A 57,671-nucleotide genomic window follows, 5' to 3' on the forward strand; every position below is an offset into this window, starting at 1 on the left:
CGACAATAGCAAGAGTGAACCACCTGATCCCTTCCCGAACTCAGAAGTGAAACCTCTTAGCGCTGATGGTAGTGTGGCACTTGCCATGTGAGAGTAAGTCATCGCCAGCTTTTAAATCTAAACACCCTCAACCTAACCGTTGGGGGTGTTTTTTATTGTGCGGAACTAAAAATATTAGAATATATCGGCTAAACTCGGTTCAATCATTCTTAAAACTAACAATACAATGAAAATTTCTTTGCTGGTAGATCACCCTGAGGCGGTTGGAAAAATTGCAAAGTGGTACTATAACGAATGGGCTTATCTCTCTTTACAGATCACCGAAGAAATGATGTACCACAAGGTGCTGGAAAAAGCAGTTAATCGAGATGTTATTCCCTTAGCAATCGTAGCTCATCATGAAAATGAATTGATCGGTGCCTTAGAACTTAAGCTACGAGAGAATAAAAACTATCCAGAATATGAGCATTGGATCGGTGGGATTTTTGTTGATCCCTTATGGAGAGGGCAAGGTGTTGCAAGTAAAATGATGACTATGGCAAAAGAAAAAGCCAAAGAATTAGGCGTAACCATGCTCTATTTACAATGTGAAAGCCATAATATTACACTTTATCAAAAGCATGGTTTTAAAGTACTGCATCAAGCCAATCACCATACTGTAGAAACAACAATTATGAAATATGAACAATAAGAATTGCGAAATTATGTGGAGATAAGATGCAACAAAAGCTATTTCAAGCTGCGAAAGACTTCATGGAGAGACGTTATCCTCAAGGTTGGGGCGGTGTTGCGGCACTCGCCACAGAGAGCGGTAAAATTCTACTCAGTGTTGCCCCTGAAACACGAAATGATGCTTTATCACTTTGTATGGAAGTCGGGGCATGCTTGGAGGCACATAAAATCAATGAAAAAATTACACATTCCCTCTGTATATGTAGAGAGTCGGAACATTCAAATATTCTCATTTTAACGCCTTGTGGAATCTGCCAAGAGCGTCTTTCCTATTGGGGTGGCGATGTTCTAGTCGCAGTTAGTACAGCTGAGAACAAATTATTATTTAAACCTTTAAGAGAGTTGATGCCCTATCATTGGTCGATTGTGAATGGGGTACAGCTTTAATGTGGTGTAAGGAAAAGCTATTCGTGTTTAAAGCATCAGGATATTTAACTATATGCTGAGTTATCGTCTTCTCTGTTCAGCTAATGAAGCTGATATAGCCGGTATTCAAGCTGTATTTGAGGCTACTCCAAATTATTTTAAACTCATTCAAGGATATAGCGCAGAGAAAAATGCTGCTCGAAACGATCTAAAAGCTGTACCTAGTGGACATCCATTTACTGCAAAGTTTTTTTACGCGATTTATCATAAAGAACAGATGATTGGTTGTATTGATATTCTGCAAGGTTATCCCGAGTCATCAATAGTATTTATTGGACTGCTATTGTTTATAGAGTCTCATCAAGGTTTAGGCTATGGTCCACAAGCAGTCAATTTTATTTCGGGTCTTGCGAATACTTGGGGATGTGATCGGTTGAGAATTGCAGTGGTTGAATCAAATGAACCTGCGTTCGCCTTTTGGTCAAGGCAAGGTTTTGTAGAACGTTACCGTAAAGAACTCAGTGAATATGTTGCTCCCGTAATTGTTATGGAGAGAACACTCATTTTTAAATCAGAGGAAATAGATGAAACTCAATTCTTTCTCCCCACTCCCTGAAGATGATGATGAACTGCATCTTCCTGAGCTAGTCTATTGGGCTTCACTTGGTAATGTGGAACAAGTCGAACAGTTACTGGCAGAGGGGATAGACCCAAACCAGACCGATGACGAAGGCTATAGTGCGTTACAGGCCGCTGCTGAGAACGATCATTTGTCCATAGTGAAGCTGTTGGTGAGTAGAGGTGCAAATGTCGCTTATAAAGGCGAATATAGTGCGCTACAGCTTGCTGAAATGGCAGAGCATGCCGAAATCGTTGAGTACTTAAAAAGTCTTTAGCTTGCATATAAAAAAACAGCAGATAAAAAGAAGCCCCATCATCCTGACGGGGCTTCTTCATATTCAGTTTATGTCGTTGATATCCTATTAACGACCACGTCCTGTGTGTTTTATTATTCTCAATGAGACTTCCTGTCTCTCTATGATTTATATGTAGGGGAAAAGTTTTAGTTGGGATATTCGCCAATCGCTGCGATTGTTGTAGGCTTTGGCGTACATCAATTGAGATTGATAAAATGATGGGTTATAAAAAAACGGAATCTAGAGATTCCGTTTCTGTTTAATTCAAGTCTTAGAAATGAATATCTAAACCGATATAGGGACCTTTAAAGTTAAATTTAAGGTCATTTTTTTCGTAATCATCTAGTTTGATATCGAGAATACGGTAACCCGCTTTTAAACCAACATCGACCAATAAATTATCAATAAAGTTGTATTGTAATTCAGCTTGAGCATCGGTGATTTTGGTATCGTTGACATTGCTATATAACAATTCAGCTTTGGCACTTAAACCTGTGAAAGGCAGTTTTACACCTGCAGATCCATAAATCACAGGGACTGTTTTATCGATATCTGTTTTGCTTAAACCCAGTGTTTTTACATCGCCATTCAGGTTGGTTGCACCGAGGCCGACATCGGCATTTACGATGGTGTCTAAGATCTCATAATATAAAATGAAATCGGTATGATCGATGTTGAGGTCATAGACTGGTTGACCAGCAACTTCATTTTCAGTCTGCGATTTTAAATTCACATAGCGAATTTTTGCATTTGGAATCAGTGGAATTGGGTGTTCAAACGCAAGCGAAACTTGCGCAGCGCCTTTACGATCAAGGTCTTGATCTGGTGCTGATGTTTGCGCAGCCATATTAGCTTCACCGTTGTAATTCCAGTAACTAAGATCGCCTTTTACACCAATCACATCCGCTTGCGCTAGACCACAAAAGCTTGTCCCTAAAGCAAGCATTGATATTTTTAATATTTTCATTGCATTGTCCTAATAAATTTCAAAAACCGTAATGAATTGTTGTGAATTCATCAGTGAATGGGCGAATCATATAGTGATCTTAGAAAATATGCAGTAGTCTAATTTTAAATTTTTATAACGAGATCAAGAATAATGACAGATGCACAGAATGTAGTGGATTATCCGCTTTACGTCGCAGGAAAGGCCGTTACAACAGGTCAGTGGTTGGAAGTCCATGATAAGTATCGAACGACGGTCTATGCGCGTGTGGCATTGGCTGATGCGAAGGTCCTTGAAAAAGCCATTTCGGCTTCGGTAAAAGCAGAAGAGGAAATGGCAGCACTCAAGCCTTTTCAAAAGCAGAAAATTTTGCTGCATTGTGTAAAACGCTTTAATGAACTGCGTGAGGAACTGACTGAAGTTCTGATTGCGGAAGGTGGTAAGCCTCGTGGTGCAGCGAGTGCAGAAGTGGAACGTTTAATTAATACCTTCCAGTTGGCAGCCGACGCAGTCACGCAGCTGGATGATGGTCGTATGCTGCCATTGGCAGTCACACCCGCTGCCGCGCGCTTTCGTGGCATGGTCAAACAAGTGCCAATTGGTGCAATTTCCTTAATTAGTCCGTTTAATTTCCCTTTAAATTTAGTCGCTCATAAGATTGCACCTGCAATTGCAGCAGGTTGTCCATTTGTGCTGAAACCTGCGAGCTTGACCCCAATCAGTGCTTTAATGATTGCAAAGGTTTTGGCGGAAACAGAACTACCGAAAGGCTCATGGTCGGTATTACCATGCGATCGCCAAGCAGCAGATATTCTAGTGACCGATGACCGCTTTAAATTACTCAGCTTTACAGGGTCAGATCAGGTCGGTTGGGACATGAAAGCACGTGCAGGTCGCAAGAAAGTAACCTTGGAACTGGGTGGCAATGCCGCAGTGTTGATTGATGCAGATACCGTGATTGATGATGCTTTAATTGACCGCTTAATTGCTGCGGCTTATGGTCATGCGGGGCAAGTATGTATCAGTGTGCAGCGGATTTTAGTACATACCGATATCTATGCTGATCTGAAAAAGAAACTCATCGCAAAATTGAAAAAAATCAAGGCAGATGACCCAAGTTTAACTGGCACTGTGGTTGGGCCGATGATCAAAGAAGCTGAAGCTGTTCGCTTAAAAAAATGGCTGGATAAAGCCGAGAAAAAAGGAGCAAAAATATTAATAGGAGGAAGTTTACAAGGCATGCTGTTTGAACCTGCTTTGCTGGAAAATGTAGATGCCAAGCTGGAAATCTATAAAGATGAAGCCTTTGGTCCAGTGGCGATCCTCGAAAAATTTAAAGATTTTGAGCAGGGTGTTGCCACGATTAACCAAAGTCGTTTTGGTTTGCAGGCAGGTGTGTATACGCAAAATCTCAATAAAATGCTGTATGCATGGGATCATTTACATGTTGGAGGTGTGATTATTAACGATGTCCCGACTTTCCGTGTCGATAATATGCCCTATGGCGGTGTGAAGGATTCTGGCCTAGGTCGGGAAGGTATTCATTCTGCGATTCGGGATATGCAAGAGGAAAGATTATTAGCCATCAAACAATAAAAAGGATTGTGGCCCAAGCGGAGTTTAAGCTTCGCTTGATTGTTTTATGTACTTGATTTTTATAGGTTGACTGCAAGGTCAAAATTACAGTCTGTTGAAAAATAATCAGTTGTTTAAAAAACATGATTTTTTCTTGCAGAATTTACAGTAAAAAGAAATAAAAACAGGTATTGTTCGGCTATTAAAAGCAGAAAAACAAAGCCCAATCTTTAAGGAAGATGGTTTGGTTTTTGCTTTGTTTGTCCATGTAAACGGAGACCCACAAGGTTGAAATTTCATGCAAGCAAAACAAGATTTTTTATGGCACTTTTCATGTCTGTTGGATAATAAAAACCTAGGACAGCATGGAACGGCCAGCAGGACAATTTAGGTGTTTTATGGCAGATTCTCGTGAAAACTGGACATCACGATCTGGTTTTATTATTGCAGCTGTTGGTTCAGCTGTAGGTTTAGGTAACATTTGGCGTTTCCCTTACGTTGCTTATGAAAATGGCGGTGGGGCGTTTCTTATCCCTTATTTACTGGCGTTGATTACCGCTGGTTTACCGCTTTTATTCTTGGACTATGCAACAGGTCATCGTGCGCGTAATTCACCGCCAAAAGCATATCGTGCGCTATTTAAAGGCGGTGAGACACTCGGTTGGTGGCAAGTCTGTGTCTGTATCATCATTGGTTTGTACTATGCCAGCGTACTGACTTGGGCAGGTAGTTATGTCTACTTCTCAATTGGTCAGGCGTGGGGCAGTGACCCGGAAAGCTTCTTCTTCAATACTTATTTGCAGACCTCGAAAGCAACAGGCTTCGATCTACAATTTGTGAGTCATTTGTTCTGGCCAATCGTTGGTATCTGGGCACTGACCTTAATCATTTTGTATGGTGGTGTTAAGAAGGGCGTTGAATTATCGAATAAGATTTTCATGCCGTTGTTATTTGTTTTATTTACGGTTCTTGTGATCCAGTCATTACGTTTACCTGGTGCGGTAGAAGGCTTAAATGCATTCTTTACTCCGAACTGGTCAGCGATGATGAACTATAAAGTTTGGTTAGCTGCATATGGTCATACTTTCTTCTCGTTGTCTGTTGGCTTCGGGATCATGGTGACCTATGCCTCTTACTTAAAACCTAAAACCAACTTAACAGGTTCAGGTTTGATCGTTGGTTTTGCTAACGCATCAACAGAGATTTTGGCAGGTATTGGTATTTTTGCTGCGTTGGGCTTTATGGCACATGCGGCAGGTAAAGAAGTACACGATGTTGTGAGTGGTGGTATTGGTCTAGCATTCATCGCATTCCCTAAAATTATTTCAAGTTTAGGTGCAGGTGCGGATTTATTTGGTTTCTTGTTCTTCTCTTCGCTGTTTGTTGCGGGTATCTCTTCCATGGTAAGTATTTTGGAAGTGCCGATTGCTGCAATGCAGGACAAGTTGAAATGGGGCCGTACCAAAGCTGTAACGATTATTGGTGGTGGTAGTGCACTGGTTTCCGTGATCTTATTCTCTAGTGTGAATGCGATTAAACTGGTGGATATCGTCGATCACTTCATCAATAACATTGGTATTATTGGTGGTGCATTGATCTCGATTATCAGTATTGCTTGGTTTAAACGTTCTGCCTTGCGTGAGTTGCGTGATCATGTGAATCGTATTTCGACTGTTCAATTGGGCAAAGGTTGGGATTTCACTTTAACAGTGATCACATCGTTGATCTTGTTAACGACCTTAAGCATGACCGTATTTAACTTGGTGAAAAACGGTTACGATAGTTATAGCATGAGCTTACAAGGCGTATTTGGATGGGGCAGCGTGATTTTCTGTGCTGTCGTTGCAATTGTACTCAGCCGAATCAAAGATCGCTAGGAGAACAAATATGAATACTTCAGCAATCGTAATGATGGTGATTTCAATGGTGTTTTTATGGGGTGGATTGGCATTGTCTATTCTGCACTTAACCAAAAACCCAGAAGAGTTAGATGACGTTCTTGAAGAAGTCAAAGATCAGCATACACTCTAAATAGAATGAATAAAAAAGCAGGCTTTAAGCCTGCTTTTTTATTTTTGATTTATGCCAATTTTTTAATTCGGCAATAATAGAAACCATCGCCTGATTGTGCAGAAGGAAGTAGTTGACGACCATGGGGCTGTTCAATGCCCCAATCAGCTTCAATTTTGATTTCTTCTGCATCAGCATGTGCTGCAAAGAATGTTGCCATTTGCTGCTCATTTTCAGCTTTGAGAATCGAGCAGGTGATATACAGTAAAGTGCCACCGACTTTAAGCTGTTGCCACATCTGCTGCAAAATTTGCTGCTGTAGCTCAACCGTTTGCGCGATATCAGTCGACTGTCTGAGCAGACGAATATCGGGATGGCGACGGATTACACCTGTCGCAGAGCAGGGTGCATCCAACACGATGCAATCAGCCAGTTCCTGTGCCTGCCATGTGGTGGCATCAGCCGTAATAATCTCAACATTGTCCTGATCTAGGGCAAGACGTTCTAAATTTTCAGAAACACGCAGTAAACGTTTTGCATCATGATCAAGTGCAATCAATTTTTTAGGATTAAAGCGCTCAAGGATATGTGCGGCTTTACCCCCTGGTGCAGCACAGGCATCGACAACAACTTGGTCATCTAAGTTTGGTAAAAGCGTCGCGCACAATTGCGCATGTTCATCCTGTACAGAAAAACCACCTTCTTCGAAACCGGGTAAATGGGTAATATTGCCCGTTTGTTCCAGAACAATACCCACATCTGAAAGTGTGCAAGGACGAGCATCAATCTGTTCTTCGTCCAAAATCTCTAAATATTCGTTACGACTCACTTGGCGTTCATTGACACGCAGCGTCAGTGGCGCGACTTGTTTTAAGGCTTGGCATAGCGGCTCTACTTGCTCAGGCCAATCTTTTTTGAGTCGCTTGAATAACCAACTTGGTAAACCATGGGTATTATTCAATGCGGTTTGAAATTCATCTGTTTCACGTGAAACACGACGCAGAATCGCATTGACCAAACCACTCATTGGCTCAAAACCGAGTTGCTTCGCAGCATTTACAGTTTCTGAAATCGCAGCATGTACAGGAATACGCGTACATAAAATTTGATATAAACCCAGATATAAACAACTTTCTAGGGCTTCATTGTCTAATGGTTTTGTGAGCAATGGTAAGGTAATTGCTTTTAACGAATACCATTGGCGTAAACAACCTAAAGTAAGTTCGTGATATAAACCACGGTCACGTTCAGAAACGATATTGATATGTTGATTCAAAACGGAAGACAAAGATTGCCCATTCTGAACCGCCAAAAGTGTTTTGATCACCTGCGCACGCAGATTCAAATTTTTTGCAGATGATTGATTTGATGGGTTCATGGGAGAATTTGTCCAATATGCAATTTTTGGGTTTGGGCAATTTGTACTGGATTTAAGGCTTTAGCACCTGGCCATTGTAAGCTGGTTAAGCACACTGCAGTATTGTCGCCACAGGCAACATGCACGCCTTGCTTATCAATGGCAAGGATTTCACCAACTTGTGCATCGGTTTTGCTGAGCTGTGAAAGTGTAGAACCCCAAACACGTAAAGCATTATTTTCATCGAGTTGGATAAACGCGACTGGCCAAGGGTTAAAGGCACGAATATTACGATCGATTTGAACTGCATTTATAGTCCAATCGATACGGGCTTCGGCTTTCACTAATTTGTGCGCATAAACGGTCAGTGTTTCATCTTGTACTTCACGTTTTTCAATAAAATCCTGCAAGCTTTGTTCTGATTCAAGCACGGTACAAATTGCTTCTGCGCCTTGAACAGCCAATTTGTCATGCAAGCTGGCAGTGGTATCTTCCGCAGTAATTGGGCAATAGGTTTTATACATCATATCGCCAGTATCTAAACCTGCCGCCATTTGCATGATGGTAATGCCCGTTTCAGCATCACCTGTGGCAATGGCACGTTGAATCGGGGCAGCACCACGCCAACGGGGTAACAGCGAACCATGGATATTTAAACAACCGTATTTCGGTGTATCTAAAACCGCTTGCGGTAAAATCAAGCCATAGGCTGCCACCACCATCACATCTGCGCCAAGTGCAGCAAGTTCTTGTCGAGCTGCCAAGCCTTCTTCCGTAGACGCTTTAAAATTCAAAGGTTGATAAACGGGTAAATCGTGTTCAAGTGCCAATTGTTTAACAGGAGATGGCGTTAATTTTTGCCCACGTCCTGATTTACGGTCAGGTTGGGTATAAACCGCAATGATCTGGTGGGATGTTTTTAATAATGCCGCCAATGCGGTTGCCGCGAATTCAGGCGTACCAGCAAAAATGATTTTCACAAATGGAATCCAAATAAAACTTACCTCAAATTATAAGCGAAAAAGCGACGAGTCCCTAATTCACAACCTGAATTGCTTTTGTGCAAAAAAAGATAGGCCTGTTGGTCATCTGTTAAACGATAACTTGTAGTATGATGCAAAGAGCTCAGTATCATTTCGCCAGAGAGAATGTTCTATTCTTCTCGAGCACACACTTGTTGGGAATACAAAATGCCTGATTATCGTTCGAAAACATCAACACATGGAAGAAATATGGCGGGCGCGCGTGGTTTATGGCGTGCGACCGGTATGAAAGATGAAGATTTTGGCAAACCAATTATTGCGGTGGTCAACTCATTTACCCAATTTGTTCCTGGTCACGTGCATCTTAAAGATTTAGGTCAACTTGTTGCGAGAGAAATTGAAGCTTCTGGTGGTGTCGCGAAAGAATTTAATACCATTGCCGTCGATGATGGTATTGCCATGGGTCATGACGGGATGCTGTATTCACTGCCATCACGTGATTTGATTGCCGATTCTGTGGAATACATGGTCAATGCCCATTGCGCTGATGCCATGGTATGTATCTCGAACTGTGACAAGATCACTCCAGGAATGCTGATGGCTGCGATGCGCCTGAACATTCCAGTGGTATTTGTGTCTGGCGGGCCAATGGAAGCGGGTAAAGTTAAATTCCGCGGCGACGAAAAGGCGATTGACCTTGTTGATGCCATGGTGGTTGCAGCAGACGAAAGCTATACCGATGAAGAAGTTGCTGCGTTTGAACGCTCAGCATGTCCTACTTGTGGTTCATGCTCAGGGATGTTCACAGCTAACTCAATGAACTGCTTAACCGAAGCTTTAGGTTTGTCTTTACCGGGCAATGGTTCGATCGTGGCGACGCATGCCAACCGTGAAAAACTGTTCTTAAGAGCAGGCCGTTTAGTGGTTGAACTGGCGAAGCGTTACTATGAACAAAATGATGACAGTATTTTGCCACGCTCAATTGCAACTAAAGCAGCATTTGAAAATGCCATGACTTTGGATATTGCAATGGGTGGCTCAACCAATACCGTATTGCATTTGCTTGCGGCTGCACATGAAGCAGAAGTTGATTTCACCATGGATGATATCGACCGTCTGTCTCGCCAAGTACCGGTATTGTCAAAAGTTGCACCTGCAAAACAAGACGTGCATATGGAAGATGTACACCGTGCAGGTGGCATCATGGCAATCTTGGGTGAGTTGGATCGTGCCAACTTATTGAATACCTCATGCCCAACCGTGCACGAACCTACTCTGAAAGATGCATTAGACAAATGGGATATTATCCGTACAGAAGATGCGGACGTTTATGAATTCTATCGTTCGTCTCCGGGTGGTATTCCAACTCAAGTAGCGTTCTCGCAGAACCGTTATTATTCAACTTTGGATGGTGATCGTGAGAAAGGCGTAATTCGTAATGCTGAACATGCCTTCTCTAAAGATGGTGGTTTGGCTGTACTTTACGGCAACATCGCTTTAGATGGCTGTATCGTAAAAACTGCGGGTGTAGATGAGTCGATCCTTAAATTCACTGGTACTGCGCGTGTTTTTGAAAGCCAAGATGCAGCGGTTGAAGCGATTTTGGATCATAAAATCGTTGCGGGCGATATCGTGGTGATTCGCTACGAAGGACCACGTGGCGGACCAGGGATGCAGGAAATGTTGTATCCAACCAGTTACTTGAAGTCGAAAGGTTTAGGTAAAGACTGTGCCTTGATTACCGATGGTCGTTTCTCGGGTGGTTCGTCAGGTTTGTCGATTGGTCACGTTTCTCCAGAAGCGGCTGAAGGTGGTGCAATTGGTCTAGTTGAAGATGGTGATACCATTCAAATCGATATTCCAAACCGTACCATTCACCTCGATATCGATGATGCAACCATGGCGCATCGCCGTACCGTTCAGGAAGCTAAAGGTTGGCATCCAGCAGAAGAGCGTAAACGTAAAGTGTCTAAGTCATTGAAGATTTACGCAATGCATTCGACCAGTGCAGCCAAAGGCGCAGTACGAGTTTTGTAATCCCTTTTGGTCCCTCTTTAATTAAGAGGGACTTTTTTGTCATTTTATAAGATACTGAACAAACTTATTGGCTCACTTGCTCTTTATTCAATACAAGTTTGGGCATATTTATCTATCTTTCAATTTATGACCATTAGAGGCTATCGACATGTCTTTGTTACGTCGTTGGTTTGATCCCCTCCGATCGAGTTGGTTTTACCAAAAACCTTCGCGTCAGGCGGTGTTACCTACGGAACAGGGTTTAAGCATTTACCTGCGTCTAGACGATGTTTATAGCTATCTTGCAGTACAACAACTGGATCAGCTCAATGAAATTCTGAGTGATGAGTTGAAACCCTTAAAAGTGATTATCTCGAGGCAGGACGCAGAACCTCCGAATGGAATGTCCAAGCAGGAATGGCTCAGTTATTGTTTAAATGATGCCAAGATTCTTGCCAAGCAACATCGTTTTGGCTTTGATGACACTCCAGAAATCCCCAGCGCAGAAGCATTACAACAAGCTGAAACCATTCTTCGAAACACTCCCTTACGTGAACAGAACTTCTTACATTTATTGGAAGATGTGTTTCATATGCTGTGGCAACAACAATACGGCAAATTACGTACCCTCTATGCCATGGCCAGTCGGCACCAAAGCCCTCAAGATTATCCTGAACGTATTTTTAAAGATGTGCCCGTTGCTGCCAGCTATTTCGAATTTGGTGAGCGTAAATATCAAGCCGTTGATGATTTATTGCGTTTGACTCGCCGTCTGAAACAACAAAAATTACTGACTGGAAATCCAATTTTCCTGATTAATCATATCGAATGGCGCGAGCATTTGATCAATGATGGTGAGTCACTTACCGAAGTCCAAGCCATGCATCCTGAGCTAGACTTATACATTGCGCTTGAAGATCCAATGAGCTGGTTGTTATTGGCCTATATCAAAGAAGAACTGGCTAATTATTATAATATTCAGTTAAAGGTTTTTCCGCTGAGTTATCATGGGCGAGACTGGTTTGATTGGAGTCTGGCAACCCGTGTTTCCAAGCGAACACAAGTGACATTTACGCCGTTCTGCCGTCCAACCAAAGAAGCGACGTATGAGATGGCACGACTGTTTTATAGTGTGCCTGAGGAACAGCAAGTTGATTGTATCCACCAGATTTTTGAAGGGGTGTGGACACGGGGTAAAGATCTTTCATTTAAAGCCCATTTTCAGCGCATGCAAAAGCGTCTAGAGATCGAGAACATCACTGAACAGGATGTCGAAGCTCTACTGAAACAGAATGATGAACTATGCCAGCAAAAGCATCAGCCAGATTTTCCTGTACTGGAATTACGTATAGATGGACAGAGCTACGTTTTCAATAGTCTGTATCGGGTTTGGATGATTGAAAGCATTATCAGCAATGTGTTGGAAGACAAATATAGAACGGCCTCAAGCTCTGCCTGAGGCCTGCTCCCAAAAATAAGAATACGGCAAACCTCGCTTTTTTCGTAGCATAACTCCGAAGCAACATCGGAGACTTGGGCGTGACTTTTTTAGCAATTATTGTGATGGTATTTGTCTTTGCAGGCATGATTAAAGGCATGATCGGCTTAGGCTTACCTGCGGTCTCAATGGGGCTACTCACAATTGCCATGAGTCCTTTTCAGGCTGCCTCACTGCTGATTGTTCCGTCTATGATTACCAATATCTGGCAGCTCTTTGCTGAGGGGCGGGTCTGGACTTTTGTACGCCGCTTCTGGTCTTTGTTGCTTGGGATTGTGGTTGGATCGGTCTGGAGTTTTTTACCCACTTTAAGCCAAAGCCATGGTCAAAGCAGTGAAATTCTATTGGGTACGATGCTGATACTGTACGGGCTTTATGGTTTATGCGTTAAGAATCTGCCCCACTTGGGTAAATATGAGCATTGGTTATCTCCCTTGGTGGGTTATATCGGTGGTGCGGTCACTGTAGCAACAGGGGTTGTGATTATTCCTGTGGTGCCTTATTTGCAGTCTTTACATCTAAACCGTGATGAGCTGGTTCAAGCTTTAGGATTAACCTTTACCGTGTCCACCATTTGCTTGGCAGTATTTCTACACCATAACCCAATGCAGGGAATCACACTGGACTATCGTTTATCGGCTGTTGCCTTGGTAGCAGCTTTGGTCGGGATGTGGTTGGGTAAAAAAATCCGCTATCAACTGAATGAGCAACGCTTCCGCCGTCTATTTTTTATGGGGCTGGTCGCTTTAGGTGGCTATATGCTATCGCACTAATTTTGCTGTGAACTAAGGACGATGCTGCAATAAAAAATCTGCAAATTGCTGATAAGTCTCGGGCAGTTGACTGAAATCCTGCGTTGCTAACAGCAGCTTCCGATTAGCCCATGCGCCCAACAGCTGTACCGTGTGGAAATCATAGTCTGGCTCTAAACGCTGCGCAGCACGGGCAGGCATAATCGCTATGCCGACGCCTTTCGCCACCACTTCAGCAATCGCAGCAAAATTGGGTAAACGCAAACGGTATTGGATATTAAAGCCCAGTAACTTGGCCTGGGTTTCGATAGATTGCTGCAAAGAATGATGTGGCATCAACCCAATAAAGCCAAAATGTAAGGCATCGACCAGATTTAATTGTGTGTATTGAGCAAGGGCATGTGAGGCTGGGCAAATCAGTACCAAGGGGTCACTGGCAAATTCTTGGGTCTGCAAAGGGCGAATATCAAAGAAACTGGAAACCAAGCCGAGCTTAGCGATGCCTTTGCCTAGAGCGGCAATAATCTCTGAACTTTCTGCTTCATGTAGGTCAATATTGATGTCAGGATGTCGCATCAGATATTGCGGTAACAGTGGCGGCAGATATTCACTTTGTGCCGAAGAGTTGCACCACAGGGTTAAGGATTCGGGTTGTTGTTGTCGAAAGCGTTGCATCTCTTGTTCGAGCTGATCTTTTTGGCGGATCATACGTCGCGCATGTTCGGCCAAAGCATGTCCGGCTGTAGTTAATTCAACGCCAGTGGTTTGTCGAGTAAATAAAGGGGTATCAAAATATTGTTCGAGTTTTTTAATCCGTTCGCTGGCTGCTTGCAGAGAAATTGCAGAACGTTCAGCCCCTTTGGTCAGACTACCCGTGCTGGTGATATGCAGAAATAACTGTAAATCAAAAAAATCAAAACGCATGATGGCAACGCATTGAAATGCAAAAAATCATCATACTAAAAATAAGATTGATAAAGATAGGGGACTTAAGTGCAGCATCCCTGCTGTTCATGGGAGGGTGTTTTAACGCTGATCTAAAGGATGGTCTTTAAACAACTGCACGATCCATTCAATAAACACTCTTTGTCTCGGTGAAACCCGTGTTTTTGAGGGGTAGAGCAATGAGACAGGTAAAGCGGGAACAGCATATTGGGTTAGCACTGGGGAGAGTTGGCCATTTTCAATTTGCTGTAAATGACCGTAACGTGGTACCTGAATAATGCCAAAGCCTTGTTCTGCCGCTGCTGAATAGGTGTGAGCGCCATTGACTTGAATTAATGCAGGTAAATCATAAAACTCGACTTTATGCTGAATCAAAAATTCTAAGGGAAGCGCTTTTTGCCGGGCTGTAGAATAGAAGCCCACCATAAAATGCTGTTTTAATTCACTCAGTGTGTTCGGTGTACCGTATTTTTTGAGATATTCAGGACTTGCGAGAGTGACTTGCTGAATCTGGCCTAAGTGTCTGACCACTAGCTCGCTATTATTTAAATGTCCAATCCGAATCACACAGTCGATGCCTTCTTTAATCAGATCAACATAGCGATCACTTTCAGTCAGTTGTAATTGAATTTGTGGGTATTCACTGAGGAACTGATGCAATTTTGGCAGAATAAAATGCGCGGCGAAGATGCCGTGAACTTCGACCTTTAAGATACCTTGCGGTTTGGCATGTAAAAAATCATGGTCGGATTCATCAATATAAGCCAGAATATATTTACAGCGTTGATAGTACAGATGGCCTTCGTCGGTCAGATTGACTTGTCGTGTGGTTCGAAACAGTAAGCGGGTATTCAGCTGTGTTTCTAATTGTTTAATCGCATCTGTCAGGGTTGAGCGCGGTAAGTTCAGGATCTGTGCTGCTTTGGTAAAACTTCGCTGCTCAACCACATGTACGAATGCTGACATGGCATTTAACTTGTCCATAGGCTTGATTCTTTTGTTCGCTCTATCCGTATAAAGAAGCCGAAATTTGATGGATTATCTTGTTCTCACTGAACAGTATCATAGATTGTATTCCGTGATAAGTCGGCTTGGATGAGGTTAAAAATGAATACACCATCAAATGAGAGAAAAGTGATTTTGATTACAGGGGCATCCCGAGGCATTGGTGCTTTTACCGCGACTTTACTGGCACAACAGGGTCATCAAATCGTGATTAATTACGCACGCAATGATTTAGAAGCAAATCAGTTGGTTGAACAAATTAAAGTTGCAGGCGGTACGGCAAGTGCATTTAAAGCAGATATTAGCCAGTCATATCAAGTTGAGCAGCTATTTGAATATGTCATCCAAAGCTATGGACGAGTGGATGTACTGATTAATAATGCGGGCATCATGTGCTTGCAAAAAATTGAAGCTTTAGATGATGAAACCATTGAAAAGGTTTTAGCGATTAATTTAAAAGGTAGCTTATATACCATGCGCGAGGCAGCGAAACGACTTGAGCAGGGTGGAAAAATTATCAATCTCTCTAGTAGTGTGATCGGGATGAAGTTGGAAGGGTATGGCATTTATACCGCTTCTAAAGCAGCCATTGAAGCTCTGACCGCTATCCTTGCTAAAGAATTAAGAGGCAAAAATATTACCGTTAATGCCATTGCACCTGGACCAACAGCGACGGAACTGTTTTTTGAGGGCAAGAGTGAGGCATTGATTGCTCAGTTGACCAAAGCAGCTCCTTTAGAGCGTTTAGGTACAGTGGAAGATATTGCTGCGGTGCTTGATTTTGCTGTGAGTGACGCGAGTAACTGGATTAATGCACAGGTGATTAGAGCCAATGGTGGCATTATCTAGTCGTGGCATCCTTCTCAAAATAAAAAAGGCAGCTTGCGCTGCCTTCAAAGTTTTAATTTTTATCTTTTAAACTGAATAGCAGATTCAGGAAAATCGCAGCAAAAGTTGCGGTTCCAATACCACCTAAATTAAAGTTACCAAATAACAATTCAAAATTGCCTGCACCTAAAATAATGGTGACAGAGGCAATGATCAGATTTTTATTGTTTGAGAAATCAACTTTATTTTCGATCCAGATCTTTGCACCTGCAATAGTAATTAAACCGAAGACCACAATTGAAGCCCCTGTGAGGACTGCGGTTGGGATAGTACTAATCACCGCACCAAATTTTGGAGAAAGTCCTAGGAAAATTGCAAACACGCCTGCGATGACAAAGACAATCGTAGAATAAACGCGGGTCACTGCCATCACACCAATATTTTCACCGTAGGTGGTCATACCTGGCGCACCAACACCACCTGACAAGGTCGTGGCTAAACCATCAGCAACAAATGCTTTGCCCAGTTGTGGGGTCAGGTTTTCGCCAGTCATTGCACCCACAGCTTTAATGTGACCAAGATTCTCCGCCACTAATATCAATGCGACTGGCGCAATAATCAGAATCGCATTTAAATCAAAAGTTGGATGTGAAAAGCTTGGGATACCAAACCATGATGCTGCTGCGATTTGGGAGAAATCAATCGGTTTGCCATAGCCTAAAACATTGGTTGCAATGGCATAAATCGCATAGGCAATCAGTAGGCCAACGAGTAACAATAAACGCTGTAATAGACCTTTGGTAAAGACCGCAATAATACCCATACTCAGTACAGTAATCAGTGCCATCCACATTTCAAATGGTTGCCCTGCAACGCCTTTAATGGTGACAGGTGCAAGGTTGAGACCGATGATCATCACGATCGCACCAGTTACCACAGGTGGCATCAGTTTTTCAATCCAGCGTGTGCCTGTCAGCATCACTGCAAAGCCGATCAAGGCATAAAAAATACCACAGGCAACGATACCGCCTAATGCAACAGAAAGATTAGGGTTGGCACCTGAGCCCGTGATATGGCCTGTTGCCGCAGCAACTACGCCAATAAAAGCAAAGCTTGACCCTAAATAACTAGGAACACGCCCACCTGTGATCAGGAAGAAAATAATGGTACAGATCCCTGACATTAAAATGGCAAGGTTTGGGCTAAAGCCCATTAATAAGGGTGCTAGAACAGTCGCACCGAACATTGCAAACGCGTGTTGAACCCCGAGCACCGCACTTTGTAAGGGCGGTAAATATTCATTTGTCGCAACAGGGCGATGATCGATCTTCCCCTGATACGGCTGCCATTTTGGAAACCAACTTGACATAAATTAGACTCATTATGTGATATCAGCGCGTATGATACCCTGTCTTAAAACGAGCTTTCACCTATAAGCCATTGAGAATATTGCCAGAACAGGCATTACGGGTTTGTATTTTTACCTTTTGGTAAAATTTGTTTCAAAATAAGCTAGCGGTTTTATTATTTATTTTCGTGCTGATACTTTGAAAAGTTAACTCTCTTATTTTAAAAATATTTTTTGAAATTTTTCTATTTTTTTAATTGAAGTGGCATATTTTGCCAATCTCGCCATCAATAGCTGTGATTTCTATGGATGGCAAGGCTGGCGTTTGACTTAACCTGTATTACGCAGACCTGCGGCAATCCCCGCAATACTGACCATCAAGGCATGATCGACAGGGCTATGTTCGGTTTGGTGTTCAGCCAGATATAAACGACGACGTTTCATCAACTCCGCTTGTAATAAATGCAGTGGCAATAAATACGGTTTACGCACCTGCATGGATTGATCTAAGACTTCATTATTACTGAGTAATTTAGATTCACCTTTTAAGCGCAGTAGAGTATCTACCGCATTTTGCAGACGTTGGCGTAATTCCACACCGAGAACCTTTAAGTCCTGATCTTGGGTCAGATGTGACTCATAGTATAGGGCAATATCAGCATCAGATTTAGACAATACCATTTCCAGCATATCAATCAGGGTTTGAAAATAAGGCCATTGTTCTAACATCTCATTCAAGGTGTTTTTATGTTGTTCGTGCACCTGATTAATCGCCGTTCCTGTACCCAACCAAGCAGGCAGCATCAAACGGATCTGTGTCCATGCAAACACCCAAGGAATGGCACGTAGTGATTCAATACCGCCACTGACTTTACGTTTGGCTGGTCGAGAACCCAATGGCAACATTTGTAATTCCAGTTCTGGCGTAACCGTCCGTAGGTAGCTGACAAAGTTTGGATTTTCACGCACGGTTTGGCGATAGACTTTGACCGATAAATCGGTCATTTGATTCATCAAGTCACGCCACTGTTTTTTCGGTTCCGGTGGTGGGAGCAAAGTCGCTTCTAAAGTCGCAGCGGTATAGATTTCCAGATTTTGCAGCGCAATACCTTCTAGACCGAATTTGAAGCGAATCATCTCCCCTTGTTCAGTGACTCGAATTGCACCTGAAATCGAACCAGGAGGTTGAGAGAACAGAGCCTGTTGCGTTGGCGCACCACCACGGCTGATTGAACCACCGCGACCATGGAACAAGGTCAACTGTACACCATGCTGTTTGGCAATTGCAGTCAGTTCTTCCTGAGCACGATATTGCGCCCAATTGGCTGACATAAAGCCCGCATCCTTGGCTGAATCTGAATAGCCAATCATCACCTCATGTTTGCCTTGAATATGCTGTTTATACCAATGCATATTGAACAAGGTATTCATGGTTTTGGCTGCGCCATCTAGATCCTTTAAGGTTTCAAATAAAGGCACGACACGTAGCGGATGTTGAATCCCCGCTTCCTTTTGCAGCAATAAAACCGCGAGTACATCACTTGGATATTCTGCCATCGAAATAATATAAGCCCCCAAGCTCTCGGTTGGCTGTTCTGCCAAGGTACGCATGGTCGCAAATACTTCAAGTACGTCAGGATGCTGAATCAGACTACCTTCTGGCTCATTGAAGAACTTCGGTAATAATGGACGTTTGCTTTGTAGCTCTTGAATCAGAAAGTTCTGACGGGCTTGTTCAGTCCACGATTCAAAGTTACCTAGACCCAGATATTCGGTAATGGCTGAAATGGCCTGACGATGGCGGCCTGATTCTTGACGAATATCCAGTTTGAGCAGTTCGATGCCGAAACAGTTGACCCGATAAATGAAATCCAGCAATTGTCCATTGGCGATCTCAGCCAGATTACTGTCGACTAATGAGCGATAGCAAAGCAGTAACGGAGCTAACAGTTCCTCTTTATTCTTGATGATATTGCTATCGTCTGCTTCGGCACCTTGTAAGCGTTGCCCCAACCAATAGCGGGTGGCTTTTAAGCGCTCGCGAGTGTCTCGTAGATATTCTCGATACGGTTCAGGGTGTTCATAACCTAAAGCTTGAGTCAGTTCATCGGAACAGTTTTGAATCGACAGTTCCCAACGCAGATTTTCAATATCACGCAGATATAAATCAGCAGCCTGCCAACGCGAGAGCCACAGGACTTCTTGGGTGACTTGATGGGTGACATTCGGGTTGCCATCACGGTCACCGCCCATCCATGAAGCAAAACGAATTGGCGCGATACTCATAGGTAAGGCTTGCTCACAATGTAGCTGAGTCAATTCATTTAGTTCACGGACGAATTTCGGTACTGCATTCCAAAGCGTTTGCTCAATAGTCGCAAAGCCCCATTTGGCTTCATCGACAGGGGTTGGGCGATGCTGACGAATCTCATCAGTTTGCCATGCTGAGCTGACCAATTGCTTCAGTGTAGCGATGGTCTGTTGGCGTTCTCTTGGTGTCAGTTTTTGTTGATCCAGCTGTGAAAGACAGTCGGTAATATCATCATATTTTTGAATGAGGGTGCGACGGCTGACCTCAGTTGGGTGTGCTGTCAGTACCAGTTCAATTTTTAAATCACAGATCTGTTGGAATAATTGCTGTGCATTGATTTGTTGGGTTTTGAACTTTTCGAATAAATGTGGCAGCGGGTTTGGGCTTGGGGCTTGTTCATCAAACTCGGCCTGACGACGGCTACGCACCACATGATATTGTTCAGCAATATTGGCGAAATTGAGAAAATGTGAGAATGCGCGAGTTAGTGGCAGAATCTCTTCATCTTTCAAACCGAGGAAGAGTTGTTCTAGCTGTTTTTCGGCTTCGATCTGGCCGTCACGTGCGCCTTTGGCTAATGCGCGAATTTGCTCAATCTGATTAAACAAATCTTGCCCAGCATGTTGCTTTAAGGTCTCTCCAAGTAAATTGCCCAGTAAGCGGACATCTTCACGTAATGGAGCAGTGATTTGCTGAATCATTCTAATTCTCCTGTTGTTCTCATTCGACTATAGCGCGATTGAGAGACATTCCAAGAGCAGAACGTAAAAAAATGTGAATTTTCTCTAATTTATTGATTGATATTTAAGCATAAAAATTTCGATTGCTTGTTCAATCATCTGATTGATTTCAGTTGCGCTTGGTACAGGGGCTAAACCCAGCAACACTTGCTGATGACGGATACCCAACATCAGCGAGATGATCAGCTCAGTTTGCTTAAGCGGTTCATCTGCGCGAATAAATTTAAAGGCGATGGCCTGTTCAAAGAAATCACACCAGACATTGCACATGCGGGTATGTGAAGCATCAAAAAATTGCTTGGTTAAGGGACTTTGTTCCGCCGCCAATTCAAACAGCAGGCAATCTAATTTCAGCGCTTCAGGCAGATAAATAATACTCAATGCACGCTGACACATGAGCACCAGCGCCTGTTTAAAATTAGATTCAGCTGTAAGCTCAAACTGTTTGGTTCGAATCGACTCTTCACAGCTTTCTTCAATGGCACAGATAAACAGATTGCCCTTATCTTGGAAGTGGTTATACACCGTGAGTTTGGTCACACCCGCTTCTTTGGCAATCTGATTCATGTTGGTGGCGTGATAGCCCATTTTTAAAAAAATAGATTTTGCAGCCTGTAAAATTTTGGCTCTTTTTTCTAAATCTTTAGGGCGACCACTGTTGATTTGCACGTTATCGTTCTCTTTTAATTAATTTAAAAATCAAAATTCTAGCTTTAATTTTTAATTAGTGTACTCATGGGTATATTAATTAAAAAATAAACAATCTATGATAATGCTCATATCACGCCTTAAAAATCAATTTGAATAAGAGCGCAAAGAGATGAATCAGATCAATCGTATCATATTGGGGTTACTCATTGTCAGTAGTGTACTCCTCAGCGCCTGTCAAAAAGAGGTGCCAAAGACTGAGGAAATTCCCTATGTCATGGTGACGCAACCGAGCAGTAATCATGTCGATCAAAAAAGCTATGCGGGGGATGTGCAAGCGAGACAGCAAACTGCTTTGGCCTTCCGTGTCGGGGGGCAGATTACCGAACGTTATGTCGATGTTGGTGATCGGGTCAAAGTGGGACAAGTGCTGGCGAAATTAGATGTAAAAGATGCCCAGCTGCAGATGAATGCAGCCAAAGCCCAATTAGATAGCGCACAGGCAGCGGCAAAGATTGCTGCTGAAGAATATCAGCGTTATCAGCAACTTTTACCTGTCAATGCGGTGAGTCGTTCGCAATTTGATGCAGTCAAAAATCAATATGAATCTGCACAGGCAAGTCTACAACAAGCACGCTCAAACTATGAGGTGTCATCTAATCAAACCGGCTATAACCGGTTAGTTTCCAATAAAAATGGCGTGATTACCCAACGTCAAATCGAGATTGGACAGGTGATTGCAGCAGGGCAGGCTGTTTATCAGTTGGCGATTGATGGTGAGCGTGAAGTGGTATTTGGTGTGCCTGAGCAGTCAGTCAGTACCATCAAGGTTGGGCAACCAGTATGGGTTACTTTATGGTCGCAACCAGATGCGCGTTTTGCAGCCAAAGTACGTGAGGTTTCACCCGCGGCGGATCAATCCCGAACCTTTACCGTGAAAGTTTCTTTACTTGAAGGACAGTCGACGATTCAACTTGGGCAAAGTGCACGGGTATTCTTTGTCGCAAATGAAAATAACGTTTTGAGCGTGCCGCTATCCAGTGTGACTGCCAATGATCAACAAGCGTATGTTTGGGTGGTGAATGCCAATCAAAGCATACGCAAAGTGCCTGTGACTTTAGGTAGTTATGGTCGAGATAGTGTGCCAGTTGTGTCAGGTTTAAAAGCAACGGATTGGGTTGTGGTCGGTGGTGTACATTTACTGCGTGACCAGCAAAAAATTCATCCAGTCGATCGTGATAATCGTGAAGTCACTGTAAAAGCGGGAGGTTAAACATGAAATTTAACCTTTCAGAATGGGCACTCAAAAATAAGGGGATTATCCTTTATTTTATGCTGTTGCTCGGTATCGTCGGCATCATGTCTTATTCCAAACTTTCGCAAAGTGAAGATCCGCCGTTTACCTTTAAAGTGATGGTGGTACAGACTTATTGGCCAGGGGCAACGGCGAAAGAAGTGTCGACACTGGTGACGGACCGCATTGAAAAAGAATTGATGACCACGGGGCAGTATGACCGCATCATGGCCTATTCACGGCCGGGTGAGTCTTTGGTGACCTTTGTGGCGAAAGACAGTTTGCCATCCAGTGCTATTCCTGATGTTTGGTATAACGTGCGTAAGAAGGTCAACGACATTCGTTCGCAGTTGCCGAGCGGTGTACAAGGACCCTTTTTCAATGATGAATTTGGCGACACCTTCGGCAATATCTATGTACTGACAGGCAAAGACTTTGACTATGCGGTGATGAAAGAATATGCCGACCGTTTGCAGCTGCAATTGCAACGGGTCAAAGATGTCAACAAAGTCAATTTGGTCGGTCTACAAGATCAGAAAATCTGGATTGAATTATCAAATACCAAAGCGGTACAACTGGGTGTCCCTGTCACAGCCATTCAGGAAGCGATTCAAAAACAAAATGACATGGCGGGTGCGGGGTTCTTTGAAACAGGTACAGACCGTATCCAAATCCGAGTCAGTGGGCATTTACATAGTGTTGATGACCTGAAAAAAATGCCGTTGTTGGTCGGTGATAAAACCATTCAACTGGGTGATGTTGCTGAGGTCTATCGAGGCTTTAGTGAACCAGCGCAGCCACGTATGCGTTTTATGGGCGAAAATGGGATTGGTATTTCGGTTTCGATGCGTAAAGGTGGTGACATCATTGCACTAGGTAAAAACCTTGAAACCGAGTTCAATCGTCTACAAAAAACCTTACCTTTGGGCATGAAACTGCAAAAAGTTTCTGATCAGCCTGTGGCGGTACAACGCAGTATTCAAGAATTCTTAAAGGTCTTGGCCGAAGCTGTGATCATCGTTTTATTGGTGAGCTTCTTCTCGCTGGGTTTCCGTACTGGTTTGGTGGTAGCACTGTCTATTCCACTGGTACTGGCAATGACTTTTGCAGGCATGAATCTATTTGATGTGGGACTGCATAAGATTTCCTTGGGGGCATTGATTCTGGCCTTGGGGTTGCTGGTCGATGATGCGATTATCGCTGTTGAAATGATGGCGATTAAAATGGAGCAGGGCTATAGCAGATTGAAAGCGGCAGGTTTTGCGTGGCAAACCACAGCCTTTCCAATGTTGACGGGAACCTTGATTACCGCAGCAGGCTTTTTGCCAATTGCGACAGCTCAATCAGGAACAGGTGAATACACCCGTTCTATTTTCCAAGTGGTGACTATTGCGCTGATTGTGTCATGGATTGCAGCAGTTTTATTTGTGCCTTATTTAGGTGAAAAATTATTGCCCGACTTTAGCAAACAGCAGCAACAAGCGGCATGGTATCTACGTTTATGGGCGCGACTGCGTAAGCAACCTGCACCTGTGGTAGAAGCACATGGTCAGCATCACGATCCATATCAATCCAAGTTTTATCAGGCCTTCGGTCGTGTGGTTGAAATCTGTATTACCTATCGTAAAACCGTGATTGCGGTGACGGTGGGAATCTTTGTATTGTCAGTCGCGATGTTTAAGTTAGTGCCGCAACAATTCTTCCCGCCATCGAATCGCGCAGAAATTCTGGTGGATCTAAAACTTGAAGAAGGGGCATCACTGACCGCAACTGAACAGGCGGTACATAAGGTGGAGCAGTTCTTGTCCAAGCAAAAGGGCATTGATAACTATGTGGCCTATGTGGGAACAGGTTCACCGCGTTTCTACTTACCGCTAGATCAGCAATTACCACAAGCCAGTTTTGCTCAATTTGTGGTATTGGCCTCGTCTCTTGATGACCGTGATGAAATCCGTCGCTCTTTAGACAAGCAGATTAAGCAGTTATTGCCTCAAGTGCGCACAAGGGTATCGTTATTGGAAAATGGTCCACCTGTGGGTTATCCATTGCAGTATCGTGTATCGGGTGAAGACCTCGGCACAGTACGTCAATGGGCGCAAAAAGTTGCCAAAGTCCTGAGCGAAGATCCAAATACCACCAATGTGCATTTGGACTGGGGCGAACCGAGTAAAATCATTGCAATCGAAATTGACCAAGATCGTGCACGTCAGATGGGTGTTTCCAGTGTGGATTTAGCCAATTTCCTCAATGCTTCAGTGACGGGTGCGGTAATGAATCAATATCGCGAAAAACGTGAGTTGATTGAAATCCGTTTGCGTGGTGATAAATCGGAACGCGTTGAAGTTGCATCTTTAGCGAGTTTGGCTGTGCCGACCACTAAAGGCACAACTGTTCCGTTGGCGCAGATTGCCAATATTGAATCCCGCTTTGAAGAAGGCTTAATTTGGCATCGTAATCGCCTACCAACCATTACCGTTCGTGCCGATATCCGCACCCACTTACAACCTGCAACTGTGGTGCAACAGTTGGCTGATCAGATGCAGAGCTTACGCGCAGATCTACCAAGTGGTTATCTACTGGAAGTGGGGGGGACGGTTGAAGAATCGGCTAAGGGGCAAAATTCAGTCAATGCAGGCATGCCATTGTTTTTGGCTGTGGTGATGACTTTATTGATGATTCAGCTTCGTAGCATGTCACGGGCAACCATTGTGTTACTGACAGCGCCATTGGGTTTGATTGGTGTCGTTGCGTTCCTCTTGTTGTTCAACAAACCTTTCGGTTTTGTGGCAATGCTTGGCACCATTGCTCTGTCAGGGATGATTATGCGTAACTCGCTGATTCTGATCGATCAGATTGAGCAAGATATTCATGCGGGACATACACCATGGGATGCGGTCATTGGTGCAACCATGCGTCGTTTCCGTCCAATTGTGTTGACGGCACTGGCAGCGGTGCTGGCGATGATCCCTTTATCACGCAGTATTTTCTTTGGTCCGATGGCGGTTGCGATTATGGGGGGGCTGATTGTTGCCACCTTATTAACCTTATTTTTCCTGCCTGCACTGTATGCGGCATGGTTTAAGGTTAAAAAAACAACACAACTATCGTAATTATTTTGTGAATAAAGGTGCGAAAGATTGAAAATTTCAATATAGTAGCACCTATATTTTAAGACCAAAAAATAATTGAATTTCATAGCATGGCAAATTTTGCATAATGCTGTGAATGAGGTGATAGAGAGCATGGGGCAAGACGGTATTGAGCAGCATCGCCGCTACGTGGCGATTTCTTATGTGTTCATGTTTCTTGCATTATTTACGATAGTGTTTGCTGTATTTGCGTACCTATTAGCACGAAAAGTTGCGATTGTGGATAATGCAGAGGTATGGATACATGCGCATGCACTTTGGATTATGCGTAATGTGATGTTGTTTTTACTGATGGCCATTTTTGCCGTGCTCTGGTTTATTCCACTGTTCTTTTTTGCTTGGAACGACGCACTTTGGGTGACTGCAATGATGGTTGCTGGTGTGGTATTTAGTTCAATTGCATGGTTATTTTTATTGAATGCTTGGCTGAAAGGTATTGCAAAGTACTTTAAGAATAAAGCCGTTTTCTAAATTTATTGCTTTTTTATTGCAATAGACCTTGTAAATTTATTGTACAGCCCCTATTAAGGCTCTGTTGACTTTTTATTTCCGAAGTCGACAGAGCCTATTTGTTTTTTAGATTTAAGTAAATTCCGTGAGGAGCACCGCCAACCATGGCTAAACGTGATTATTATGAGGTTTTAGGCGTTTCGAAAACCGCAAGTGATGATGAGATCAAAAAAGCCTATCGTAAGTTGGCGATGAAGTATCATCCAGACCGTAACCCTGACAATGCTGAAGCAGAAGAAAAGTTCAAAGAAGCTGCGGAAGCATATGAAGTCCTTTCTGATGAAGAGAAGCGCAGCATGTATGATCGTGCTGGGCATAGTGCTTTTGAAGGTGGCTTCGGTGGTGCAGGTGGCGGTTTTGGTGGCTTTAGTGCAGAAGATATTTTCAGTCAGTTTGGCGATATCTTTGGTGGAGCGTTTGGTGGCGGTGGTCGTCAACAACGTCAACGCCGTGGTTCAGACCTTCGTTATGTCATGGAACTCACCCTTGAAGAAGCTGTAAAAGGCGTGAAAAAAACCATTACTTTTACTGCCCCAGCACCATGCGAAACATGTGATGGAAAAGGATCAAAAAATCCAAACGATGTAGAAACTTGTCGTACCTGTCATGGTGCAGGTCAAGTGCGTATGCAACAAGGTTTCTTCTCTGTTCAGCAAACCTGTAGTACTTGCCGTGGTCAAGGTAAAATCATCAAGAATCCATGTAATAGCTGTCATGGTTCAGGTGTTGCAGATCGTCAGCAAACGCTTGAAGTTACCATTCCAGCGGGTGTGGACAATGGAGATCGCGTACGTTTAACAGGTAAAGGCGAAGCCATCCGTGATGGCCAAGCAGGCGATTTATATGTTGAAGTCGTGGTTCGTGAACACGAAATTTTCCAACGTGATGGCGCAGATCTTTATATGGATGTACCTGTCAGCATTGCTGATGCTGCTCTAGGTAAAGAAATTGAAATCCCGACCCTTGATGGTCGTGTTAGCTTAAAAATTCCAGAAGGTACACAAACAGGTAAATTATTCCGCTTGCGTGCTAAGGGAGTTCGCCCTGTACGTAGCAGCATGGTGGGCGATTTACTCTGCCGTATTGTGGTTGAAACACCTGTGAATTTAAATAGTCGCCAGCGTGAATTATTGAAAGAATTACAAGCCTCGTTTGATGGTGATGGCCATGCTGCCTCTCCAAAGAAAAAATCATTCTTTGACCGCTTATTTGATTAATCGGTATTGATAAAAAAACCTGCTTCGGCAGGTTTTTTATTGGAAATTTTTAGCGCAGCCACAGAGTTTTGCTATAGTAGCTGAATTGTTTAAATAAAAGACTAGGAAAAATTATGTCATCTTCTCCACGCATTGGAATCTTGGGTGCAGGCGGACGCATGGGGCGTATTCTGATTCAAGCGGTACAACAAGCCGGCTATCAACTGGCAGCGGCTGTTGAGCGTCCTGAAAGCAGTTTGGTGGGTGCAGATGCAGGGGAGCTTGCAGGCATTGGCAATATCGGTGTCAAGATCGTGGGAAGTTTGAGTGAAGTATTGAAAGACTGTGATGTGGTGATTGATTTTACTGCACCTGTTGCAACTGAACAGCACTTAAAGTTATGCCGTGAAGCGGGTGTGGCAATGGTGATCGGGACTACTGGAATGTCAGATGAGCAAAAGGCATTTTTGGATGAAACTGCAACACAGACACCTGTGGTATATGCTGCCAATTATTCAGTTGGGGTGAACGTTTCGATCAAATTATTAGAACTTGCAGCGAAAGTGTTTGGCGATACGGTGGATATCGAAATCATTGAAGCGCACCACCGCCATAAAGTCGATGCACCTTCTGGTACGGCATTTATGATGGGTGAGGCGATTGCCGATACCTTAGGTCGTAACTTGAAAGAAGTTGCGGTCTATGGCCGTGAAGGTTATACCGGTCCTCGTGATCGTCAGACCATTGGTTTTGAAACCATTCGTGGTGGCGATATCGTCGGTGAACATACGGTAATGTTTATTGGTGAAGGTGAGCGTGTTGAAGTGACACACAAAGCCACGAATCGTATGAACTTTGCTTCAGGTGCAGTCCGTGCAGCAGCATGGGTGGTTGGTCGTGATGCGCGTAAATACGATATGAAAGATGTTTTAGGCTTTAACGAGATTGAAGTATAAAACGTTCCTTTTTTGTACTATAAAAGAGCTTGTCGAGCTTTCTTCCTGATAGAAGTGAAACAAGCTCTCGCCATCATTACAACAATTGAGCATGACATGAATAAAAAGCATATCGTTCTTGCCACATTGCTCAGTCTCAGCAGCTTTGCGGTGACTGCAGCATCAGATACAGCCAAACTCAGTTTGCATCGGAACAATATTAAGGTTTGGACTTACCAAACAGAAAACAATCCGATTATCCAATATAAAGCTGAAACCACATTTGATGTGCCCTTAGAGCGCGCTGTGGCGGTGGTACTTGATGTGGAACGTACACCGCAATGGGTGCCGTATGTGGGCAAGGCACAAATGCTGTCACGTGATGATAAGAAAGGTGAATTCACCCTGTATATGGTTTTGGATTTTCCATTTCCGTTAAAAGACCGTGATGTGGTGATTAAAGGGAAAATGACTAAAAATGCAGATGGCAGCATCAGTATTAAAAATAATGCTATTCAAAATAATTACCCTGAGCAGCCAGATGTCGTGCGTTTAACCAAATACGCAGGTGATTGGACTTTTCAGAAATTAGCCAATAATAAGGTGAAAGTCACGACCAGTGGGTATGCCGATCCAGCAGGAGCAATTCCATTGAGCTTTGTGAATATGTTTGTGCAGCAGCAACCTTATCAAATGCTGATGAAAATGAAAAAAGAAGTGAATAATCCCTTATATGCACAACCGAAGTTACCAGATTTATTGAAATAATAAAAAAGCCTGATTTAAATCAGGCTTTTTTATTTGAGCTTAAGCTTGAGGGCATTGTTGTAATGGTGGCTCTGTTTTGCTTGCTAATTTCATTTGAATGAAAACCAAGATTAAACCAATACCTGCCAGTACTGCACCAATCATGGAGACTGCCGCATAGTTTAAGCCGAGGCTTAACACGGCACCGCCTGCTGCAGCTCCAATGGCATTGCCTAAGTTAAATGCGCCAATATTCACTGAAGAAGCAAGGCCTGAGGCTTCATGTGCAACCGACATCACTCGCATTTGTAATGGTGGAACAATCGCAAAGGCTGCTGCACCCCAGATCACCAAACCGATTGCTGCACCCAATTGGCTTTGAGCAAGGATTGGGAAGATGACCATCAACGCGATCAGTAACACCAAGAAACCAATTAAGGTTTTATCAATAGATAAGTCTGCAAACTTTCCACCGAAATGGTTCCCGATTGAAAAACCAATTCCGATCAAGACCAACATCATGGTGATAAAGGTTGGAGAGGCATGAGTGAACTCAACCAGACTAGGTGCGATATAGGTATACAAGGTAAACATCGCTGAGGCACCAAACACGGTTGTGAGCAATGCCAATACCACGGGTAGGCGGGTAAGAACACTTAGCTCCATTTTTACATTAGGCTTTTGTCCAACAGATCCGACTGGGAGGGCCTTCCAAAGTGACAGCATGGTGATGACACCAAGGGCTGAAATCGCGAGGAAAGACATTCTCCAACCAATGTTTTGTCCCACCCATGTTGCGAGTGGTACACCACCAATATTGGCAATGGTTAAGCCCATAAACATGGTTGCCACCGCACTGGCCTGTTTATTTGCTGGAACAACACTGGCTGCCACCACAGAACCAATTCCGAAAAAAGCACCGTGGTTTAAGCTGGTAATTAACCGAGCGCCCATTAAGCTCATGTAATTGGGTGCAAAGGCTGCGATCAGGTTACCAATGGTGAAGATTGCCATCAGTAAAATCAGGGCATTACGACGGGCAAAGCCACCAAACCATAAGGTCATGATCGGTGCACCGAGCATCACACCCAGTGCATAACCTGTAATCAGCATGCCCGCACTAGGGATCGACACCCCAAGATCATTGGCAATATTGGGCAACAGCCCCATTGGAGAGAATTCTGTTGTGCCAATTGCAAAGGCACCAATAGCCAGTGCCAGCAAAGGAAGGTTGATGCGGCTGCTCATGTTATTTGTCCCATTCAGGCGCAAATGGTTCAGGACTCACTTCTCGACCATTACGTTCAAGTTGAGCGATCAGCTGCATTTCCTCTGCACTTAAAGTTAAGTCTTGCGCTTTTAAGTTGCTGATCAGGTTTTCACGTTTGGTTGATGATGGAATCACAGCAAAACCATTTTGTAAGGCCCAAGCCAAAGCAACTTGTGCAGTCGTTGCTTGATGCTGTGCAGCGATCTCAACTAAGGTTGGATCCTGCAGTACTTTGCCATACGCTAGTGTCATGTATGACGTCACGTCAATGTTTTGTTCACGTAAAAAATTGACCAAGGTGTGGTTCTGCAAATAAGGACTGAGTTCAATCTGGTTGGTGGCAATGTGTTCTACACCAATGCTATCAATCGCTTGTTGAGTCAAGGCGATATTAAAGTTTGAAATCCCGATTTGTTTAGTCAAACCCTGTTGTTTCGCCTCTAATAACAATTGCATCACGCTTGGGATGGAGACACCAAGTGCTGGAGCTGGCCAGTGGATCAAAGTGAGATCAACGGCATCGGTACCTAGTTTTTGCAGACTGTCTTTTAAGCTTGGAATAAATTTCTCTTCAGCAAAGTTGTCGACCCAGATTTTTGTGGTGAGGAACAGATCTTGGCGAGCAACACCACTTTCAGCAATGGCTTGACCGACAGCTGCTTCATTTTCATATACCTGTGCGGTATCAATGGCACGGTAACCCACTTCTAGGGCAGTTTTAACTGAATCGATGACCGCTTGATCTTTAAGACGGAAAGTACCTAAACCGAATTGAGGGATACGCATATTTTTCACCTAATCTTTTTTCATGCTCAGCAGAGCTATTAATTAATGGCTGTTATTTTGCGATGATTATTGTTGCTAAAAAATAGATGAATTTGCAAAATACAGTTGACTAAATATCAATAATTGAGAGGGTGGCAATGAAATCTACGGTAGAAGAACTGCTTGCTTTTATGACCATTGTCGATACCGGTTCATTTATTGCCGCTGCTGAACGACTAGGACAGACTGCATCTGGGCTCAGTCGCTCGCTCAGCCGTTTAGAATCCAAGCTCGAAGTGACCCTATTGGAACGGACCACGCGAAAATTAAAGCTCACTCAAGAAGGTCAGCAGTTTCTGCAACATGCCCGTAAAATCCTGAGTGATTTGAATGCGGCTGAGGAAGCATTACAGAAATCAGATCAGGATACTTCGGGGGTGATTCGGATTGACTCAGCTACGCCTTTTATCTTGCATGTGATCACCCCATTGGTCCATAAATTTCGGCAGTGCTATCCCAATATTGAAATTGAGCTAAATAGTAATGATTTGGTGATTGATCTACTGGAACATAAGACTGATGTGGCGTTTCGTTTTGGTGAATTAAACGATTCCAGCTTGCATGCTAAATTGGTGTGTAAAAGTCGTATCTATATTGTTGCCAGTCCTGAATATCTAAAACGCAAGGGCAAGCCTTTACAGCCTCAAGCATTGACTGAACATGATGTGATTGGTTTTACCCGTCCAACCTATATCAACACTTGGCCGATTAAAATTGAGGGTGAGTATTTTCAAACACAACCTAAAGTGAGAGCGTCAAGTGGTGAAACCGTCCGACAACTGTGTTTGCGTGGGCAGGGTATTGCTCGGCTATCCGAGTTTGAAATTTGGCAGGACATTCGAGAAGGGCGTCTTGAGGCACTATTTGAAGATCAGATCGAGCACTCCTATCAAAGCATCCATGCTGTTTATTATCAACAAGAGCACTTGCCGAAACGTGTCCGCTTATTTATTGAGTTTTTGACTGAGCAACTAAGTCAGGGCTTCTCGGTTTGCCAATAGCATCATTTTGAAGTTGTACATTCAGCACTGGGATTGACGGCCCTGTTTTTTGTATCACTGAAACAATAATATGTTGCTGTTGTAACTTGCATTCAAGTTCGACTGTTGGCAGAAAGTTGCTTGAGAGCGTCAGACCATTTTCATTGGGTTTCTTATAGGTCATTTTGATGATACGAGTCTGCTCTGGCGCGTCGCTTTTCTCCATTTTCCATAATTCATAGGTTGGTTGGTTCTGAATTTGCAGGTAGCCCTGAGAAAGCGATTTACACACTTGTTGTTGCTGGTAGGTGGCTTGGTCAGTCAGATTGCAGCCTGTAAATAAAACAGTGCTTAATATAAATAAGATATTATTTTTCATGGTCTTATCCTTTGGCTGTTGATTTTTATAGCTTAAAGGTGTTGTATAAACCAATACAGATACAGAAATTTATAAAAAAGCAGTACAGATATGACTTTCCACTATCAGCGCTTGGCAGAACAATTGGCTCACAAGATTTATCAGCATGAGTTACAGCCCCAACAAAAGTTGAGTTCTTTAAGGGAATTTGCACGTCAGCAAAGTATTAGTTTGAGTACGGCACAACAATGTTATGAACTGCTGGAAGCAAAAGGGTTGATCTATGTAAAAGCTAAATCGGGCTATTTTGTTAATTCAAGACAATATCAAAGTGCTGTACCAGACAGTCCCAACTTTGAGTCCAAAGCCCGTCAGGTTTCAAATTTAGATCTGCAAAACCAGATTCAGACGGCCTCAATTCAGCATCATTTAACCCCGTTGGGTGCGATCCAACTGTCTCCGCATTTGATTCCTGTCGATGGGTTGCGTCGCTCTTTACAACGTGCTTTGAAACATTGCCAGCCAGAAGATTTTTTATATTGTAATAAACAGGGGCATCAGCAGCTTCGTAAAGCCTTATCTGACCATTGGCGTGAAGATGGTATCTATGTCGCGACTGATGATATTTTTATTACCAACGGCTGTATGCCTGCCTTATCGCTACTGATTCAACAGATCAGCAAAGAGGGGGATAGTATTCTAGTACCGACGCCCACTTTTAATGGTCAGTTGCAAATGCTGGCTAGCCTGAAACGTAAAATTATTGAGATTCCAGCGGATCATCGTGGCATTGATTTAGAGCGCTTAGAATTTTTTATGCAACAGGGTGATGCCAAATTGTGTTTGCTCACCGCCAATTTTCAGAACCCTTTGGGCTATTGCCTTAGCAATGAACAGAAACAGCACATTGCTCAACTGGCGCAAAAATATCAATGTTTTATTTTGGAAGATGATATTTATGGTGAATGTAGCTTTCAAAAGGAACGACCTTTACCCATTCGTTATTGGGATCAGGAAGGTTATGTGATCTGGTGTGGCTCGGTATCCAAGTCATTATCAACCGCCTATCGTGTCGGGTGGTTTTGCTTAGGTCAACAGCTGCAATATCTAAGACCCCAATTATTGGCCAACAATGTAGGGGTGAATACGCCTTTGCAACTTGGTTTAGCCGATTTTATTTACAGTCGTGGTTATCGAGAACATTTGGATCAGTTAAGACCTAAACTGATGCAGCAAGTTGAACAGTATCGGGCTTATATTCTTGACGTGTTTCAGGGGGTTCCGATTGGATTAAGCCAGTCACAAGGTGGCTATGCTTTATGGATGCAACTGCCAAATAGTATTACGGGTTTGGAATTGTATTATTTGGCACAAGCTAAAGGGATCAATATCGTACCAGGGGAAGTCTTCGGTGAAGACCGCCGTTATCAGCACTTTTTGCGTTTAAATGCAGGTCATGCTTTAACAGCAGAAATCCGCCAAGCGATTCAACAGTTGGCGGATTGGGTACGACAGAGTATGAATTAGTCGAAGTCTGCTTTCAGTACGATGCGATAACGCGCTTGACCTGAATGCAGTCGTTCAATCGCCTCATTTAGTTGCGACATTGGAAATAACTCAACCTGTGGTGCGATATTTTTGCGTGCAGCAAATTGTAAAAGTTGGCGTAGTGCTAACGGTGAGCCCGTTGGTGATGAAGTGACAGATTTGGCACCCCCCATGATTGCACCGACAGAAACAGGGATTGGTTCTAAAGTCACACCTAGGAAATGTAGGCTACCTTTTGGCGCCAACGTATTTAAATAGGCTTGCCAGTTCAGGGTGACATTGACCGTACTGAGTAATAAATCAAACTTGCCACGTTGTGCTTTGATGGCTTGGGCATCACGGCTATTGACCACATGATCGGCACCCATGGCTTTGAGTTCTTCAGTTTTATCTGGGTTAGAGCTGAAAGCCGTAATTTCACAACCCCATGCTTTGAGTAACTTAATCGCGATATGACCTAAACCACCAATACCAATCACACCAACATGATGTGTGGCTTGGATTTTGTGTTTTAGTAAGGGATCAAATACCGTGATACCACCACACAGTAGCGGGCCAGCACTTTCAGGGTCTAAATCGTCCGGAAGGGGAATGACCCATTGCCAACCTGCACGGACTTTATCGGCAAAACCGCCTGCATGGCCAATGATGGTTGCTGTTTTATCACCCGTACATAGGACCTGATTACCGCCAATACAAGGATCACAGGCTTGACAGGTTTCAGCAGTCCAGCCAATGCCAACACGTTGACCGACGCGTAGTCCTTTGGCTTCTGATCCCAGTGCAATGATAGTACCAATGATTTCATGTCCTGCAACCGCAGGGTAAACCGATGATTGCCACTCGTTATTAATCACAGATAGATCGGAGTGGCACAGACCACAATATTCAACTTTGACTTCAACTTGATGGGCTTGTAATTCTCCCGCATCAAATTGGTACGGCACCACTCGCTCGCCCGCTTGCATTGCAGCATAAGCACGAATTTGATTATTGCTCATTGGAACTCCCATTCAAGGAAAATCGATGATGATTGGTTATTTAAATTGGCAATGATTTTCGTGGTCATTGACCATACCCACTGCTTGCATAAAAGCGTAGCAGGTGGTTGGCCCCACAAATTTAAAGCCACGTTTTTTTAAGGTTTTGGATAGTTTTTGGCTAAGTTCAGTTTGTGCAGGTGCTTCGCGGTAATTCGCCACATCATTATTTTCGGTTTGATGATCGACAAAACTCCATAACCAAGTGGGAACATCTTCGACGTCATCCTTAAGCTTGAGCCAAGCAATGGCATTGTCACGGATGGCTTTGAGCTTACCGATATGACGAATTAAACCTGCATCACTGAGTTTGAGTTCGAGTTGATCATCGGTGAGTGCTGCGACGTCTGTAATGGCATGTTGAAAGAAATGTGAGCGGTAGTGCTCACGTTTTTTCAGTACCGTGATCCAAGAAAGTCCTGCTTGCTGTCCTTCTAGACAGAGCATTTCAAACAGGTGAGTTTCATCATGTTGAGGCTTGCCCCATTCCTGATCATGGTAGGCAATATAGAGGGGATCATCGGAGCACCAGCCACAGCGTTGAGTTGACATATTTGATGCTCCTTGTTGTTATTTGAACAGTATAGTTTAAAGTTGGAATGCCACCCATTCATTTGGGCGAGTATCCCAATAATACAGTTCTGCGCTATTTAAATCAGTAAACTTAAGCCAAAAGTCTTTACCTGATTTATCGGCAAAACCTGTACTAATCAACAAAGCATCTTCGGTAATTTCCATGATCCAACCTTGATAGCTGGTACCACCCATGACGATTTTCTGCTGATTTCCAGACTCTGCAAATTCAACCAGACGTTCAATCAATGCTTCTGACATTGTAGATTCCTAACGTAAATATGGGTATGGATTAACTGCACCACGCCCTTTGCCATTTAAATAAATTCCGTAGTGTAAATGCGGAGCGGTATAACGAGCATTGCCAGTATTTCCCACATAACCGATCAGATCACCCTTACGCACATAGTCGCCAACATTGAGGCCGCGTTTATGACCATCCAGATGCGCATAATAGTGCCAAGAGCCTGATGGTCCAATAATCCAGATCACCTTTCCGCCTAAATTATTATTACGTAAATCAGCAACTAAGCCTTCGGTCGCACTATACACCTTCGTACCACGCTCTGCCATGATGTCGATGCCTTCATGGCTACGACCTTGACTACGTGCCGCCCCCCAAGTATCGCGTAATTCGTTTCGACTGACACCTTTAACAGGGACTGGCAGGCGACTGTCTAAACGCATCATTTTAAGTTTATTGACCTGTGAGTTGGGCAAGGGCGCTGGTTTTTTTGGGGCAGTGGTACATGCTGAAAGTAGAACCATCAACACGCCAACAACGGTATAGGAAATCGAATGACGCACATAAACTCCTTGCGTTTGATCTACAGCATTTTAGGCGTTAAGCCTTTTGTTTGGCTGTAATCAGTTTTTTCATGGCTGTTGGAATGCCTTTGGCAATCGCATTTTCTGGACTTAGCCATATGCCATTTAATTCGATACTCAACTGTTCTTTTTGATCGTGTTCCACGTGGAACAGTTTTTCATGCAGTAACCAAGTGAAGTGAGTAAAGCTATGGCTAATCTGCAATGATGATACTTGAGCTTGTAGTTTGAAGTGTTGCTCAATCTGTTGTAATTCGGTTGCTTGTTCAATGATTGGAAGACAATATAATCCACCCCAGAGGCCATGCGCTTCACGTTGTTGCCACAGCCATTCATCTCCAGATTGGATCAGTAATACATTGGCTGTTTTGACTGGAACAGGTTTCTTGGCTTTTTTGAAAGGAAGTTCCTGTTCCATACCTTGTTGATAGGCTTGGCAATACTGCTGCATTGGGCAGTATAAGCACAGCGGTTTTTTCGGGGTACAAACGGTTGCCCCCAAGTCCATGATCGCTTGGGTATAATCATGATTGCGCTCTTTTGGGCAGAGATCTTCCGCAATTTGCCAGAGTGCTCGTTCATGTTGTGGCTTGGATAGATCATCTTCGATGGCGAGGAAACGTGCCAGTACACGTTTTACGTTACCATCCATAATCACGCCATACTGACGTAAGCCAAGTGACATGAGCGCACCAGCAGTGGAGCGGCCAATGCCTGGCAGCTCAATCCATTGTTCTAGTGTTTCTGGAAATTTCCCTTGCTGACTGACAATGCCTGCCGCTTTATGCAGATTACGTGCGCGAGCATAGTAGCCGAGACCTGCCCAATAAGGTGCGACATCATCCCAACTGGCTCTTCCTAGGGTTTCTACAGTCGGGAACCGTTCAATAAAACGGTCGAAATATTGCAGTACAGTTTTGACTTGCGTCTGTTGCAACATGATTTCTGAGACCCAAACTTTGTAGGGATCATCAGCCACTTGCCATGGTAGATCGTGACGACCGTGTTGGTCGAACCATGTAAGTAGTGCATCAGAAAATGAGAAATCAGACATGAATCAGAACAGTAAAAAGCAGAGGCGTAGTATAGCGGAAATAGGTTTTTTAGGCGTTAAAATTCTATTGGAACATAAACGAGGCGTAAGTCGTCAAAGACATAGTTTGAAATTTGATGAGAACTTGGCAAGACTCCGTTAAGTTTGCACTATCCTTTTTTGAAATTTTATATATTTACGTGCAGGCGATGCCTTACTTTTGATGGGGCAAAAGTAACAAAACCCCTTTATTCGGCTGACGCCACATCCTGAGCAATTTCAAAACAACGCTTTGCACGCAGCGCAAGGCAGCCAAACAGGCGACATCCATGTCACCTTTGCTCCAGTAAACGCTTACGAGCGTCTAAATTTTGGATTTGCCCCAGTATGTGTGATCAAGAACTTAATGGATTTAATTATTTGATTTAGAGGTTAGCTTGGATGTTCTTTGATAACCTTTCAAATCACTTTAAATGTTTATCTAACAGCTCATACATCGCTTCAAGACTTTGACGTTCTGCTTCAGCGTTATAGCCTAAGTCAACATTGTTGGCCTTAGCACGCTCATCCGCAAGCGGGTTACTAAAACCATGCTTGGCATCTTCAAAAATAATTACATCGTGATCAACGGCTGCATCGTGCATTTCCTGACGGAAGCTTGCCACATTATCCAATGTCACCATGCTATCGAGTTCACCATGCAGGACTAGAATCTCGGCCTTAACTTTGCCTTTCTCAGCAGGGGCTTTCGGACTTAATATCGCATGGAAAGTCGCAACGGCTTTGATATCTGCACCTGAACGCGCCAAATCTAGCACCACTTTACCGCCATAACAGAAACCAACCGCTGCCAATTTGTCGGCATTCACTTCTGCTTGAGCCGCTAAAGCATTTAAGCCTGCTTGAGCACGGTCAACAATGGTATCAGCATGCTCAAAAGTTTGATTCATCCATTCAGAGGCTTGTGGCACATTGGTTGTAACTTTCTTATCACCATACATATCAATTGCTAAAGCGGCAAAACCATGTTCTGCAAGCTCACGTGCACGTTGTTCTGTGTATGCATTGCGGCCCCACCATTCAGGGGCAACGATCACACCTGCAACAGGCATATCAATTGCAGGCGCTGCAAAATAACCAATCAAACGTTGGCCATCTGGCGCGGTATATTCGATTTCACGAGTATTGATAGGCAAACTCATTCTATAATCCTGATCTGTATTTTTAAATTGCATTGATTAAAGCATAAAAAGCAAAATGAGTGACATTACAAAAATAGAAATGCAGTTGTACAAATATGCTAGAAATAAAAAAGAAGAATACGAGGACTCTTCTTTTTTATGTTTGTATACCGTTAATAATGAACTAGACTTTGCCTCTAGATAAGAAACCAACGATCGCCAAAATCGCGGCAACAACAAGTAAAATCACAGCAAAGTCTTTAGATAGACCTGCAACACCGCCAAAACCTAATAAACTGGCGATTAATGCAATCACTGCAAAAATAATTGCCCAACGGAACATATCAAGTCCTCCTATTTTTTCATTATTTTTTCACTATAACGCGGGTTTTTTGCTCGCAATGTGGTGTTTATGTGGTTTAAATGTTTAATACTTAAAGAAGTGTTAAATGAATAAAAAGAGATTAGACCAAGTCACACACGGATGAATGCTATAATACAAAGCTCCTTTGAAATTGAAACAATTGGTATGTCCGTCGAACTGCGCCCCAACTTTTGGAAACACTATCCGCTTGATCAGCTCAGCAATGCGGAGTGGGAAGCATTGTGTGATGGTTGTGGTCTATGTTGCTTGGTTAAACTAGAAGACGAAGAAACCGCAGAGGTCGCTTACACCAAAGTGTCATGTAAATTACTTGATTGTAAAACCGCGCGTTGTTCCGATTATCCTAACCGTCAGCAGCAAGTGCCTGATTGTATCCAGCTAACTCCTGAGCGGCTCAGCACGATTTCTTGGTTGCCACCAAGTTGTGCCTATCGTCGTTTAAGTGAAGGTAAAAATTTACCGTCGTGGCATTACCTCAATACGGGTTCACGCCAAAGTGTGATCAAAGCGAAAAAATCAGCGGCGGGGCGTTGTATTTCAGAAAACGATATCGATGAAGAACAAATTGAAGATTATATTGTTCGCTGGATACGTTAACAGTTGTCTAGCGAATCAATAAGCTATGCTGATCATAAAAACAACATTTTTGCAGTATTGTTATTGACGATGTTCCCTAAGATGAAGAATAAAAGAGGGAGATAAGCCATGCATAAACTGTTGATGACACCTTTGCTCTACAGTGGCATTTTATTTTTGGCCGCTTGCGGTACCAACGAAAGTAACTCTAAAACACCAGAACAGAATACAGCACAGCAGGCTTCAAGCCAGCGCATTGCACAAAAGTATCGGATTGAGAGTGTCGCTGAATTTGATGAGCCATGGGCGATTGTCAGTTTGCCTGATCAGCGCCTACTGATTACAGAAAGAAAAGGGCAATTAAAACTCTTTGATCCTCAAACCAAGAGCAGTATCAATGTCGCTGGCGTCCCAACCGTCAGTTATGGTGGACAAGGTGGTTTAGGTGATGTCATTTTGCATCCTGATTTTCAGCAGAATCATGAATTATATTTGAGCTATGCCAGCAAAGGCCAGGGTGGATATGGTGCGGAGATTGCACATGCAAAACTGGATTTATCTGATCCTATGCAACCCAAGCTCACAGATTTAAAAACCATCTGGCAACAAATACCGAAAGTGTCAGGGCAAGGTCATTATGGTCATCGCATGCAGTTTGGTCCCGATGGCAAACTTTGGGTCAGCTCGGGTGAACGCCAAAAGTTTGAACCCGCTCAGGATTTAAATAGTAATTTAGGTAAGGTTTTGCGTTTAAATGCAGATGGAACTGCTGCGGAAGGCAATCCGTTTTATCAGCAAGGTGGTGTAACTGCGGAGATTTGGTCATTGGGTCATCGTAATCCACTGGGAATGGTCTTCGATCAGCAAGGGCAACTATGGGTGGTTGAAATGGGTCCTAAAGGCGGTGATGAATTAAACCGGATTGTGAAAGGGGAAAACTATGGCTATCCAACGGTTTCGAATGGCGACCATTATTCAGGTTTGCCTATTCCAGACCATCATACCCGTCCAGAATTTAAAGCCCCTGAAATCGATTGGACCCCTGTGATCTCACCTTCTAGCTTGATTATTTATTCAGGTCAGCAGTTTCCTTTGTGGCAACACAAAGCGTTGATTGGTGGTTTATCCTCTGAAGCCATTGTGGTGGTAGATTTAGCTGCTAAGCCTGTCCAAGAAGTTCAACGACTTGAGATGAAACAACGCATTCGTGGCCTACATCAAGCCCAAGATGGTTCAATCTGGGTGATCGAAGATGGATCACGTGCCAAACTACTTAAACTCCATGCCAATTAAATTTTAACTTCAAGTGATATACACAATGAATCAGCCGAACTACTTTTCTATGACTTTAAAAAAACTATTTTTACTTACAGGACTGTTGTCCTGTAGTTCGGTTCTTTGGGCTGGGACTTTGACTGAGCAACAAGTTCAAACGATTGTAGACCAGCAGTTTAAGCCTTTATTAGCACAATATAAGATTCCAGGTATGGCCGTTGCTGTGACCCTGAATGGTAAACATTATTTTGTGAATTATGGGCTTGCCTCTAAGCAAAACCAACAAGCGGTAAGTAACAGTACTTTATTTGAACTTGGCTCCGTTAGTAAAACCTTTAATGCCACTTTAGCGGCTTATGCACAGGCACAAGGACAGCTGTCTTTGTCGGATCATCCTGCCAAATATTTCCCTGAACTTAAGAATACTATGGTCAATCGTGCCACCTTATTGAATCTCGGAACTTATACTGCAGGTGGTTTTCCGCTGCAATTCCCTGATGGCGTGGTGCAGCAACAAGATATGGTGAAATATTTTCAGACTTGGCAAGCAAAGACCAAAGTTGGCGCTGCGCGTCAATATTCCAACCCGAGTATTGGTTTGATGGGCTATGTCACAGCCTTGGCCATGAAAAAGCCGTATAGCGAGCTGATTGAAAAAACGCTGCTGCCGCAATTAGGAATGACACAAAGTTTTATTCGAGTCCCTGAGCAGCACATGTCGCAATATGCATGGGGGTACAAAGCCGATCAAGCCATACGTGTTTCGCCAGGTATGTTTGATGCAGAAGCTTATGGGCTGAAAAGTAGCAGTGCGGATATGCTGAAATTCCTTGATGCGCAAATTCATCCTCAGCAGTTGAAACAACCGCTTCGTAAAGCGATTGAAAATACTCATGTGGGTTATTTTAAAGTGGGTGCAATGACCCAAGGTTTGGGCTGGGAACAGTATGCCTATCCAGTAGCACTTGAAACACTTTTACAGGGGAACTCGAGCAAAATGGCGTTAGAAAGTCATACCGTTACACCAATCAAGCAGCCAAAACTTGCCTCAGCAGCGACTTATTTTAATAAAACAGGCTCAAGTAATGGTTTTGGTGCTTATGCCGCTTTTATCCCACAACAAAAAATTGGAATTGTCATGTTAGCCAATACCAATTTTCCCAATGAAGAACGGATCAAAGCCAGTTATCGCGTGATGCAACAGTTGGTTCAGAACAACAACGCGCAATAGAATGTCGCGTGAGTGTAGATTCAAATTGTAGATTTGAGCCAGACACAATAGACTAGGGTAAAAGATCATAAAGCCAGTGATGATGTCAGATACGCATATTCCTTTACCTGAACGTTTACGTCCTCGTGACTTGTCCGAAATTATTGGACAAGATCATTTGCTGGGTGAAAATGCCCCTTTACGTCAGATGATTGATCAAGGGCACCTGCCTTCGATTATCTTCTGGGGGCCACCAGGGGTCGGGAAAACCACGATTGCATTGTTATTGGCTCAAGCCGTGGATCGTCCTTTTATTAGCCTATCTGCACTCAATACAGGTGTAAAAGAGCTTCGTGAGGTGATTGCCGAAAGTGGTGACTTGTTGACCCCTGTGGTGTTTATTGACGAGATTCATCGCTTCAATAAATCACAGCAAGATGCCTTACTCAATGCGGTCGAGAAAGGCAAAATTACCTTGATTGGGGCAACTACAGAGAATCCTTCTTTTGAAGTGAATAGTGCGTTGCTGTCTCGCTGTCAGGTCTATACCCTGAATAATCTGAGTGCTGAAGCAATTCAAACCCTGCTGAATAAAGCCATTCAAACGGATAAGTTTTTAAAAGAACGTTTTATCCAGATTGAAGAATATGATGCGCTGATTCAGTTTGCGGCAGGTGATGCACGTAAGGCGCTTAATTTGATTGATTTGATTGCCAGTACCTTTGAGCCTGATATTGAGAATCTCGTAACCAATGCCATCGTCGTTAAAGTCGCGCAGCAAAATATTGCACGCTATGACAAATCGGGTGAGCAGCATTACGATCTGGTTTCGGCATTTATCAAATCGATTCGCGGTAGTGATCCAGATGCGACGTTGTACTGGATGGCACGCATGCTAAAAGGTGGCGAAGATCCAGTCTTTATTGCACGTCGTATGCTGATTGCTGCATCGGAAGATATCGGCAATTCCAATCCGAATGCCTTGTTGCTGGCGGGTGAATGTTTCCGTTCAGTGCAAGCGGTGGGGATGCCTGAGGCGCGTATTATCCTAGGGCAATGTGCCGTGTATCTGGCCACTAGCCCGAAAAGTAATAGCACCTATCTTGCGATTAACAAAGCCTTAGAGTTGGCAGAAAAAACCGCAAACCTGCCTGTGCCTTTGCACTTACGCAATGCGCCAACCAAGTTGATGAAGCAGCAAGGTTATGGGGTGGATTATCTGTATCCGCACAACTATCCTGAACATTTCGTGTTACAGGACTATTTGCCTCCAGAATTACGCGGTACCAAACTGTACGAACGAGCCTTAAATAAACGTGAGGTCGAAGGCGAACGATTACAGCAGCGCCGTTGGCAACAGGAACAACAGCAACAGTAATCAAAAACTCGGTTTAGGTACCGATCATTTTAAAATTGTCCAAAGCAAAATTCCGAATCGCATCGATAGATTCTGCTTTGGCCTTAATTTGCTATTTGTATAAAAATGAACGCAAAAAAAGCAACACTGATTGGATTGGTCGCGATCTTGCTTTGGAGTTTGATCGTTGCCTTGATTAAGGATGTGAGTAGTCATTTTGGCGCAGTGGGTGGTGCAGCGCTAATTTATACACTGGCCTCCATTTTCCTGCTGTTCTCGGTCGGCTGGACCAGCCTCAAAAGCTTTCCCAAAACCTATTTGATCTGGGGCAGTATTCTATTTGTTGCCTATGAAATTTGTTTATCGCTTTCGATTGGCTATAGCAGTAATAATCGACAGGCGATTGAGGTGGGGATGGTCAATTATTTATGGCCAACCTTTACCATGGTCGCTGCCATTATTTTTAATCAGCAAAAAGCCAATTTTCTGATTATTCCTGGCTTTATCATTTCAATATTGGGGATCTGTTGGGTACTCGGTGGCGAACAGGGCTTAGATTTGGCAGGGATGTTACAAAACATTCAGCACAATCCATTCAGTTATGGGCTTGCCTTTATTGGAACATTACTGTGGGCTGCCTACTGTACGCTCACAGCAAGAATTGCGCAGGGCAGCAATGGCATCACCCTATTTTTTATTCTCGTCTCGGCGGTGCTGTGGGTTAAATATGCATTGATGGGGGGCGGCACATTTGATTTTGATTGGTCTTCTTCAATTTCATTGTTTTTTGCGGCAGCAGCGATGGGCTTTGGTTATGCCGCTTGGAATGTTGGGATTTTGCATGGTAATGTAACGCTATTGGCAGGTGCATCCTATTTTATTCCAGTTTTATCCGCCTTTTTTTCGGCAATTCTACTCAGTACCCCATTAGGTCTTTCTTTTTGGTATGGTGCATTTATGGTGTGTTTGGGTTCAATTCTATGTTGGGTAGCAACACAGAAAAAACGCTAAAATATTCTCTGGTTTAGCTTGGTGTTGCTGCTGCGCTGAACAGTCACTGTATTTTTGTAAGCGACCTCTAGACACTACAGATAAAAGGTCGCATCATCCCGCTTATCAAGGATGATCAAGCTCCACCATGACCACAAACAAAATTAATGCTGCGGAAAGTATCCGAGGCTTGGCATGTCTCGCTGTTGTGTTGTCACATTTATCACTGACCTTTTTTCCACAACTGCATAATTTTGATGTAAGTGCTGTACCGCAATATAATTTTTTTGCGCAGTTACATCACTCACCGTTGGCCTTCTTTTATTCAGGTACAGGCGCGGTTTTTGTGTTCTTTGTTTTAAGTGGTTTTGTACTGACATTATCCAGTTTTAAAAAGCACAATACCGCAATACAATTGAAAAATTCCTTGATCAAACGTTACCCACGTTTGGCAATTCCAGCCTTCGTCTCTTGTATCATCGCTTATCTGGTGTGTTTTGTGCCTGTCGATGTGTCGCATGTTTCCGAATGGGGAGCAGCACTTGCCAACCCACATCCGCAACTGGGTACGGCCTTATATGAAGGCAGTATTGGTGCATTTTTATTTGGTGATTCCAGCTATAACTGGGTGCTGTGGACCATGCAAATTGAGTTGCTTGGGTCACTGGTGATTTATCTGGCCTGTTATTTCTATGGCAAGCTGCCAATTCTCTGTGGCCTATTTCTCATCATTAGCATTTTGACCGCGTATATGATCTCGCAAACCGTGTTGCTGGGTCTTCTCAGTTTCGTTTTGGGGATGGGACTGTTTCTCTATGCTGCAGAACTGAGTACAGCAGTTTCAGTACTGCTATTTTTGTTGGGATTGTATTTTTGTGGCGCACACAACAGCAGCAACAGTTATCAGTTTTTTACTCAATTTTGGGGTGAGCAGAGCTATGACTATCTCAACTTTATCGGTGGCTTTTGCATTGTTTATGCCGTACTCAAAGGTAAGTGGTTAGCACAGTTTTTTGATCGGACTGTTTTGGTGTTTTTAGGCAAAATCTCATTTTCAATTTATTTAATTCATCTTGCTGTACTTTACGCTTTGGGGATTCCATTATTTAATCTATTGCATGTGCAGTGGGGTTTTTCCTATTTAAATGCAGGATTATTGGCGAGCCTATTGAGTGTGTTATTGAGCATTGTGTTGGCACAGCCTTATAGCCATTATGTCGATGATCTTGCGATTAAAGTCTCCAATAAGCTAGCAAAAATGTTTTAAACCTTGTGCTATGTCGTGTGCATAGCCTATGTAGAGCTGTTCGGAACTTGACCAAACATTACAAAAATAATCAGTGAATGCTTTCTATTACAAACAGAATCCGCTTTAATCAAAAAAGACATAATAAAAATATGGGTTTTAATTAATGAACCGTACTTATCTCAAACACTGCGTTTTATTCACGTCTATTTCACTGGCTGTTGCGGGCTGTGCAACGACGGCAGTACCTGTCACTGCAACAGAACAACTGTTTTATGGTGGCCCGATTCTGACGATGTCAGGTAATAGTCCTGAATATGCTGAAGCCCTGTTGGTAAAGGATGGAAAAATTGTTTTTGTGGGCTCAAAGCAGCAGGCTGAACGCTTGGCGGATAAAAAAGTTCAATCGATTGATCTAAAAAATAAAACCTTATTGCCAAGTTTTATTGATGCGCATAGTCATGTGAATATGGTTGGTTTCCATCAAATGGTGGCCAATCTCTACCCCATACCTGATGGTCAGGTCTTAGATATCAATTCTTTGGTGAATGTGCTGAATAGTTGGAAAGCCCTAAATCCATCCGTGATTAAAACCATGGGCGGCTGGATTTTGGGTAATGGCTATGATGATGCACAACTGAATGAGCAGCGTCATCCGACGGCAACCGATCTCGATCGGGTGTCTCAAGAGCAACCTGTAATGATCTTGCATCAATCTGGGCATTTAGCATCCGTCAATCATAAAGCACTTGAATTACTGAAGATCAATCAAAACACCCAGAATCCAGCAGGGGGAGTGATTCGCCGTGAAGCCAACTCAAATGTCCCAAATGGCGTGTTAGAAGAGTCCGCTTTATTTACCGCAATTGGCTCAATTTTTAAAGACGTGCCGCCTGCGGTAATGTTCCAGATCGCAGAAAAAGGGATTGATGCCTATGTAAAAAATGGTTTTACCACGGTACAAGAAGGGCGGGCTGATCAGGGGACTACTGAAATGTGGCATGTCTTAGCTAAGCAGAATCGACTGCCAATTGATGTGGTTTCTTATCCCGATATCACCACCAGCCAAGACTATATGCTCAAGCAAGGCAGTCAGCGACAGTATGATCATCATTTTCGTATTGGTGGAGTGAAAATCAGTTTAGATGGCTCACCTCAAGGTAAAACCGCTTGGCTGACACAACCCTATTTGGTACCGCCTGAAGGTAAAGATAAGACGTATAAGGGCTATCCTGCCATAAGTAATGATCAGCAGGTCAAGGACTATATCAATTTAGCCTTTAAGCAAGGGTGGCAAGTACTGGCGCATGCCAATGGCGATGCTGCGATTGATCAATTTATTGGGGCAGTGAAGGATGCTACAGCAAAACAAGGACTAGCAGATCGTCGTAGCGTATTGATCCATTCGCAAACCATTCGTGATGATCAACTGGATCAGCTCAAAGCCTTAGATATTATTCCATCTTTCTTTTCACTACATACCTTTTACTGGGGCGATTGGCATCGTCAGCAAACCTTAGGCGAAACTCGCGCTGCACATATTTCGCCAACCGCAACCGCTTTAAAAAAGCATCTGATCTTTACCGAGCATCATGATGCACCTGTGGTACCACCGAGCAGTATGATGATGCTGGATGCGACCGTGAACCGAGTAACGCGGAGCAATTATGTGTTGGGTGCAGATGAGCGCATTAGCCCTTATCTGGCATTAAAGTCGATGACAGATTGGGCCGCGTATCAGTACTTTGAGGATCAGACCAAGGGTACTTTAAGCCAAGGTAAATTAGCTGACTTGGTCATTCTGAATCAGAACCCGTTGACTGTACCCAGTCGTGAGATTAAAAACATTAAGGTATTGGCCACTTATAAAGAAGGCAAACTGATTTATCAGAACGTGCAGAATTAAAGTAAAAACCGAGCCATCTGGCTCGGTTTTTGACTATTACCAACGATAATTGATCTTGCCGTAATAGAACGCGCCATTAAAGCCAAAAGGCGAGAACTGGCTATAAGGCAAGCTACCGCCTGTGGGTTGGTTGATGTCATAAACATCTTTATCAGGATAAACATCGGTAATATTGTCGCCGCCAACGGTAAAGTTCCAGTTTTGATATTGGTAAGACAACGCTAAATCCAATAACCATTTGGCTGAGAATTTTTGATCTTTGGCTTCGCCAGAATTACTAAAGGTTTTAAAACTGCCATAACGTGTGACATTGGTATTTACAGTGAAGTTTCCAAGCTTATAGTCATTGGCTAAACTGAACTTATGCTCAGGCGTACTGCCAGCCAATAAACCGTATTGCTCTCGACGATCAAGACGCGTGAGGTTAATGCCCAGAGCATCTAAGATAGCAGGATTACCATCCACGTGGGTCACTTTATTTTTATTGTAGTTGTAGGCCAATGAGGTATTGAGTTCGCCATAAGGCAATGCAGTCCATTTATAGGTTGCAACTAAGTCAACACCACGCGTGCGGGTATCGCTGGCATTGTTGAAATAACGAATCGTGCTGAAGTTGGTGTCGGTGATGCCTTTTGAATTCAGGTATTGGCGGACGGTCGCACTGCTGGCATTGATATTGGAGGACAGACTAATTCGATTATCAATGTCGATTTGATAAGCATCCAAAGTCACATACAGTTGATCAGTTGGGGTAAGCACTAAACCTACACTATAGTTCTTGGATTTCTCTGGTTTGAGTTGTTCTGCACCAAGCAGTTGAGCAACGTATGACGTGGTGGGGAAGGTTCCTGCTTCAGCAAATTGACCATTGACCAGTTGTGAGGAGGTTTGGGTGAAATATTGTTGGGCAAGACTTGGCGCCCGGAAACCGGTAGATGCACTACCACGTACAGCAATCGCTGGATGAATCGCATAGCGCAAAGATAATGATGCATTATCGGTATGTCCAAAATCATTATAATATTCGTGGCGATATGCTGTAGATGCAGATAATTTTTCAGTCAAACTGGCTTCTAGATCCAAATAAGCTGCATAACTGTCGCGTGACCATTCACCTGCATCGGCAGAGCGAAAGCCTGCTAAACCAGAAGAGCCACTTTTATAATAGGAGGCTGGATCACCCGCTTGGATTTGATATTTCTGATTTAAATATTGTGTACCAAAGGCAACATTCAGTGGGCTAGCAAGCGCTGCAAGATTAAACTCTCGAGAAAGATCAAAATTCACCACTGTTTGTGCATTTTTCAGCGTACCATTCTGAAAGCCGAAAGGTGTGGTGGCTGTATCTTTATAGAGATCAACATTAATGGTCTTGGTATCGACATCATAACGATTTAAACCATAATTCACCGAGGCATCATAATGCCAGTCTGACCAATCACCTTTGATCCCTGCAACTGCGCCAAAATCATCGAGTTGGCCCTGAATGATGGGTAGATAGCCATTTGGATAAAGAGTAGGGATATTATTGGAGGCATTGCTTAAACGATAGAATCCAGCAGTTTCGGCATTACGGTGGCTATAGGTCGCAAACGAATACAGCTCTGCATGATCACTGAGGTCATAACCTAAATTCAAGGCTGCTTTTACCTCATCGGAATCTGGATCCCCAAAACGGAAAGTGCGCTGTCCATAGGTGCTTGATTTTGGATCACGCAGGTCAGCACCTGCACGGTTGGTGGCTTGGCTATCCTGCCATTCCCCTGAAAAAATCGCATAACCATAATTATTCAGTTTAGCTCCACCAGAAACAAAGGATTGTTTTTGTTCACCATCTCCTTTGTTATAAATCCCGTATTTAATCCCAGCTTCACCATGCGTCGGGTTGGATTTCAAAATAATATTAATCACGCCTGCAATCGCATCGGAACCATAGCGGGCTGATGCACCTTCACGGAGTACTTCGACACGGCTAATCGCTGAGATCGGAATCGCATTCAAATCGGTTGGGGCAGAGCCACGACCAATGGTTCCGCCAAGGTTAATAAACGCGCCTGTGTGGCGACGTTTTCCATTAACCAAAACCAGTACTTGATCGGGTGCCAGTCCTTTCAATTGAGCAGGACGGACCAATTCTGTCCCATCCACCACGGTTGGGCGCGGAAAATTAATTGAAGGAATAATTCGAGATAGTGCAGTCCCGAGTTCATTAGAGCCGGTGCGCTCAGTCAGTTCTTTGGCACTAATCACATCAATCGGCTGTAAGGACTCTGTTTGTGAGCGATTGTTGGCACGGGTTCCTGTGACCACAATGGTCGCGAGTGTTTTGACTTGTTCGGGTTCTATTGGATTGTTCTCAGCCGCATGAACATTGCTATATAGGGCAAGCAGAATAAGACTACTACTTAGACTTAAAGGAAAAGTCTTTAAAATGGGAGCATTCATTTTGATCTTCTAACTCAAGTTTTGTAAACATTTGTGAACATGGTAGGAGGATCAAAATACTTTCAAAAACAATATAAAAACATAAGGTTAGAAAAAAATTCGCAAAGCTGATTTTATGAATTTTAAGTTTATGATTTATATGATATTGATATTTAAAATGAAGTCGATTATTTTTGAATAGACAATAAAAAACCAGCCTGACTAGACTGGTTTTTTATTTAGAAGTAACAGCTTAGCTAGGTTTAGATATCATCTAAGTTAATGCCTAAACGAGAAGCAACTTCTTCATAAGCTTCAACCACACCACCTAAACCTTGGCGGAAACGGTCTTTATCTAATTTCTTCTTGGTGTCTTTATCCCATAAACGGCAACCGTCTGGAGAGAACTCATCACCCAAAACGATACGGTCATGGAACACACCGAATTCAAGTTTGAAATCAACCAGAATCATATTACCTGCGTCGAATAATGCTTTAAGCACATCATTTACTTGGTAAGTGAGTTCCTTCATTTTTTCAAGTTGTTCCGCTGTTGCCCAACCTAAAGCAATCGCTTGAGATTCGTTCACCATTGGATCGCCAAGCGCATCATCTTTGAAGAACAATTCAAATGTTGGCGGAGTTAATTCCTTACCTTCTTCAACACCTAAACGACGGCAAAGAGAACCAGCGGCATAGTTACGAATCACACATTCAACTGGAATCATCTGAAGTTTTTTAACCAGCACTTCAGTTGGAGAAAGCAATTTTTCAAAATGCGTTTCAATACCTGCAGCAGCTAATTTGTCCATGATGAAGGCGTTAAAACGGTTGTTGACCTTGCCCTTACGGTCCAATTGCTCAATTTTTTCACCGTTGAATGCCGAGGCATCATCACGGAATACTAAGATCAGGTGATCAGCATTGTCTGTCTCATATACAGATTTAGCTTTACCAGTATAGAGCAAGGTTTGTTTTAACATGGGGGAACCTTTTGAAAAAAATGCCTAGTAAACGACTAGGCTGGCCAATTTTGGTAAATCTGAGCTAACACTTCAGTTGCAACCGCTGGGTCTGCAAAAGTGGTGTCAAGTTTGAAGAGGGCAATGGTGTTATTTGAGCCAACAGCAGTAAGCTTCAATAGGTAGTTCTGATCACCAACCTTAATAGTCGCTTCATAGCCATGATCTGCTTGAGAAATGACTTTGTAGTTGAGGCTGTTGACGGTCGCAAAAGTATATTGCCATGCAGTTGCTGTTGGGCCTTCCACTTTCAGTAATGGGTTTTTATTCCCATCCATCACCAATTGTGGACGACCTAAAGTCGTTGCTGCCGCTTCAGTGGTATTGCTTGCAGTTTTCATTGACTCTGGACGAGGCAATGCATAACGGTTGCCAGTTGCGTTCTCAAATGTTGGCGCATGTTGAATCGCAAGTGGATCAACCGTTGGGGCTGGATACAATGGCGTGAATGGTCTTACCGTTGCATTCTCAGGGAATTTGAGTGGTTCAAGCGCTTGCGCTTTTTTATAATCTAAAGAATGATTATTGAGGGCAAAACGACCACAACCAGCCAAACTTAAAGCTGAAATGACAAGGACAACACCAAGACGTAATTGCATCATAAATTGCTCGTATTAAATAATGCCCGCAGTTTTGAGATCTGTGCGGAGCGGTTCACGATATTGTTCTGCTAGAGCGGTTAGTGGCAGGCGTAAACCTGTACTAATATATCCCATCTCATGCAACGCCCATTTCACAGGAATTGGGTTTGATTCGCAAAACAAAATATTGTGTAGATTTGCAATTTGTTGATTCAAACTTTGTGCTTTTGCTTTATCACCTGCCAAGGCAGCTTCACAAACTTCGCTCATTTGTTTTGGTGCAACGTTGGCAGTAACTGAGATATTGCCTTTGGCACCCAATAAAATCAGTTCCCAAGCAGTTTCGTCATCGCCTGAGTAAACTGCGATTTTACCATTTAGACCTTCGATGAGGGCTTGACCACGTGGTACATCGCCTGTTGCATCTTTAATCCCAACAATGTTTTTAACATCAGCTAAACGAATCACGGTTTCATTTTGCATGTCAACGCCAGTACGACCTGGAACATTATAAAGAATTTGTGGAATATCAACTGCTTCAGCAATTGCTTTATAGTGTTGATATAAGCCTTCTTGTGTTGGTTTATTATAATATGGCGTAACGAGCAATGCTGCATCAGCACCGAGTTGTTTGGCTGCTTTGGTTAGTTCAATTGCTTCGTGAGTTGAGTTTGCACCTGTACCCGCGATAATTGGAATGCGTTTATTGGCTACACGAATCACTTCTTTGATGACTTGTGTGTGTTCTTCCATACTTAATGTAGAGGCTTCGCCCGTTGTGCCAACAGCAACAATACTATGTGTACCTTGTTGGATGTGCCACTCAACGAGCTTCTCAAGACTCTTCCAATCTACGCGACCATCTTCAAACATAGGGGTGACGAGTGCGACAATTGAGCCTTGAATATTCTGTGCTAGCTGAGTCATTTTAAAAAACTATCCTATTTTCCCATCCGAGATTGAATTAGTTGAAACGAAATATTGGATGGTTGCAGTATTTTGATTCGTCGTTCAATAATGAATTCGATTGAATGACAATTATGCAAATTATGACTGATCAGCGGCATAAGAACAATATGCTTTAGTCAAACAGCCGAAAACTTTCATTCATCTTTAACTTGAATAATTTTCATCTTATGAAAAGTTTGTGCCTGTTTGGCTAGTCAGAAACAATGAGGCAGCGTATTGTACAAGGAGCAATCTAGGTTGAATAATGAGATGCAAAGCGATTCAAAACATAGCGCATTAATTGTTGTTGATGTGCAAAATGGATTTACACCGGGTGGAAACTTGGCAGTCACTGACGCTGATCAAATTATCCCAGTGATTAATCAACTAGCGCGTCAGTTTGAAACCGTCGTGCTGACCCAAGACTGGCATCCCGATCAGCATATTTCTTTTGCTGATAATCACGAAAATCAAGTTCCATTTGAAACCATTGAGTTGCCATATGGAACCCAAGTGTTATGGCCAAGACATTGTGTACAAGGCACACACGATGCTGAATTCCACCCCGATCTTGATATTCCAACCGCGCAACTGATTATCCGCAAAGGCTTTCACGTCAATATTGATAGTTATTCAGCCTTTATGGAAGCAGATCGTAAAACACCGACAGGTCTAAAGGGCTATTTAACAGAACACCAAATTGATACGGTCTATATTGTGGGGATTGCCACCGATTTTTGTGTGGCGTGGACGGCATTGGATGCTGCACAGATGGGTTTTAAAACCTATGTGATTGAAGATGCCTGTAAAGCGATTGATTTAAATGGTTCATTACAAAGCGCATGGCATAACATGTTAGAACAAGGCGTTCAACGCATTCAGTCCGCTACAATTTTGGTATAGGCTTGTGACGATTGATCCAAAGGCGTTAAACTTCTAAAACTGATGAATCAGCATCAGTTAAAACATGACTTAAGGCAGAATTGAGCGTTTTATGACAGTCGAGCTTGATGATTTTGATCAGAAAATTATCCATCATTTACAAATGAATGGACGGTTGGCCAATCAGGAACTTGCTGAATTGGTGGGTTTGTCGACCTCGCAATGTTCTCGCCGTCGTGTTCAGCTTGAACAGAAGAAAATTATTACCGGGTATTATGCTCAAATTGCGTTGAGTGCAGATCCGGCACCGATCATGGGTATTATTGAAGTGAAATTGCAAAACTATAGTGATGCAACACATGATCGTTTTGTTGAGTTTCTGCTACATGAGCCTGCCGTGAAAGATATTCATAAATTAACAGGTAGTTATGACTTTGCACTTAAAGTAGCGGTTAAAAATTTAGATGAGATGGTTAAACTCATCGGGATTTTGTCTTCTAAGAATTTTGGCGTCAGTAATCTCAATACCTCAATTGTGCTAGAAAAACTAAAAGAAAACGGGATTGCGATTAAGTAAAAGGGATCTCGTTGTCATTTCATATAATGCAAAATAAAAAAGCAGGCTTATTGAAAGATATAGACTATTCGAAATGAAGTATTTTGAATATAAATTGCATTTATGGCGAAAATATAAGAATAAATTGCGAAATTTTAATAAAAATGATCAAATATGCCATGTCTTTCTTTGAAAGATCTCTCTCCCTTTAGCTGTTCTCCTATTGAGTTGTACCGTTATGAATACCGAGCAAAATGTATCTCTGGTAAGTCCAGTCATGCCTGTGATTGAACAGCACTCTAAAATTGAAGATGCGTTGGCGATGTTGATCGGAACATTCATTCTTTCTTTTGCCATGACTTTACTACAGCAAGCAGGAATTATGACAGGTGGGACGGCAGGTCTATCTTTGTTAATTCATTACATTACTGACCTGAAGTTTGGTGTCTTATTTTTCTTAATTAATATCCCATTCTATTATTTTGCCTACAAAAAGATGGGCATCGCGCTGGTCGTGAAAACCTTTATTGCTGTTGCATTACTGGCTGGATTTACTGAAATTATTCCACAATTTTTCCATCTTTCTGATGTCAATCCGATTTACGCCACGATTTTTGCCAATGTATTGATGGGTGTAAGTTTTTTGATTCTATTTAGACATCGTTCGAGCTTAGGTGGGATCAATTTATTGGCTTTGTATTTACAGGAACGTTTTAAAATCCCGGCTGGAAAAGTGCAAATGGGTATTGATGTGGTGATTTTATTAACGTCGTTGTTGTTTGTGGACTGGAAACTGATTTTGGTCTCAATTTTCGGTGTGATTATTTTGAATTCAATCATTTTGTTGAATCATAAAACCACACGTTATGTGGCTTAAACTTAAAATTTTTATTCTCATTAACTAAAAAATATAAAGAAAACTCGAGGGAGGGCGAACCCTCCTTCGAGCTAAGAATTATTCTACTGTCACACTCTTCGCAAGGTTACGTGGTTGATCGACATCTGTACCACGTAACACTGCGACGTGGTAAGACAAGAGTTGTACAGGTACGCTGTAAACAATTGGTGCTAACCATTCATTTACTGCTGGAATATGCACAACATGTTGGCGATCTTTACCATGGATACCACTGTTTTCATCTGCGAATACAAATAACTCACCGCCACGGGCTTGTACTTCTTCCATATTCGATTTGAGTTTATCCAGCATTTCATCATGTGGTGCTAAGATGACGACAGGCATTTCATTGTCAACTAATGCCAATGGCCCGTGCTTTAATTCACCTGCGGCATAACCTTCGGCATGAATATATGAAATTTCTTTCAGTTTCAATGCGCCTTCTAGCGCGATCGGGAAATGTGTACCACGACCTAAGAATAAGCAGTGATTTTTCTCAACAAACAATGCCGATAAACGCAGGATTTCAGTATTGCCTTGTAAAGTATCTAAAATAACTTTAGGGCAATGCCATAAGGCTTCCGTGATCTCAGCAAATTGAGCAGCAGACAAACGCTGTTTGACTTGACCAATTTTTAAGATCAATAGCATCAATGCCGCAAGTTGCGTGGTAAATGCTTTGGTCGAAGCAACACCGATTTCAGGGCCTGCCAATGTCAATAAATGGTGATCTGTTTCGCGTACCATAGATGAGGTCGCAACGTTACAAATCGTCATGGTGCTGATGTCAATATTGTTGGCTTTGGCACGTTTTTGTGTTTCACGTAACGCTGCTAGTGTATCTGCAGTTTCACCTGATTGTGAAATACAGACATATAGGGTATTTGCCACGATTACTGGATTGCGATAGCGGAATTCACTTGCAATCTCAACTTGGCAAGGTACACCAATCAGTTGTTCAAACCAGTATTTGGCAATCATGCCTGCATGGTAACTGGTACCACAAGCAATGATTTGAATTTGCTGAATTTTAGCAAAATCAGCATTGGCATGGCTGAGGAAATCTTCACGTAAGTTATTGCCATTGAGCGCTTGAGAAATGGTTTGCTGAATTGCTTCAGGTTGCTCATAAATCTCTTTCAGCATGAAGTGCTTGTATTCGCCTTTAGATGCATTGCTTACCGTTGCATCTAACTCTTTCATTGGACGTTCTACAAGCTCACCATTTGCAAAAACTTCAATGCTGGTACGGGTTAAGCGAGCGATATCGCCTTCTTCTAAATAGACGAAGCGGTTGGTAACTGGTAATAAAGCCAATTGGTCAGAACTGATAAAGTTCTCGCCTATACCTACACCAATGACCAGCGGTGAACCTTCACGAACTGTGATGAGTTCATCAGGGTGTGCAGTGTGTACAATGCCTAGTGCATAAGCACCTTTCAGTCGAGGAGTTATTTTTTGTACTGCTTCCAGTAAGCTATCTGTCTGTTTTAATGCATCGTTAACGAGATGTGCAACAACTTCGGTATCGGTTTGTGAGGTAAACACATAGCCAAGCGCTTGTAATTCATCTTTAAGCTCTTGGTAATTTTCAATGATGCCGTTATGAACCACAGCAACATTACCCGAAACGTGCGGATGCGCATTATTTTCAGTTGGTTTGCCATGTGTTGCCCAACGTGTGTGTGCAATACCCACATTTCCTGTTAAATGCTGTTCTGATACGGCTTCAGCCAAGTTGGCAACTTTACCAACACGACGTTCACGTAAGATTTTTTGATTATTGAGTAATGCTAAACCAGCAGAGTCATAACCGCGATATTCAAGACGTTTAAGTCCTTCAATTAAAATATCAGTTACACAACGTTCAGCAACGCCACCAACAATACCACACATAATTTTATCCTCTTATTTTTTCAACTTTTGGGGACGTTGATAATTTGCTTTCTCAAACTGTTTTGCGCGTTCGACAGCTAAACTATGCTCAGCTACATCTCGGGTGAGGGTTGATCCTGCACCAGTTGTTGCGCCTTGACCAATTCTGATTGGTGCAACCAATGAGTTATTGGTACCAATGAATACATTGTCTTCAATGACAGTGCGGTGTTTGTTTGCACCATCGTAATTACAAGTAATCGTTCCTGCACCGATATTACAGCTTGCACCAATATCTGCATCACCTAAGTAGGTGAAATGATTAGCTTTAGAGCCTAGTCCGATATTTGAATTTTTTACTTCTACGAAGTTGCCGATATGTACATCATTGGCAAGATTGGCGCCTGGACGTAAACGTGCGAAAGGCCCAATTTGGGTATTTTCGCCAACGATGGCATTTTCAAAAATGCTATAGGCTTGAACTTTTGTACCGGCAGCAATACGGGTATTTTTTAAAATACAGCCTGCACCGAGTTGTACATTATCACCCAGTTCACAGTCACCTTCGATGATGACGTTGGCATCAATTTGTACGTCTTGTCCACATTTTAAACTGCCACGTAAATCAAAACGATTTGGATCAATGAGGTGAACACCTTGTAGCATCAATTCTTTGGCTTGCTGCTGTTGGAACTGACGTTCTAAAGTTGCAAGTTGTAAGCGGTTATTCACACCTTCAACCTCAAACGCAAGCTCTGGTTCAACTGAGGCAACTTCTAAGCCATCCGCAATTGCCATCGCGACAATATCGGTGAGGTAATATTCACCTTGCGCATTTTCATTGGAAAGTTGAGGCAACCACTCATGCAGTTTTGCATTACTGACACAATAAATGCCTGTATTAAATTCTTTAATTTGGCGTTGTGCCTCATTGGCATCTTTATGTTCAACAATGGCCTGAATTTTGCCATCTTGACGAACAATACGACCATAACCTGTTGCATCATCTACAGTGAGCGTCACTAAGCCAATGCCTGTTTGCGTTGATGCATACAATAGTTTTTGCAGCGTATCTGCCTGAATACAGGGTACATCG

Annotated in this window: 53 protein-coding genes and 1 rRNA gene (1 of these 54 running past the window's edge); 30 read left to right on the forward strand and 24 right to left on the reverse strand. The window is 43.0% G+C overall.

The features are described 5' to 3' along the window. From rrf to F3J02_RS07380, 5 genes are all read left to right on the forward strand, one after another. Positions 1-110, forward strand: a 5S ribosomal RNA gene (gene rrf, locus F3J02_RS07360); the annotation flags it as partial. Positions 111-226: 116 nt separating this feature from the next. Further along, positions 227-691 (forward strand): GNAT family N-acetyltransferase, encoded by a 465-nt coding sequence (locus F3J02_RS07365; protein ID WP_167248402.1) that lies wholly within the window; start codon positions 227-229, stop codon positions 689-691. 26 nt (positions 692-717) lie between these two features. Then, complete coding sequence (locus F3J02_RS07370; protein WP_167248403.1) at positions 718-1,119, forward strand: cytidine deaminase; 402 nt, start codon at positions 718-720, stop codon at positions 1,117-1,119. 52 nt (positions 1,120-1,171) lie between these two features. Next, a complete protein-coding gene (locus F3J02_RS07375) occupies positions 1,172-1,714 on the forward strand; it encodes a GNAT family N-acetyltransferase (RefSeq protein WP_167248404.1) in 543 nt (180 codons plus the stop codon). Then, positions 1,683-1,994 carry an ankyrin repeat domain-containing protein gene (locus F3J02_RS07380; protein WP_167248405.1) on the forward strand — a complete coding sequence of 104 codons (312 nt, stop codon included), beginning with the start codon at positions 1,683-1,685 and terminating at the stop codon, positions 1,992-1,994. The genes F3J02_RS07375 and F3J02_RS07380 overlap by 32 nt, the downstream gene beginning before the upstream one ends. 292 nt (positions 1,995-2,286) lie before the next feature. Here F3J02_RS07380 and F3J02_RS07385 read toward each other — a convergent pair whose 3' ends face one another. Beyond that, entirely contained in the window at positions 2,287-2,982 is a 696-nt protein-coding gene (locus F3J02_RS07385) for a TIGR04219 family outer membrane beta-barrel protein (RefSeq protein ID WP_167248406.1), read from the reverse strand. A 132-nt stretch (positions 2,983-3,114) separates the two neighbouring features. On the opposite strand from F3J02_RS07385, the gene F3J02_RS07390 reads away from it, so the two are divergent. From F3J02_RS07390 to F3J02_RS07400, 3 genes are all read left to right on the forward strand, one after another. Beyond that, entirely contained in the window at positions 3,115-4,557 is a 1,443-nt protein-coding gene (locus tag F3J02_RS07390; RefSeq protein ID WP_167248407.1) for an aldehyde dehydrogenase family protein, read from the forward strand. Positions 4,558-4,934: 377 nt separating this feature from the next. After that, positions 4,935-6,413: a sodium-dependent transporter gene (locus tag F3J02_RS07395; RefSeq protein WP_167248408.1), complete on the forward strand. Its 1,479-nt coding sequence runs from the start codon at positions 4,935-4,937 to the stop codon at positions 6,411-6,413. Positions 6,414-6,423: 10 nt separating this feature from the next. Beyond that, on the forward strand, positions 6,424-6,567 hold the full coding sequence (locus tag F3J02_RS07400) for a methionine/alanine import family NSS transporter small subunit (RefSeq protein WP_023271084.1): 144 nt from the start codon (positions 6,424-6,426) through the stop codon (positions 6,565-6,567). Positions 6,568-6,616: 49 nt separating this feature from the next. On the opposite strand, the gene rsmB is transcribed toward F3J02_RS07400, so the two are convergent. Further along, a complete protein-coding gene (rsmB, locus tag F3J02_RS07405; RefSeq protein ID WP_167248409.1) occupies positions 6,617-7,924 on the reverse strand; it encodes a 16S rRNA (cytosine(967)-C(5))-methyltransferase RsmB in 1,308 nt (435 codons plus the stop codon). Then, positions 7,921-8,883: a methionyl-tRNA formyltransferase gene (gene fmt / locus F3J02_RS07410; RefSeq protein WP_167248410.1), complete on the reverse strand. Its 963-nt coding sequence runs from the start codon at positions 8,881-8,883 to the stop codon at positions 7,921-7,923. Before fmt ends, rsmB begins: the two co-directional genes overlap by 4 nt. 210 nt (positions 8,884-9,093) lie before the next feature. On the opposite strand from fmt, the gene ilvD reads away from it, so the two are divergent. The 3 genes from ilvD to F3J02_RS07425 all read left to right on the forward strand — a co-directional run bounded on the left by ilvD (position 9,094) and on the right by F3J02_RS07425 (position 13,173). Beyond that, positions 9,094-10,923, forward strand: a complete 1,830-nt coding sequence (gene ilvD / locus F3J02_RS07415; protein ID WP_167248411.1) for a dihydroxy-acid dehydratase — start codon at positions 9,094-9,096, stop codon at positions 10,921-10,923. Positions 10,924-11,071: 148 nt separating this feature from the next. Continuing rightward, positions 11,072-12,361, forward strand: coding sequence for a hypothetical protein (locus tag F3J02_RS07420; protein ID WP_167248412.1), 1,290 nt, complete (start codon positions 11,072-11,074; stop codon positions 12,359-12,361). 80 nt (positions 12,362-12,441) lie between these two features. After that, the gene (locus tag F3J02_RS07425; RefSeq protein WP_323127321.1) at positions 12,442-13,173 is read left to right on the forward strand and encodes a sulfite exporter TauE/SafE family protein; all 732 of its coding nucleotides are present in this window, start codon (positions 12,442-12,444) and stop codon (positions 13,171-13,173) included. Positions 13,174-13,185: 12 nt separating this feature from the next. On the opposite strand, the gene F3J02_RS07430 is transcribed toward F3J02_RS07425, so the two are convergent. Then, positions 13,186-14,076 carry a LysR family transcriptional regulator gene (locus tag F3J02_RS07430; protein ID WP_167248413.1) on the reverse strand — a complete coding sequence of 297 codons (891 nt, stop codon included), beginning with the start codon at positions 14,074-14,076 and terminating at the stop codon, positions 13,186-13,188. 102 nt (positions 14,077-14,178) lie between these two features. After that, positions 14,179-15,081, reverse strand: a complete 903-nt coding sequence (locus F3J02_RS07435; RefSeq protein ID WP_167248414.1) for a LysR family transcriptional regulator — start codon at positions 15,079-15,081, stop codon at positions 14,179-14,181. 123 nt (positions 15,082-15,204) lie between these two features. On the opposite strand from F3J02_RS07435, the gene F3J02_RS07440 reads away from it, so the two are divergent. Further along, the gene (locus F3J02_RS07440; RefSeq protein ID WP_167248415.1) at positions 15,205-15,951 is read left to right on the forward strand and encodes an SDR family oxidoreductase; all 747 of its coding nucleotides are present in this window, start codon (positions 15,205-15,207) and stop codon (positions 15,949-15,951) included. 52 nt (positions 15,952-16,003) lie between these two features. Here the strand turns inward: F3J02_RS07440 and F3J02_RS07445 are convergent, their stop codons facing one another. The 3 genes from F3J02_RS07445 to F3J02_RS07455 all read right to left on the reverse strand — a co-directional run bounded on the left by F3J02_RS07445 (position 16,004) and on the right by F3J02_RS07455 (position 20,998). Continuing rightward, positions 16,004-17,299: a solute carrier family 23 protein gene (locus F3J02_RS07445; RefSeq protein WP_167248416.1), complete on the reverse strand. Its 1,296-nt coding sequence runs from the start codon at positions 17,297-17,299 to the stop codon at positions 16,004-16,006. 309 nt (positions 17,300-17,608) lie between these two features. Beyond that, positions 17,609-20,290, reverse strand: a complete 2,682-nt coding sequence (ppc, locus tag F3J02_RS07450) for a phosphoenolpyruvate carboxylase (RefSeq protein WP_167248417.1) — start codon at positions 20,288-20,290, stop codon at positions 17,609-17,611. Positions 20,291-20,374: 84 nt separating this feature from the next. Then, entirely contained in the window at positions 20,375-20,998 is a 624-nt protein-coding gene (locus tag F3J02_RS07455; protein ID WP_167248418.1) for a TetR/AcrR family transcriptional regulator, read from the reverse strand. A gap of 151 nt (positions 20,999-21,149) precedes the next feature. Here F3J02_RS07455 and F3J02_RS07460 point away from each other — a divergent pair, with 151 nt between their 5' ends. The 6 genes from F3J02_RS07460 (at position 21,150) to F3J02_RS07485 (ending at position 28,829) form a co-directional block, all read left to right on the forward strand. Continuing rightward, entirely contained in the window at positions 21,150-22,250 is a 1,101-nt protein-coding gene (locus F3J02_RS07460) for an efflux RND transporter periplasmic adaptor subunit (protein ID WP_167248419.1), read from the forward strand. 2 nt (positions 22,251-22,252) lie between these two features. Further along, a complete protein-coding gene (locus F3J02_RS07465) occupies positions 22,253-25,381 on the forward strand; it encodes an efflux RND transporter permease subunit (RefSeq protein WP_167248420.1) in 3,129 nt (1,042 codons plus the stop codon). Positions 25,382-25,513: 132 nt separating this feature from the next. Next, complete coding sequence (locus tag F3J02_RS07470; protein ID WP_167248781.1) at positions 25,514-25,891, forward strand: hypothetical protein; 378 nt, start codon at positions 25,514-25,516, stop codon at positions 25,889-25,891. Positions 25,892-26,034: 143 nt separating this feature from the next. Continuing rightward, positions 26,035-27,147 carry a molecular chaperone DnaJ gene (gene dnaJ / locus F3J02_RS07475; RefSeq protein WP_004803417.1) on the forward strand — a complete coding sequence of 371 codons (1,113 nt, stop codon included), beginning with the start codon at positions 26,035-26,037 and terminating at the stop codon, positions 27,145-27,147. Between the two features lie 113 nt (positions 27,148-27,260). Continuing rightward, on the forward strand, positions 27,261-28,082 hold the full coding sequence (gene dapB, locus F3J02_RS07480) for a 4-hydroxy-tetrahydrodipicolinate reductase (protein WP_167248421.1): 822 nt from the start codon (positions 27,261-27,263) through the stop codon (positions 28,080-28,082). A 96-nt stretch (positions 28,083-28,178) separates the two neighbouring features. Then, positions 28,179-28,829: an START domain-containing protein gene (locus tag F3J02_RS07485; RefSeq protein WP_167248422.1), complete on the forward strand. Its 651-nt coding sequence runs from the start codon at positions 28,179-28,181 to the stop codon at positions 28,827-28,829. Positions 28,830-28,868: 39 nt separating this feature from the next. Here F3J02_RS07485 and F3J02_RS07490 read toward each other — a convergent pair whose 3' ends face one another. Together F3J02_RS07490 and dkgB are read right to left on the reverse strand one after the other, a co-directional pair. Continuing rightward, the gene (locus tag F3J02_RS07490; protein WP_167248423.1) at positions 28,869-30,056 is read right to left on the reverse strand and encodes an MFS transporter; all 1,188 of its coding nucleotides are present in this window, start codon (positions 30,054-30,056) and stop codon (positions 28,869-28,871) included. A gap of 1 nt (position 30,057) precedes the next feature. Next, the gene (dkgB, locus tag F3J02_RS07495) at positions 30,058-30,864 is read right to left on the reverse strand and encodes a 2,5-didehydrogluconate reductase DkgB (RefSeq protein WP_167248424.1); all 807 of its coding nucleotides are present in this window, start codon (positions 30,862-30,864) and stop codon (positions 30,058-30,060) included. A 137-nt stretch (positions 30,865-31,001) separates the two neighbouring features. Here dkgB and F3J02_RS07500 point away from each other — a divergent pair, with 137 nt between their 5' ends. After that, complete coding sequence (locus tag F3J02_RS07500) at positions 31,002-31,904, forward strand: LysR family transcriptional regulator (protein ID WP_167248425.1); 903 nt, start codon at positions 31,002-31,004, stop codon at positions 31,902-31,904. On the opposite strand, the gene F3J02_RS07505 is transcribed toward F3J02_RS07500, so the two are convergent. After that, positions 31,852-32,262 carry a hypothetical protein gene (locus tag F3J02_RS07505; RefSeq protein WP_167248426.1) on the reverse strand — a complete coding sequence of 137 codons (411 nt, stop codon included), beginning with the start codon at positions 32,260-32,262 and terminating at the stop codon, positions 31,852-31,854. The genes F3J02_RS07500 and F3J02_RS07505 overlap by 53 nt on opposite strands. A gap of 90 nt (positions 32,263-32,352) precedes the next feature. Here F3J02_RS07505 and F3J02_RS07510 point away from each other — a divergent pair, with 90 nt between their 5' ends. Further along, positions 32,353-33,768 (forward strand): PLP-dependent aminotransferase family protein, encoded by a 1,416-nt coding sequence (locus tag F3J02_RS07510; protein WP_167248427.1) that lies wholly within the window; start codon positions 32,353-32,355, stop codon positions 33,766-33,768. Here F3J02_RS07510 and ahr read toward each other — a convergent pair. The 7 genes from ahr to F3J02_RS07545 form a co-directional block, all read right to left on the reverse strand. Continuing rightward, positions 33,765-34,790 (reverse strand): NADPH-dependent aldehyde reductase Ahr, encoded by a 1,026-nt coding sequence (gene ahr, locus F3J02_RS07515; RefSeq protein ID WP_167248428.1) that lies wholly within the window; start codon positions 34,788-34,790, stop codon positions 33,765-33,767. The two genes, F3J02_RS07510 and ahr, sit on opposite strands and share 4 nt — an antisense overlap. A gap of 36 nt (positions 34,791-34,826) precedes the next feature. Further along, entirely contained in the window at positions 34,827-35,381 is a 555-nt protein-coding gene (locus F3J02_RS07520) for a DNA-3-methyladenine glycosylase I (RefSeq protein ID WP_167248429.1), read from the reverse strand. A gap of 36 nt (positions 35,382-35,417) precedes the next feature. Further along, entirely contained in the window at positions 35,418-35,663 is a 246-nt protein-coding gene (locus F3J02_RS07525) for a hypothetical protein (RefSeq protein ID WP_016162502.1), read from the reverse strand. 9 nt (positions 35,664-35,672) lie between these two features. Further along, on the reverse strand, positions 35,673-36,170 hold the full coding sequence (locus F3J02_RS07530; RefSeq protein WP_171526071.1) for a M23 family metallopeptidase: 498 nt from the start codon (positions 36,168-36,170) through the stop codon (positions 35,673-35,675). 76 nt (positions 36,171-36,246) lie between these two features. Then, complete coding sequence (mutY, locus tag F3J02_RS07535) at positions 36,247-37,284, reverse strand: A/G-specific adenine glycosylase (protein ID WP_167248431.1); 1,038 nt, start codon at positions 37,282-37,284, stop codon at positions 36,247-36,249. Between the two features lie 443 nt (positions 37,285-37,727). Beyond that, a complete protein-coding gene (locus F3J02_RS07540) occupies positions 37,728-38,465 on the reverse strand; it encodes a dienelactone hydrolase family protein (RefSeq protein WP_167248432.1) in 738 nt (245 codons plus the stop codon). 163 nt (positions 38,466-38,628) lie between these two features. Beyond that, a complete protein-coding gene (locus F3J02_RS07545) occupies positions 38,629-38,787 on the reverse strand; it encodes a DUF1328 domain-containing protein (RefSeq protein ID WP_016162498.1) in 159 nt (52 codons plus the stop codon). Positions 38,788-38,973: 186 nt separating this feature from the next. Here F3J02_RS07545 and F3J02_RS07550 point away from each other — a divergent pair, with 186 nt between their 5' ends. From F3J02_RS07550 to F3J02_RS07580, 7 genes are all read left to right on the forward strand, one after another. Further along, the gene (locus F3J02_RS07550) at positions 38,974-39,426 is read left to right on the forward strand and encodes a YcgN family cysteine cluster protein (protein ID WP_167248433.1); all 453 of its coding nucleotides are present in this window, start codon (positions 38,974-38,976) and stop codon (positions 39,424-39,426) included. Positions 39,427-39,534: 108 nt separating this feature from the next. Beyond that, positions 39,535-40,698 carry a PQQ-dependent sugar dehydrogenase gene (locus F3J02_RS07555; RefSeq protein WP_167248434.1) on the forward strand — a complete coding sequence of 388 codons (1,164 nt, stop codon included), beginning with the start codon at positions 39,535-39,537 and terminating at the stop codon, positions 40,696-40,698. 25 nt (positions 40,699-40,723) lie between these two features. Beyond that, positions 40,724-41,911 carry a class C beta-lactamase gene (gene ampC, locus F3J02_RS07560; RefSeq protein WP_167248435.1) on the forward strand — a complete coding sequence of 396 codons (1,188 nt, stop codon included), beginning with the start codon at positions 40,724-40,726 and terminating at the stop codon, positions 41,909-41,911. Positions 41,912-41,993: 82 nt separating this feature from the next. Further along, the gene (locus tag F3J02_RS07565; protein ID WP_017402174.1) at positions 41,994-43,268 is read left to right on the forward strand and encodes a replication-associated recombination protein A; all 1,275 of its coding nucleotides are present in this window, start codon (positions 41,994-41,996) and stop codon (positions 43,266-43,268) included. 105 nt (positions 43,269-43,373) lie between these two features. Continuing rightward, on the forward strand, positions 43,374-44,258 hold the full coding sequence (gene yddG, locus F3J02_RS07570; RefSeq protein WP_167248436.1) for an aromatic amino acid DMT transporter YddG: 885 nt from the start codon (positions 43,374-43,376) through the stop codon (positions 44,256-44,258). 127 nt (positions 44,259-44,385) lie between these two features. Beyond that, positions 44,386-45,504 carry an acyltransferase family protein gene (locus tag F3J02_RS07575; protein ID WP_167248437.1) on the forward strand — a complete coding sequence of 373 codons (1,119 nt, stop codon included), beginning with the start codon at positions 44,386-44,388 and terminating at the stop codon, positions 45,502-45,504. Between the two features lie 145 nt (positions 45,505-45,649). Next, positions 45,650-47,389 carry an amidohydrolase gene (locus F3J02_RS07580; protein WP_167248438.1) on the forward strand — a complete coding sequence of 580 codons (1,740 nt, stop codon included), beginning with the start codon at positions 45,650-45,652 and terminating at the stop codon, positions 47,387-47,389. Positions 47,390-47,425: 36 nt separating this feature from the next. On the opposite strand, the gene F3J02_RS07585 is transcribed toward F3J02_RS07580, so the two are convergent. The 4 genes from F3J02_RS07585 to dapA form a co-directional block, all read right to left on the reverse strand. Beyond that, on the reverse strand, positions 47,426-49,834 hold the full coding sequence (locus tag F3J02_RS07585; protein ID WP_167248439.1) for a TonB-dependent receptor plug domain-containing protein: 2,409 nt from the start codon (positions 49,832-49,834) through the stop codon (positions 47,426-47,428). A 242-nt stretch (positions 49,835-50,076) separates the two neighbouring features. Next, positions 50,077-50,796: a phosphoribosylaminoimidazolesuccinocarboxamide synthase gene (gene purC, locus F3J02_RS07590; protein WP_005201682.1), complete on the reverse strand. Its 720-nt coding sequence runs from the start codon at positions 50,794-50,796 to the stop codon at positions 50,077-50,079. Positions 50,797-50,831: 35 nt separating this feature from the next. Beyond that, positions 50,832-51,434 (reverse strand): lipoprotein-34 precursor (NlpB), encoded by a 603-nt coding sequence (locus F3J02_RS07595; protein WP_167248783.1) that lies wholly within the window; start codon positions 51,432-51,434, stop codon positions 50,832-50,834. Positions 51,435-51,449: 15 nt separating this feature from the next. Continuing rightward, a complete protein-coding gene (dapA, locus tag F3J02_RS07600; RefSeq protein WP_167248440.1) occupies positions 51,450-52,343 on the reverse strand; it encodes a 4-hydroxy-tetrahydrodipicolinate synthase in 894 nt (297 codons plus the stop codon). Between the two features lie 291 nt (positions 52,344-52,634). On the opposite strand from dapA, the gene pncA reads away from it, so the two are divergent. The 3 genes from pncA (at position 52,635) to F3J02_RS07615 (ending at position 54,679) form a co-directional block, all read left to right on the forward strand. Then, complete coding sequence (gene pncA, locus F3J02_RS07605) at positions 52,635-53,267, forward strand: bifunctional nicotinamidase/pyrazinamidase (RefSeq protein ID WP_167248441.1); 633 nt, start codon at positions 52,635-52,637, stop codon at positions 53,265-53,267. A gap of 91 nt (positions 53,268-53,358) precedes the next feature. Further along, complete coding sequence (locus F3J02_RS07610) at positions 53,359-53,823, forward strand: Lrp/AsnC family transcriptional regulator (RefSeq protein ID WP_167248442.1); 465 nt, start codon at positions 53,359-53,361, stop codon at positions 53,821-53,823. Positions 53,824-54,040: 217 nt separating this feature from the next. Further along, on the forward strand, positions 54,041-54,679 hold the full coding sequence (locus tag F3J02_RS07615) for a YitT family protein (protein WP_167248443.1): 639 nt from the start codon (positions 54,041-54,043) through the stop codon (positions 54,677-54,679). Positions 54,680-54,757: 78 nt separating this feature from the next. On the opposite strand, the gene glmS is transcribed toward F3J02_RS07615, so the two are convergent. Then, a complete protein-coding gene (glmS, locus tag F3J02_RS07620) occupies positions 54,758-56,596 on the reverse strand; it encodes a glutamine--fructose-6-phosphate transaminase (isomerizing) (RefSeq protein ID WP_167248444.1) in 1,839 nt (612 codons plus the stop codon). A gap of 12 nt (positions 56,597-56,608) precedes the next feature. Next, on the reverse strand, positions 56,609-57,671 hold the 3' portion of the coding sequence (gene glmU / locus F3J02_RS07625) for a bifunctional UDP-N-acetylglucosamine diphosphorylase/glucosamine-1-phosphate N-acetyltransferase GlmU (RefSeq protein WP_167248445.1). Its footprint extends 302 nt past the window's final position; only the last 1,063 of its 1,365 coding nucleotides appear in the window; the start codon falls outside the window, past its right edge — the gene reads right to left on this strand; the stop codon is at positions 56,609-56,611.

It is taken from the genome of Acinetobacter sp. Tr-809, from assembly GCF_011753255.1.
Taxonomy (GTDB): Bacteria; Pseudomonadota; Gammaproteobacteria; order Pseudomonadales; family Moraxellaceae; genus Acinetobacter.

What these genes read in the sequence shown, in the direction of transcription:
- F3J02_RS07365 (WP_167248402.1), top strand. Translation starts at nt 227, where the DNA reads ATGAAAATTTCTTTGCTGGTAGATCACCCTGAGGCGGTTGGAAAAATT.
- F3J02_RS07370 (WP_167248403.1), top strand. Translation starts at nt 718, where the DNA reads ATGCAACAAAAGCTATTTCAAGCTGCGAAAGACTTCATGGAGAGACGT.
- F3J02_RS07375 (WP_167248404.1), top strand. Translation starts at nt 1,172, where the DNA reads ATGCTGAGTTATCGTCTTCTCTGTTCAGCTAATGAAGCTGATATAGCC.
- F3J02_RS07380 (WP_167248405.1), top strand. Translation starts at nt 1,683, where the DNA reads ATGAAACTCAATTCTTTCTCCCCACTCCCTGAAGATGATGATGAACTG.
- F3J02_RS07385 (WP_167248406.1), bottom strand. Translation starts at nt 2,982, where the DNA reads ATGAAAATATTAAAAATATCAATGCTTGCTTTAGGGACAAGCTTTTGT.
- F3J02_RS07390 (WP_167248407.1), top strand. Translation starts at nt 3,115, where the DNA reads ATGACAGATGCACAGAATGTAGTGGATTATCCGCTTTACGTCGCAGGA.
- F3J02_RS07395 (WP_167248408.1), top strand. Translation starts at nt 4,935, where the DNA reads ATGGCAGATTCTCGTGAAAACTGGACATCACGATCTGGTTTTATTATT.
- F3J02_RS07400 (WP_023271084.1), top strand. Translation starts at nt 6,424, where the DNA reads ATGAATACTTCAGCAATCGTAATGATGGTGATTTCAATGGTGTTTTTA.
- rsmB (WP_167248409.1), bottom strand. Translation starts at nt 7,924, where the DNA reads ATGAACCCATCAAATCAATCATCTGCAAAAAATTTGAATCTGCGTGCG.
- ilvD (WP_167248411.1), top strand. Translation starts at nt 9,094, where the DNA reads ATGCCTGATTATCGTTCGAAAACATCAACACATGGAAGAAATATGGCG.
- F3J02_RS07420 (WP_167248412.1), top strand. Translation starts at nt 11,072, where the DNA reads ATGTCTTTGTTACGTCGTTGGTTTGATCCCCTCCGATCGAGTTGGTTT.
- F3J02_RS07430 (WP_167248413.1), bottom strand. Translation starts at nt 14,076, where the DNA reads ATGCGTTTTGATTTTTTTGATTTACAGTTATTTCTGCATATCACCAGC.
- F3J02_RS07435 (WP_167248414.1), bottom strand. Translation starts at nt 15,081, where the DNA reads ATGGACAAGTTAAATGCCATGTCAGCATTCGTACATGTGGTTGAGCAG.
- F3J02_RS07440 (WP_167248415.1), top strand. Translation starts at nt 15,205, where the DNA reads ATGAATACACCATCAAATGAGAGAAAAGTGATTTTGATTACAGGGGCA.
- F3J02_RS07445 (WP_167248416.1), bottom strand. Translation starts at nt 17,299, where the DNA reads ATGTCAAGTTGGTTTCCAAAATGGCAGCCGTATCAGGGGAAGATCGAT.
- ppc (WP_167248417.1), bottom strand. Translation starts at nt 20,290, where the DNA reads ATGATTCAGCAAATCACTGCTCCATTACGTGAAGATGTCCGCTTACTG.
- F3J02_RS07460 (WP_167248419.1), top strand. Translation starts at nt 21,150, where the DNA reads ATGAATCAGATCAATCGTATCATATTGGGGTTACTCATTGTCAGTAGT.
- F3J02_RS07465 (WP_167248420.1), top strand. Translation starts at nt 22,253, where the DNA reads ATGAAATTTAACCTTTCAGAATGGGCACTCAAAAATAAGGGGATTATC.
- F3J02_RS07470 (WP_167248781.1), top strand. Translation starts at nt 25,514, where the DNA reads ATGGGGCAAGACGGTATTGAGCAGCATCGCCGCTACGTGGCGATTTCT.
- dnaJ (WP_004803417.1), top strand. Translation starts at nt 26,035, where the DNA reads ATGGCTAAACGTGATTATTATGAGGTTTTAGGCGTTTCGAAAACCGCA.
- dapB (WP_167248421.1), top strand. Translation starts at nt 27,261, where the DNA reads ATGTCATCTTCTCCACGCATTGGAATCTTGGGTGCAGGCGGACGCATG.
- F3J02_RS07485 (WP_167248422.1), top strand. Translation starts at nt 28,179, where the DNA reads ATGAATAAAAAGCATATCGTTCTTGCCACATTGCTCAGTCTCAGCAGC.
- F3J02_RS07490 (WP_167248423.1), bottom strand. Translation starts at nt 30,056, where the DNA reads ATGAGCAGCCGCATCAACCTTCCTTTGCTGGCACTGGCTATTGGTGCC.
- dkgB (WP_167248424.1), bottom strand. Translation starts at nt 30,864, where the DNA reads ATGCGTATCCCTCAATTCGGTTTAGGTACTTTCCGTCTTAAAGATCAA.
- F3J02_RS07500 (WP_167248425.1), top strand. Translation starts at nt 31,002, where the DNA reads ATGAAATCTACGGTAGAAGAACTGCTTGCTTTTATGACCATTGTCGAT.
- F3J02_RS07505 (WP_167248426.1), bottom strand. Translation starts at nt 32,262, where the DNA reads ATGAAAAATAATATCTTATTTATATTAAGCACTGTTTTATTTACAGGC.
- F3J02_RS07510 (WP_167248427.1), top strand. Translation starts at nt 32,353, where the DNA reads ATGACTTTCCACTATCAGCGCTTGGCAGAACAATTGGCTCACAAGATT.
- ahr (WP_167248428.1), bottom strand. Translation starts at nt 34,790, where the DNA reads ATGAGCAATAATCAAATTCGTGCTTATGCTGCAATGCAAGCGGGCGAG.
- F3J02_RS07520 (WP_167248429.1), bottom strand. Translation starts at nt 35,381, where the DNA reads ATGTCAACTCAACGCTGTGGCTGGTGCTCCGATGATCCCCTCTATATT.
- F3J02_RS07525 (WP_016162502.1), bottom strand. Translation starts at nt 35,663, where the DNA reads ATGTCAGAAGCATTGATTGAACGTCTGGTTGAATTTGCAGAGTCTGGA.
- F3J02_RS07530 (WP_171526071.1), bottom strand. Translation starts at nt 36,170, where the DNA reads ATGGTTCTACTTTCAGCATGTACCACTGCCCCAAAAAAACCAGCGCCC.
- mutY (WP_167248431.1), bottom strand. Translation starts at nt 37,284, where the DNA reads ATGTCTGATTTCTCATTTTCTGATGCACTACTTACATGGTTCGACCAA.
- F3J02_RS07540 (WP_167248432.1), bottom strand. Translation starts at nt 38,465, where the DNA reads ATGAGTTTGCCTATCAATACTCGTGAAATCGAATATACCGCGCCAGAT.
- F3J02_RS07545 (WP_016162498.1), bottom strand. Translation starts at nt 38,787, where the DNA reads ATGTTCCGTTGGGCAATTATTTTTGCAGTGATTGCATTAATCGCCAGT.
- F3J02_RS07550 (WP_167248433.1), top strand. Translation starts at nt 38,974, where the DNA reads ATGTCCGTCGAACTGCGCCCCAACTTTTGGAAACACTATCCGCTTGAT.
- F3J02_RS07555 (WP_167248434.1), top strand. Translation starts at nt 39,535, where the DNA reads ATGCATAAACTGTTGATGACACCTTTGCTCTACAGTGGCATTTTATTT.
- ampC (WP_167248435.1), top strand. Translation starts at nt 40,724, where the DNA reads ATGAATCAGCCGAACTACTTTTCTATGACTTTAAAAAAACTATTTTTA.
- F3J02_RS07565 (WP_017402174.1), top strand. Translation starts at nt 41,994, where the DNA reads ATGTCAGATACGCATATTCCTTTACCTGAACGTTTACGTCCTCGTGAC.
- yddG (WP_167248436.1), top strand. Translation starts at nt 43,374, where the DNA reads ATGAACGCAAAAAAAGCAACACTGATTGGATTGGTCGCGATCTTGCTT.
- F3J02_RS07575 (WP_167248437.1), top strand. Translation starts at nt 44,386, where the DNA reads ATGACCACAAACAAAATTAATGCTGCGGAAAGTATCCGAGGCTTGGCA.
- F3J02_RS07580 (WP_167248438.1), top strand. Translation starts at nt 45,650, where the DNA reads ATGAACCGTACTTATCTCAAACACTGCGTTTTATTCACGTCTATTTCA.
- F3J02_RS07585 (WP_167248439.1), bottom strand. Translation starts at nt 49,834, where the DNA reads ATGAATGCTCCCATTTTAAAGACTTTTCCTTTAAGTCTAAGTAGTAGT.
- purC (WP_005201682.1), bottom strand. Translation starts at nt 50,796, where the DNA reads ATGTTAAAACAAACCTTGCTCTATACTGGTAAAGCTAAATCTGTATAT.
- F3J02_RS07595 (WP_167248783.1), bottom strand. Translation starts at nt 51,434, where the DNA reads ATGCAATTACGTCTTGGTGTTGTCCTTGTCATTTCAGCTTTAAGTTTG.
- dapA (WP_167248440.1), bottom strand. Translation starts at nt 52,343, where the DNA reads ATGACTCAGCTAGCACAGAATATTCAAGGCTCAATTGTCGCACTCGTC.
- pncA (WP_167248441.1), top strand. Translation starts at nt 52,635, where the DNA reads ATGCAAAGCGATTCAAAACATAGCGCATTAATTGTTGTTGATGTGCAA.
- F3J02_RS07610 (WP_167248442.1), top strand. Translation starts at nt 53,359, where the DNA reads ATGACAGTCGAGCTTGATGATTTTGATCAGAAAATTATCCATCATTTA.
- F3J02_RS07615 (WP_167248443.1), top strand. Translation starts at nt 54,041, where the DNA reads ATGAATACCGAGCAAAATGTATCTCTGGTAAGTCCAGTCATGCCTGTG.
- glmS (WP_167248444.1), bottom strand. Translation starts at nt 56,596, where the DNA reads ATGTGTGGTATTGTTGGTGGCGTTGCTGAACGTTGTGTAACTGATATT.